Origin of the sequence: Mesorhizobium sp. B2-3-12 (assembly GCF_006442205.1) — a bacterium.
Lineage (GTDB): Bacteria > Pseudomonadota > Alphaproteobacteria > Rhizobiales > Rhizobiaceae > Mesorhizobium.
Window position 1 is genome coordinate 954,676 of record NZ_VFVR01000002.1, and the last position, 54,620, is coordinate 1,009,295.

The 54,620-nt window shown below is 64.6% G+C and carries 58 protein-coding genes and 1 pseudogene (2 of these 59 only partly in view); 25 read left to right on the forward strand and 34 right to left on the reverse strand.

The genetic code is table 11. The features are described from left to right. The 4 genes from FJ948_RS09955 to ccmA all read right to left on the reverse strand — a co-directional run. A protein-coding gene (locus tag FJ948_RS09955; RefSeq protein WP_140703730.1) for a DsbE family thiol:disulfide interchange protein crosses the window boundary here: on the reverse strand, positions 1–426 show its 5' portion. The gene continues 156 nt to the left of window position 1, outside the view; 426 of the gene's 582 nt are visible here — the first part of the coding sequence; the start codon lies at positions 424–426; the stop codon falls past the left edge of the window. Continuing rightward, entirely contained in the window at positions 423–596 is a 174-nt protein-coding gene (ccmD, locus tag FJ948_RS09960) for a heme exporter protein CcmD (RefSeq protein ID WP_140703732.1), read from the reverse strand. Before ccmD ends, FJ948_RS09955 begins: the two co-directional genes overlap by 4 nt. Before the next feature lie 132 nt (positions 597–728). Then, a complete protein-coding gene (ccmB, locus tag FJ948_RS09965) occupies positions 729–1,394 on the reverse strand; it encodes a heme exporter protein CcmB (RefSeq protein ID WP_140703734.1) in 666 nt (221 codons plus the stop codon). Between the two features lie 193 nt (positions 1,395–1,587). Beyond that, entirely contained in the window at positions 1,588–2,193 is a 606-nt protein-coding gene (gene ccmA, locus FJ948_RS09975) for a heme ABC exporter ATP-binding protein CcmA (protein ID WP_140703736.1), read from the reverse strand. A 281-nt stretch (positions 2,194–2,474) separates the two neighbouring features. Here ccmA and acnA point away from each other — a divergent pair, with 281 nt between their 5' ends. Further along, positions 2,475–5,165: an aconitate hydratase AcnA gene (gene acnA / locus FJ948_RS09980; RefSeq protein WP_140703738.1), complete on the forward strand. Its 2,691-nt coding sequence runs from the start codon at positions 2,475–2,477 to the stop codon at positions 5,163–5,165. A gap of 43 nt (positions 5,166–5,208) precedes the next feature. On the opposite strand, the gene FJ948_RS09985 is transcribed toward acnA, so the two are convergent. Then, positions 5,209–5,880, reverse strand: a complete 672-nt coding sequence (locus FJ948_RS09985) for a ceramidase domain-containing protein (protein ID WP_140703740.1) — start codon at positions 5,878–5,880, stop codon at positions 5,209–5,211. Positions 5,881–6,060: 180 nt separating this feature from the next. Between FJ948_RS09985 and FJ948_RS09990 the strand changes: the two genes are divergently transcribed. Continuing rightward, positions 6,061–6,870: a thioredoxin family protein gene (locus tag FJ948_RS09990; RefSeq protein ID WP_140703741.1), complete on the forward strand. Its 810-nt coding sequence runs from the start codon at positions 6,061–6,063 to the stop codon at positions 6,868–6,870. Between the two features lie 59 nt (positions 6,871–6,929). Here the strand turns inward: FJ948_RS09990 and FJ948_RS09995 are convergent, their stop codons facing one another. The 6 genes from FJ948_RS09995 to FJ948_RS10020 are packed head-to-tail and all read right to left on the reverse strand — an operon-like array spanning position 6,930 to position 12,894. Continuing rightward, a complete protein-coding gene (locus FJ948_RS09995) occupies positions 6,930–8,315 on the reverse strand; it encodes an FAD-binding oxidoreductase (protein WP_140703743.1) in 1,386 nt (461 codons plus the stop codon). Positions 8,316–8,337: 22 nt separating this feature from the next. Further along, the gene (locus FJ948_RS10000; RefSeq protein WP_140703745.1) at positions 8,338–9,450 is read right to left on the reverse strand and encodes an ABC transporter ATP-binding protein; all 1,113 of its coding nucleotides are present in this window, start codon (positions 9,448–9,450) and stop codon (positions 8,338–8,340) included. Continuing rightward, a complete protein-coding gene (locus FJ948_RS10005; RefSeq protein WP_140703747.1) occupies positions 9,447–10,244 on the reverse strand; it encodes an ABC transporter permease in 798 nt (265 codons plus the stop codon). The genes FJ948_RS10000 and FJ948_RS10005 overlap by 4 nt, the downstream gene beginning before the upstream one ends. Continuing rightward, complete coding sequence (locus tag FJ948_RS10010) at positions 10,244–11,107, reverse strand: ABC transporter permease (protein WP_140703749.1); 864 nt, start codon at positions 11,105–11,107, stop codon at positions 10,244–10,246. Before FJ948_RS10010 ends, FJ948_RS10005 begins: the two co-directional genes overlap by 1 nt. A 21-nt stretch (positions 11,108–11,128) precedes the next feature. Then, on the reverse strand, positions 11,129–12,199 hold the full coding sequence (locus FJ948_RS10015; protein WP_181173616.1) for an extracellular solute-binding protein: 1,071 nt from the start codon (positions 12,197–12,199) through the stop codon (positions 11,129–11,131). A gap of 35 nt (positions 12,200–12,234) precedes the next feature. Beyond that, complete coding sequence (locus FJ948_RS10020) at positions 12,235–12,894, reverse strand: XRE family transcriptional regulator (RefSeq protein WP_140703753.1); 660 nt, start codon at positions 12,892–12,894, stop codon at positions 12,235–12,237. Positions 12,895–13,405: 511 nt separating this feature from the next. Between FJ948_RS10020 and FJ948_RS10025 the strand changes: the two genes are divergently transcribed. Next, positions 13,406–13,792 (forward strand): DUF2794 domain-containing protein, encoded by a 387-nt coding sequence (locus FJ948_RS10025; protein WP_140703755.1) that lies wholly within the window; start codon positions 13,406–13,408, stop codon positions 13,790–13,792. A 116-nt stretch (positions 13,793–13,908) separates the two neighbouring features. On the opposite strand, the gene FJ948_RS10030 is transcribed toward FJ948_RS10025, so the two are convergent. The 4 genes from FJ948_RS10030 to FJ948_RS10045 form a co-directional block, all read right to left on the reverse strand. After that, a complete protein-coding gene (locus FJ948_RS10030) occupies positions 13,909–14,478 on the reverse strand; it encodes a GNAT family N-acetyltransferase (protein WP_140703757.1) in 570 nt (189 codons plus the stop codon). 117 nt (positions 14,479–14,595) lie between these two features. Next, positions 14,596–15,369, reverse strand: coding sequence for a Bax inhibitor-1/YccA family protein (locus tag FJ948_RS10035; protein WP_140703759.1), 774 nt, complete (start codon positions 15,367–15,369; stop codon positions 14,596–14,598). Positions 15,370–15,598: 229 nt separating this feature from the next. Continuing rightward, positions 15,599–18,148: an ABC transporter permease gene (locus tag FJ948_RS10040; RefSeq protein ID WP_140703761.1), complete on the reverse strand. Its 2,550-nt coding sequence runs from the start codon at positions 18,146–18,148 to the stop codon at positions 15,599–15,601. Continuing rightward, a complete protein-coding gene (locus FJ948_RS10045) occupies positions 18,148–18,843 on the reverse strand; it encodes an ABC transporter ATP-binding protein (RefSeq protein ID WP_140703763.1) in 696 nt (231 codons plus the stop codon). Before FJ948_RS10045 ends, FJ948_RS10040 begins: the two co-directional genes overlap by 1 nt. A gap of 85 nt (positions 18,844–18,928) precedes the next feature. Between FJ948_RS10045 and FJ948_RS10050 the strand changes: the two genes are divergently transcribed. Both FJ948_RS10050 and thpR read left to right on the forward strand, forming a co-directional pair. Continuing rightward, positions 18,929–19,573 carry an arylesterase gene (locus FJ948_RS10050; protein WP_140703765.1) on the forward strand — a complete coding sequence of 215 codons (645 nt, stop codon included), beginning with the start codon at positions 18,929–18,931 and terminating at the stop codon, positions 19,571–19,573. Between the two features lie 126 nt (positions 19,574–19,699). Further along, positions 19,700–20,293, forward strand: a complete 594-nt coding sequence (gene thpR, locus FJ948_RS10055; protein ID WP_140703767.1) for an RNA 2',3'-cyclic phosphodiesterase — start codon at positions 19,700–19,702, stop codon at positions 20,291–20,293. Here the strand turns inward: thpR and FJ948_RS10060 are convergent. Next, the gene (locus FJ948_RS10060) at positions 20,200–20,715 is read right to left on the reverse strand and encodes a low molecular weight protein-tyrosine-phosphatase (RefSeq protein ID WP_140703769.1); all 516 of its coding nucleotides are present in this window, start codon (positions 20,713–20,715) and stop codon (positions 20,200–20,202) included. The genes thpR and FJ948_RS10060 overlap by 94 nt on opposite strands. Positions 20,716–20,765: 50 nt before the next feature. Here FJ948_RS10060 and FJ948_RS10065 point away from each other — a divergent pair, with 50 nt between their 5' ends. The 3 genes from FJ948_RS10065 to FJ948_RS10075 all read left to right on the forward strand — a co-directional run bounded on the left by FJ948_RS10065 (position 20,766) and on the right by FJ948_RS10075 (position 22,351). Next, positions 20,766–21,062 (forward strand): 4a-hydroxytetrahydrobiopterin dehydratase, encoded by a 297-nt coding sequence (locus tag FJ948_RS10065; RefSeq protein ID WP_140703771.1) that lies wholly within the window; start codon positions 20,766–20,768, stop codon positions 21,060–21,062. Positions 21,063–21,199: 137 nt separating this feature from the next. After that, on the forward strand, positions 21,200–21,562 hold the full coding sequence (locus FJ948_RS10070) for a YkvA family protein (RefSeq protein WP_140703773.1): 363 nt from the start codon (positions 21,200–21,202) through the stop codon (positions 21,560–21,562). 285 nt (positions 21,563–21,847) lie between these two features. After that, complete coding sequence (locus FJ948_RS10075) at positions 21,848–22,351, forward strand: invasion associated locus B family protein (protein WP_127278701.1); 504 nt, start codon at positions 21,848–21,850, stop codon at positions 22,349–22,351. Between the two features lie 82 nt (positions 22,352–22,433). Here FJ948_RS10075 and FJ948_RS10080 read toward each other — a convergent pair whose 3' ends face one another. Continuing rightward, positions 22,434–22,784 (reverse strand): hypothetical protein, encoded by a 351-nt coding sequence (locus FJ948_RS10080; RefSeq protein WP_140703775.1) that lies wholly within the window; start codon positions 22,782–22,784, stop codon positions 22,434–22,436. A gap of 118 nt (positions 22,785–22,902) precedes the next feature. Beyond that, positions 22,903–24,243, reverse strand: coding sequence for a chloride channel protein (locus tag FJ948_RS10085; RefSeq protein ID WP_140703777.1), 1,341 nt, complete (start codon positions 24,241–24,243; stop codon positions 22,903–22,905). Positions 24,244–24,371: 128 nt separating this feature from the next. On the opposite strand from FJ948_RS10085, the gene FJ948_RS10090 reads away from it, so the two are divergent. Then, complete coding sequence (locus tag FJ948_RS10090; protein ID WP_140703779.1) at positions 24,372–24,929, forward strand: DUF305 domain-containing protein; 558 nt, start codon at positions 24,372–24,374, stop codon at positions 24,927–24,929. Between the two features lie 82 nt (positions 24,930–25,011). Here FJ948_RS10090 and FJ948_RS10095 read toward each other — a convergent pair whose 3' ends face one another. Next, a complete protein-coding gene (locus FJ948_RS10095) occupies positions 25,012–25,311 on the reverse strand; it encodes a hypothetical protein (protein ID WP_140703781.1) in 300 nt (99 codons plus the stop codon). Between the two features lie 266 nt (positions 25,312–25,577). On the opposite strand from FJ948_RS10095, the gene rlmN reads away from it, so the two are divergent. From rlmN to FJ948_RS10110, 3 genes are read left to right on the forward strand one after another with little or no spacing between them, the layout of a single operon-like run. Beyond that, entirely contained in the window at positions 25,578–26,813 is a 1,236-nt protein-coding gene (gene rlmN, locus FJ948_RS10100) for a 23S rRNA (adenine(2503)-C(2))-methyltransferase RlmN (RefSeq protein WP_140703783.1), read from the forward strand. After that, the gene (locus tag FJ948_RS10105) at positions 26,810–27,259 is read left to right on the forward strand and encodes a hypothetical protein (protein ID WP_140703784.1); all 450 of its coding nucleotides are present in this window, start codon (positions 26,810–26,812) and stop codon (positions 27,257–27,259) included. The genes rlmN and FJ948_RS10105 overlap by 4 nt, the downstream gene beginning before the upstream one ends. Beyond that, positions 27,256–27,738 (forward strand): hypothetical protein, encoded by a 483-nt coding sequence (locus tag FJ948_RS10110; protein WP_140703786.1) that lies wholly within the window; start codon positions 27,256–27,258, stop codon positions 27,736–27,738. Before FJ948_RS10105 ends, FJ948_RS10110 begins: the two co-directional genes overlap by 4 nt. On the opposite strand, the gene FJ948_RS10115 is transcribed toward FJ948_RS10110, so the two are convergent. Continuing rightward, a complete protein-coding gene (locus FJ948_RS10115; protein WP_140703788.1) occupies positions 27,710–28,351 on the reverse strand; it encodes a LysE family translocator in 642 nt (213 codons plus the stop codon). The genes FJ948_RS10110 and FJ948_RS10115 overlap by 29 nt on opposite strands. 88 nt (positions 28,352–28,439) lie before the next feature. After that, complete coding sequence (locus tag FJ948_RS10120) at positions 28,440–30,494, reverse strand: bifunctional diguanylate cyclase/phosphodiesterase (RefSeq protein ID WP_140703790.1); 2,055 nt, start codon at positions 30,492–30,494, stop codon at positions 28,440–28,442. A gap of 396 nt (positions 30,495–30,890) precedes the next feature. Here FJ948_RS10120 and FJ948_RS10125 point away from each other — a divergent pair, with 396 nt between their 5' ends. Together FJ948_RS10125 and FJ948_RS10130 are read left to right on the forward strand one after the other, a co-directional pair. Next, positions 30,891–32,114 carry an argininosuccinate synthase gene (locus FJ948_RS10125; protein ID WP_140703792.1) on the forward strand — a complete coding sequence of 408 codons (1,224 nt, stop codon included), beginning with the start codon at positions 30,891–30,893 and terminating at the stop codon, positions 32,112–32,114. 5 nt (positions 32,115–32,119) lie between these two features. Next, positions 32,120–32,641, forward strand: coding sequence for a hypothetical protein (locus FJ948_RS10130; RefSeq protein WP_140703794.1), 522 nt, complete (start codon positions 32,120–32,122; stop codon positions 32,639–32,641). A gap of 49 nt (positions 32,642–32,690) precedes the next feature. On the opposite strand, the gene FJ948_RS10135 is transcribed toward FJ948_RS10130, so the two are convergent. Next, complete coding sequence (locus FJ948_RS10135) at positions 32,691–33,488, reverse strand: lytic transglycosylase domain-containing protein (RefSeq protein ID WP_140703795.1); 798 nt, start codon at positions 33,486–33,488, stop codon at positions 32,691–32,693. A 290-nt stretch (positions 33,489–33,778) separates the two neighbouring features. Between FJ948_RS10135 and FJ948_RS10140 the strand changes: the two genes are divergently transcribed. From FJ948_RS10140 to FJ948_RS10165, 6 genes are all read left to right on the forward strand, one after another. After that, positions 33,779–34,876, forward strand: a complete 1,098-nt coding sequence (locus FJ948_RS10140) for a putative zinc-binding metallopeptidase (protein ID WP_140703797.1) — start codon at positions 33,779–33,781, stop codon at positions 34,874–34,876. A 62-nt stretch (positions 34,877–34,938) separates the two neighbouring features. Continuing rightward, on the forward strand, positions 34,939–35,544 hold the full coding sequence (locus FJ948_RS10145; RefSeq protein WP_140703798.1) for a DUF1236 domain-containing protein: 606 nt from the start codon (positions 34,939–34,941) through the stop codon (positions 35,542–35,544). Positions 35,545–35,927: 383 nt separating this feature from the next. After that, on the forward strand, positions 35,928–37,538 hold the full coding sequence (gene ffh, locus FJ948_RS10150; protein ID WP_140703800.1) for a signal recognition particle protein: 1,611 nt from the start codon (positions 35,928–35,930) through the stop codon (positions 37,536–37,538). Positions 37,539–37,546: 8 nt separating this feature from the next. Continuing rightward, on the forward strand, positions 37,547–37,873 hold the full coding sequence (locus FJ948_RS10155) for a chorismate mutase (protein WP_140703801.1): 327 nt from the start codon (positions 37,547–37,549) through the stop codon (positions 37,871–37,873). 49 nt (positions 37,874–37,922) lie between these two features. Further along, entirely contained in the window at positions 37,923–38,321 is a 399-nt protein-coding gene (gene rpsP, locus FJ948_RS10160) for a 30S ribosomal protein S16 (RefSeq protein WP_140703803.1), read from the forward strand. A gap of 127 nt (positions 38,322–38,448) precedes the next feature. Then, complete coding sequence (locus FJ948_RS10165; protein WP_140703805.1) at positions 38,449–39,294, forward strand: acyl-CoA thioester hydrolase/BAAT C-terminal domain-containing protein; 846 nt, start codon at positions 38,449–38,451, stop codon at positions 39,292–39,294. Between the two features lie 101 nt (positions 39,295–39,395). On the opposite strand, the gene FJ948_RS10170 is transcribed toward FJ948_RS10165, so the two are convergent. The 3 genes from FJ948_RS10170 to FJ948_RS10180 form a co-directional block, all read right to left on the reverse strand. Further along, a complete protein-coding gene (locus tag FJ948_RS10170; RefSeq protein WP_140703807.1) occupies positions 39,396–39,659 on the reverse strand; it encodes a YMGG-like glycine zipper-containing protein in 264 nt (87 codons plus the stop codon). A 124-nt stretch (positions 39,660–39,783) separates the two neighbouring features. Next, positions 39,784–40,194 carry a DoxX family protein gene (locus FJ948_RS10175; RefSeq protein WP_140703808.1) on the reverse strand — a complete coding sequence of 137 codons (411 nt, stop codon included), beginning with the start codon at positions 40,192–40,194 and terminating at the stop codon, positions 39,784–39,786. A gap of 150 nt (positions 40,195–40,344) precedes the next feature. Then, on the reverse strand, positions 40,345–41,250 hold the full coding sequence (locus tag FJ948_RS10180) for a bestrophin family protein (protein WP_140703810.1): 906 nt from the start codon (positions 41,248–41,250) through the stop codon (positions 40,345–40,347). A gap of 178 nt (positions 41,251–41,428) precedes the next feature. On the opposite strand from FJ948_RS10180, the gene FJ948_RS10185 reads away from it, so the two are divergent. Further along, positions 41,429–41,836, forward strand: coding sequence for an ACT domain-containing protein (locus tag FJ948_RS10185; RefSeq protein ID WP_140703812.1), 408 nt, complete (start codon positions 41,429–41,431; stop codon positions 41,834–41,836). A gap of 217 nt (positions 41,837–42,053) precedes the next feature. On the opposite strand, the gene FJ948_RS10190 is transcribed toward FJ948_RS10185, so the two are convergent. Further along, positions 42,054–43,088 (reverse strand): aspartate-semialdehyde dehydrogenase, encoded by a 1,035-nt coding sequence (locus FJ948_RS10190; protein ID WP_140703814.1) that lies wholly within the window; start codon positions 43,086–43,088, stop codon positions 42,054–42,056. Between the two features lie 457 nt (positions 43,089–43,545). On the opposite strand from FJ948_RS10190, the gene FJ948_RS10195 reads away from it, so the two are divergent. After that, complete coding sequence (locus tag FJ948_RS10195; protein ID WP_140703816.1) at positions 43,546–45,429, forward strand: DEAD/DEAH box helicase; 1,884 nt, start codon at positions 43,546–43,548, stop codon at positions 45,427–45,429. A 104-nt stretch (positions 45,430–45,533) separates the two neighbouring features. Here the strand turns inward: FJ948_RS10195 and FJ948_RS10200 are convergent, their stop codons facing one another. Beyond that, the gene (locus FJ948_RS10200) at positions 45,534–46,967 is read right to left on the reverse strand and encodes a glycosyltransferase (RefSeq protein ID WP_140703818.1); all 1,434 of its coding nucleotides are present in this window, start codon (positions 46,965–46,967) and stop codon (positions 45,534–45,536) included. A gap of 135 nt (positions 46,968–47,102) precedes the next feature. On the opposite strand from FJ948_RS10200, the gene FJ948_RS10205 reads away from it, so the two are divergent. After that, on the forward strand, positions 47,103–47,804 hold the full coding sequence (locus FJ948_RS10205; RefSeq protein ID WP_140703819.1) for a DUF805 domain-containing protein: 702 nt from the start codon (positions 47,103–47,105) through the stop codon (positions 47,802–47,804). Between the two features lie 79 nt (positions 47,805–47,883). Here FJ948_RS10205 and leuB read toward each other — a convergent pair whose 3' ends face one another. The 6 genes from leuB to leuD all read right to left on the reverse strand — a co-directional run bounded on the left by leuB (position 47,884) and on the right by leuD (position 52,888). Further along, positions 47,884–48,987, reverse strand: coding sequence for a 3-isopropylmalate dehydrogenase (gene leuB, locus FJ948_RS10210; protein WP_140703821.1), 1,104 nt, complete (start codon positions 48,985–48,987; stop codon positions 47,884–47,886). 171 nt (positions 48,988–49,158) lie between these two features. Beyond that, positions 49,159–49,509, reverse strand: coding sequence for a VOC family protein (locus tag FJ948_RS10215; protein ID WP_140703823.1), 351 nt, complete (start codon positions 49,507–49,509; stop codon positions 49,159–49,161). Between the two features lie 13 nt (positions 49,510–49,522). Then, complete coding sequence (locus FJ948_RS10220) at positions 49,523–49,906, reverse strand: RidA family protein (protein WP_140703825.1); 384 nt, start codon at positions 49,904–49,906, stop codon at positions 49,523–49,525. Positions 49,907–50,062: 156 nt separating this feature from the next. Further along, entirely contained in the window at positions 50,063–51,067 is a 1,005-nt protein-coding gene (locus FJ948_RS10225) for a L,D-transpeptidase (RefSeq protein WP_140703826.1), read from the reverse strand. A gap of 213 nt (positions 51,068–51,280) precedes the next feature. After that, positions 51,281–52,213, reverse strand: coding sequence for a hypothetical protein (locus FJ948_RS10230; RefSeq protein ID WP_140703828.1), 933 nt, complete (start codon positions 52,211–52,213; stop codon positions 51,281–51,283). A gap of 69 nt (positions 52,214–52,282) precedes the next feature. Further along, on the reverse strand, positions 52,283–52,888 hold the full coding sequence (leuD, locus tag FJ948_RS10235; RefSeq protein ID WP_140703830.1) for a 3-isopropylmalate dehydratase small subunit: 606 nt from the start codon (positions 52,886–52,888) through the stop codon (positions 52,283–52,285). A gap of 161 nt (positions 52,889–53,049) precedes the next feature. On the opposite strand from leuD, the pseudogene FJ948_RS10240 reads away from it, so the two are divergent. Together FJ948_RS10240 and FJ948_RS10245 are read left to right on the forward strand one after the other, a co-directional pair. Continuing rightward, a pseudogene (locus FJ948_RS10240) lies at positions 53,050–53,507 on the forward strand (GNAT family N-acetyltransferase). Between the two features lie 152 nt (positions 53,508–53,659). Beyond that, entirely contained in the window at positions 53,660–54,487 is an 828-nt protein-coding gene (locus FJ948_RS10245) for a DUF72 domain-containing protein (RefSeq protein WP_140703832.1), read from the forward strand. Here FJ948_RS10245 and FJ948_RS10250 read toward each other — a convergent pair. Then, a protein-coding gene (locus FJ948_RS10250; RefSeq protein WP_140703834.1) for an FAD-binding oxidoreductase crosses the window boundary here: on the reverse strand, positions 54,436–54,620 show its 3' portion. It continues 982 nt past the right edge of the window; only the last 185 of its 1,167 coding nucleotides appear in the window; its start codon lies beyond the right edge, outside the window — the gene reads right to left on this strand; its stop codon occupies positions 54,436–54,438. The two genes, FJ948_RS10245 and FJ948_RS10250, sit on opposite strands and share 52 nt — an antisense overlap.

Consider the following 54,620-nt stretch of genomic DNA (forward strand, 5'->3'; position numbering starts at 1 on the left):
GCGGCCGGCTTCGTCGACGCCGATCGCCTGGAACGGATTGCCGAGGTCGCCGAGGAACCGGCGGGCATTTTCCGGCCGGTCCTTGTAATTCAGCGCCGCCATCGTGAACCGCTTGTCCTGCGCCAGCCCCAGAAGCACCGGGTGCTCTTCCCGGCATGGCGCGCACCACGACGCAAAGACATTGACCAGCGTGACCTTGCCGGCGAAGGCGTTCGAGTCGAGTCCGGGCAGGTTCGACCCCCCCAGCGCCGGCAGGCTCGTCCGTGGCGCCGGCAGGCCGATGAGCGCCGAGGGCACTTCCGAGACATCGCGTCCCGACAAGAGCTGCGACAGGAACAGTCCGGCCAGGCCGAGGAAGACCAGCAGCGGCAAGAACACGAACAGGCGGCGACGGGCCGGCGTCGGCGTTTCGATTTCGCTGCTCACGGTTTTCCCGCCTTGGTCTTGTCGGAACGGCGGCGCACGCCGGCCGCCTCGAGCTCGGCGAGTTCGCGCTTGCGTGCCCGCTGGTCGATGAGAATCCAGCCGATCAGTCCGGCCAGCACGATTGCCGTGATGGCATAGGCGGCGGTGACGTAGAGTGCGTGCGGGCTCATGCCGGCCGCCTTCCTGGCCTGCCGCCCGCCAACCCGATCCGTTCGCTGCGCTCGCTCATGCCTTCCCTTAACCTCGCGCCACGGGCCGCGCAATCGGCCGCCGCGCCGCAGCCTCCGCCGCTCGTGGCCGCCTCAATCCGTCCCATGACGCAGCGCCAGCGCCGCCGCGGTCGGCCCCAGCACGCCAAGAAACATGGTCAGCGCGGCAAGAATGAGGAAAGGCTGCAGGAACGGATCGGGATTGGCCGTCGCGCCATAGCTCGCCGAGACGCCGAAGATCAGCACCGGGATGGTCAGCGGCAGCACCAGCACCGAGATCAGGAGACCGCCACGCGGCAGCGCCACCGCCACCGCCGCGCCCACGGCGCCGATGAAGGTGATGGCCGGCGTGCCGACCAGAAGCGTCAGCGCCGTGGCGCCGATGGCGAGCGGTTCCATATTCATGAACAGGCCGAGCAGGGGAGCGGCGACCACCAGCGGCAGGACGCTGCCCGCCCAATGCGCGACGCATTTCACCAGCACCGTCAGCGCCAGCATGTGGCGGTCGTGGCCGAGCACCAAGAGGTCGAGCGAGCCGTCCTCGCGGTCGGCCTGGAACAGCCGGTCGAGCCCGAGCAGGCAGGCAAGCAGCGCGCCGATCCACAGGATCGCCGGACCGATGCGGGCAAGCAGCTTGAGGTCTGGGCCGACGCCGAACGGAATGGTGGCGATGACGGCGAGAAAGAAGATGACGCCGGTCAGCGCGCCGCCGCCGGCGCGGATATTGAGGCGGATGTCGCGGGAGAAGAGGCTTAGCATGATTTGAGATGCCTGCGCCCAGGCCCCCCCCTCTGGCCTGCCGGCCATCTCCCCCGCAAGGGGGGAGATTGGATGTCATCTCGGCTTTCGCCAATCACAACAGGTGAAAGATTGGCGGAACGTTGAAGCTGCCAATCTCCCCCCTTGAGGGGGAGATGCCCGGCAGGGCAGAGGGGGGCGCCTCGCACTGTCATCAACCCGTTTCCCCCATCCTCAACTCTGCCCCTTCCAATCCCAGCGGCAGGTGCGTCGCCGCCACGATCATTCCGCCTTCCGCGCAATACCCGCGCATCAACCCCGCGAACCGCCCCTCCGAAGCCTTGTCCAGACCTGCCGTCGGCTCATCCAGCAGCCACAGCGGCCTATGGCTGACCAGGAGCTTGGCGATCGCCGCGCGGCGCCTTTGCCCGGTCGAGAGATAGCCGAACGGCAGATGGCCGATGCCGCCCAGTCCGACCGTTTCCAGCGCCTCCTCGACATCGAGCCGGCCTTCGCCTTGAAACGCCCGCCAGAAGCGCAAATTCTCCGCCACGCTCAGCGCCGTCTTCATTGCGTTCTGGTGGCCGAGATAGTGGCAGGCAGAGGCGATCGAGGGAAATTCGTCGCCGCCGCCCTCGAGCAGCAGCCGGCCTTGCATCTTCGGCAACAGGCCGGCGACCACTCTGAGCAAGGTCGATTTGCCCGAACCGTTCGGCCCGGTCACGACCAGCGCCTGCCCGGCCTCCAACGCAAACCCGATGCCGGAAAACACCGGCTCGCCGCCGCGCTCGCCGCCCAGATTTTCGGCGATCAGCCGCATCCCTTGCCTGTCCCTCGAACGAAGCGGCACGGTCGCTGCCGCATCGCACAAATTTGCTTTGCAACTGTCTAGAACTATTCCAGAAAATTCTCTATATGCGGGTCATCCGTGCCAGCGGTCGGCACGGGAACAGAATTAGCGCCGAACCAGCGCACGCGCCGCCTTGAACGGCTCGGGTTGCTTGGGAGCGGACAGCGGAAATGGCCGTACCCGCACCTTTGCGCGTGATTGCATGCCATCGGCGTCCGTTCCCTTTCAGGCTGAACAGACAAGGATCGCACGTGTCAAAATCCCTCGACAGTTTCAATTGCCGCCGCACGCTGAAGGCGGGCGACGCCGAGTATGTCTATTTCGACCTCGTCGAGGCCGAGAAGAACGGCCTCACCGGCATTGCCCAGCTGCCCTATTCGATGAAGGTGCTGCTGGAGAACCTGCTACGCAACGAGGATGGCCGCTCTGTCACCAAGGAGAGCATCCAGGCGGTGGCCGGCTGGCTGACCGACAAGGGCACCGCCGGCGTCGAGATCGCCTATCGCCCGGCCCGCGTCCTGATGCAGGATTTCACCGGCGTCCCGGCCGTGGTCGACCTTGCCGCGATGCGCGACGCCATGGCTTCGCTCGGCGGCGACCCGCAGAAGATCAACCCGCTGGTGCCGGTCGACCTCGTCATCGACCATTCCGTCATCGTTGACGAGTTCGGCACGCCGATGGCCTTCGCCCGCAATGTCGAGCTCGAATATGAGCGCAACGAAGAGCGCTACAAGTTCCTGAAATGGGGCCAGCAGGCGTTCCGCAACTTCCGCGTCGTGCCGCCCGGCACAGGCATCTGCCACCAGGTCAACCTCGAATATCTCGGCCAGGTGGTGTGGACCAACACCGAGGACGGCGAAACGACGGCCTATCCCGACACCTGCGTCGGCACCGATTCGCACACCACCATGATCAACGGTCTTGGCGTGCTCGGCTGGGGCGTCGGCGGCATCGAGGCCGAGGCGGCCATGCTCGGCCAGCCGGTCTCCATGCTGCTGCCCGAAGTCATCGGCTTCCGCCTCACCGGCAAGCTGAAGGAGGGCGTCACCGCCACCGACCTCGTGCTCACCGTCACCCAGATGCTGCGCAAGAAGGGTGTCGTCGGCAAGTTCGTCGAGTTCTTCGGCCCCGGCCTCTCCAACATGACGCTGGCCGACCGCGCCACCATCGGCAACATGGCGCCCGAATACGGCGCCACCTGCGGCTTCTTCCCGGTCGATTCGGAAACCATTCGCTACCTCACAATGTCGGGTCGCGAGGAAAGCCGCATCGCCCTGGTCGAAGCCTATGCCAAGGCGCAAGGCATGTGGCGCGAGGCGGGCTCCACCGACCCGGTCTTCACCGACCTGCTCGAACTGGAACTCGACAGCGTCGTACCGTCGATGGCCGGCCCCAAGCGTCCGGAAGGCCGTGTCGCGCTCGAAGGCATTCCGGCCGGCTTCGCCAAGGCGATGGATACCGAGTACAGGAAGGCCGCGGAAATCTCCAAGCGCTACGCCGTCGAAGGCACCGACCATGATCTCGGCCATGGCGACGTCGTCATCGCCGCCATCACCTCGTGCACCAACACCTCGAACCCATCGGTGCTGATCGGCGCCGGGCTGCTTGCCCGCAACGCCAACCGCCTCGGTTTGAAGCAGAAGCCGTGGGTGAAAACCTCGCTGGCCCCCGGCAGCCAGGTGGTGGCCGAATATCTGGAGAAGTCGGGCCTGCAGAAGGAGCTCGACCAGATCGGCTTCAACCTGGTGGGCTTCGGCTGCACCACCTGCATCGGCAATTCCGGCCCGCTGCCGGCGCCGATCTCCAAGACCATCAACGACAAGGGTTTGATCGCCGCCGCGGTGCTCTCCGGCAACCGCAACTTCGAAGGCCGCGTCTCGCCCGACGTTCAGGCCAACTATCTGGCCTCGCCGCCGCTGGTCGTCGCCCATGCCTTGGCCGGCACGGTGACCAAGGACCTGACCACGGAGCCGCTCGGCGACGACAAGAACGGCAATCCGGTCTATCTCAAGGATATCTGGCCAAGCTCGGCCGAGATCCAGGAGTTCATCGAGAAGAACGTCACTCGCGAGCTGTTCGCCCGCAAATATGCCGACGTCTTCAAGGGCGACGAGTACTGGCAGAACGTCAAGGCGCCGGAAGGCCAGACCTATGCCTGGGACAACAATTCGACCTATGTGCAGAACCCGCCCTACTTCGCCGGCATGACCACGGGCTTCGGCAAGATCGGCGACATCAAGGGCGCCCGCGTGCTCGGCCTGTTCGGCGACAAGATCACCACCGATCACATCTCGCCGGCCGGCTCGATCAAGGCGGCGTCGCCGGCCGGCAAATACCTCACCGACCATGGCGTCGGCGTTGCCGACTTCAACCAGTACGGCACGCGGCGCGGCAACCATGAGGTGATGATGCGCGGCACCTTCGCCAACATCCGCATCCGCAACCACATGCTGGGCGAGAACGGCCGCGAGGGCGGCTACACCATCCACTATCCCACCAAGGAAGAGGAATCGATCTACGACGCGGCGATGGAATACAAGAAGGAAGGCGTGCCGCTGGTCATCTTCGCCGGCGTCGAATACGGCAATGGCTCGTCGCGCGACTGGGCGGCCAAGGGCACCAACCTCTTGGGTGTCCGCGCCGTCATCGCCCAGTCCTTCGAGCGCATCCACCGCTCGAACCTGGTCGGCATGGGCGTCATCCCCTTCGTCTTCGAGGAAGGCACCTCATGGGCTTCGCTCAACCTCAAGGGCGACGAGCTGGTCGAGATCGACGGGCTGGACGCGATCAAGCCACGCCAGACGATGACCGCCAAGATCACCTATGGGGACGGCACGGTGAAGAACGTGCCGATCATCTGCCGCATCGATACGCTGGATGAGCTCGACTACTTCAAGAACGGCGGCATCTTGCAATACGTGCTGCGCGATCTGGCTGCGTAGAAAATAGTGAGTAGTGAGTAGGACGTAGGGAAGAACCTACTCACTACTCACTTACCTTCGGCGCTCCAAACCGCGCCACGGCAGCCAAAAGCACCCCCAGCATCAGCCCGTTCAGCACGTGCCACAGGAAGTGCGTGCCGAGCGGAAAGCTGGCGCAGACCAGCGGGTCGATCATGCGGCAGATGACGGAGACGACGAAGATCGCCGACCCCGTCAGATTGTACCAGCCGGCCCGGTTGCCGCTGACCGTCACCCAGACACCGAAGAAGGCCAGCGCCAGGAATGGCGGCAGATAACCCGTCGTGCCGTTCGATGCCTGGTGCAGCCAGTCCGGCACTGCAAAGGTAATCGCCCCGGCAACGACATAGAAGACAATGAAAACAACGATTGCCTTGCCCCAATCCAGGCCGAGGAAGCGACGCAGGTTGAACAGCGTATAGGCCAGCGTGAAACCCGCGATCGGCAGCACGTCGACCCAGACCGTGCCTCTCGTGGCGAAGGTATGGAAGATGGTCGAGCCGATACCGATCGCCACCACCCACCAGGCCAGAATCTCGGCGAAGGTGCCGGTCTTGCAGCGCCGTACCTCCCGCACGCCCCACAGTCCTGCGGCGATGAAGGCAAGGTTCGTCAAAGCATTGACCGGCTCGGACCAAAGTCCAGGGCCGGTTCGCTCGCAATAGAGATCGACGGGAGTGAGGAGAACCTGCCACATGGGGATGATGCCGCCGCTGAATCGAACCACGCCTTGAAATGCAGTGGCTTCTCCTATTGCGGCCTTACCTCACGGTTGCAACGGAAAAATTTCACCGCAACGTGACTTCCCGTTGACTTCCCGTTCTGCCACATATTTCGGCAAAGCAGAACAAAGCCGGCGTCACCGGCGGGAATTGGAATGGTCATGGCTTCGCGAAGATCACTGTGGCTGGCAGCCTTCGCGCTGGCTCTCTCGGCGCTTGCCGGCGCCGGCCATGCGGGCGAGGCCGAACGAACCCAGGCAGACAAGCCCCAGCAGGACAAGCCGCTCGGCGTGGTCGAACTGTTCACCAGCCAGGGCTGCAGCTCCTGCCCGCCGGCGGACGCGTTCTTCGCCGAACTCGCCACCAGGCAGGACCTTGTCGCGCTCGCCTATCACGTCGATTACTGGGATTATCTCGGCTGGAAGGACACGCTGAGCCACAAGGAAAACACCGAGCGGCAATATGACTATATGCGCTACTTCAGCAGCCGCTCCGTCTATACGCCGCAAGCGGTCCTGAACGGCCGCATGCATGTCAACGGCGCCAATCGCGGCGAGGTCGACGGCGCGCTTGCCCGCATGGCCCGTGCCGGCGAAGGCATGCGTGTTCCCGTCAAGGTCAGCCGCACCGGCGACCGCGTGATCATCGACACCGGTGATGCCGGCACCGGTCCGAACGACGCCCATGTCGTCATCGTCTATTTCGACGCGCCGCAGACGGTCAAGATCGCCGAGGGTGAGAACTCCGGCCGCAAGATGACCTATTGGAACGCGGTCACCGGTATCCAGACCGCCGGCATGTGGCACGGCAAGGCGCAGCGCTTCGAATTGCCGCTGAGCGAGATCACCAAGAAGGGCGGCTCCGCCGTGCTCCTGCAGTCGGTCGGCAAGGATGGCCTTCCGGGACCCATCCTGGGTGCGGCTTTCATCCACAAGCCCGAGACCTCCCTCGATCGAAAACTGTAACGTCACCGGTTCGGGGCATTTCCAGACGGAAGCCCTTACGCATTCTGGCACGAATGAGTTCAATGTCCGGTCAGGCGATCGGCAAGGGCCGCAAGACGTGAGGTCCGGCCCAAGCCGTTTGCTTCACGCCGGTCGGCGATGCGATAGAGCTGGTACATGGTGTGGACGCCCAGCCAGCGCAGCGGCTCCGGCTCCCATTTTTTCACCGTGCGGTTGACCCAGGGCAGCCGGGTCAGCTCGGTGTCATGGCCGAGCACGAGGTCGCGCAAGGTGCGGCCCGACAGGTTGGAACTCGAGACGCCGAGCCCGACATAGCCGCCGGCCCAGCCGATGCCGGTCTCGCGGTCGAAGCCCGACGTGGTGCACCAGTCGCGCGGCACGCCAAGCGTCCCGCACCAGGCATGGTCGAGGCGCACGCCCTTGGTCTGCGGCAACAGCCTGGTCAGCACCTCGTGCAGCTGGTCGATGGTCGCCTGCTGGGTCTGGCCCCGCACATCGGTGCGCGAGCCGAAGCGGTAGGGCACGCCACGGCCGCCCATGGCGATGCGGCCTTCGCGCGTGCGCTGCGCGTAGCAATAGGTGTGGGCGGCATCGCCCAGCACCTCGTAGCCGTTCCAGCCGATCTTGTCCCAGAGTTCCCGCGGCAGCTTCTCCGTCACCACGATGGCGCTGTTCAGCGGCAGCCAGAGACGCTCATAGCCGGGAATGCCCGCCGTGAACCCCTCGGTGGCGCGCACGATCTTTTGCGCCCGCACTATGCCTCTGGTGGTAGTGACCTTGCCCTTCTCGATCGCCAGCACCTGCGTCTGCTCGTAGATCGGCACCCCTGATCGCACCACCGCCGCGGCCAGGCCCTGGACCAGCTTGGCCGGCTGCACGCGCGCGACGTTGCGCACCACGAAACCGCCCAGCACCTTGTCGATGGCGATGCGCTCGCGCGCCTCGCGCGCGTCAAGAAGGGCGAGCCGTTCCGGCGGCATCTCCCAGGCCAGCAGTTCCTCATACTCGGCCTTGGCGCGCTGCAATTGCGCGGCGTTGGTGGCGACGGTGACGTTGTCGACACGGCGGATATCGGCGTCGATGCCCTCGGCTTGCGTCACCGCGATCACTTCGTCGACCGTGCCGAACATGGCGCGCTGCATGTCGATCACGGCGCCGCGCGACGATGTCTTCGCGTATTTCTCGCGCGACCAGCTGAAGCCGCCCGACAGCCAGCCGCCATTGCGGCCGGAGGCGCCGAAGCCGGCGAACTCCTTCTCGACCATGACGATGCGCAGCGAAGGCTGCGCCTTCTTCAGATAGTATGCGGTCCACAGGCCGGTATAGCCTGCGCCGACGATGCAGACATCGGCCTCGATGTCGCCGGGCAAGGACGGGCGATAGGCCGGCACGCCGCCGATATCGGCATACCAGAACGACACGTCGCCATTGTGCTTGGCTTGCATTTTTTTGAGATCCGTTCCGAAATCAGGTGAGCGTCAGGTCGGCCTTGTCGTCGTCGGCGAGCAGCTTCACGTCGCTGCCGGCGAACAGCAAATCGACCTCGTCGCCGATGGCGAAGGACTGCGCCTCAAGCGTCGAGCGCACGATCGCCTTCGACCCGTCGGCCAGATCGACCTCGTATTTCGAGCCCGAGCCGAGATAGATGGCTTCGCCGATACGCCCCGTGAGCCGATTGCGGCCATCGTTGCCGGCGCCGGGGCGGGCCAAAGCCAGCTTTTCGGGCCGCAGCAGCATCACCGGCTTGCCGCCATTGGCGAGCCGCTTGGCTGTCGCCACTTTCTGGCCTGATATCTCGATCGCCGTCTCCCCACCGGAGGTGGCGGCTGGTCCGCGCAGCACGGTGGAATCGCCAACGAACTTGCCGACGAACAGCGTCGCCGGTTCGTCATACAGCTCGCGTCCGGTGCCGATCTGTTCGATGGCGCCCCTGTTGAACACGGCGATGCGGTCCGACAGCACCAGCGCCTCTTCCTGGTCGTGCGTGACATAGACGAAGGTGGTGCCGAGTTCGCGGTGGATGCGCTTGATTTCGAGTTGCAGCCATTCACGCAGTTTCTTGTCGAGCGCGCCGAGCGGCTCGTCCATCAGCAGCAGCGGCGGATCGAAGACGATTGCGCGGGCGAGCGCCACGCGCTGCTGCTGGCCGCCCGAAAGCTCGCTGGGATAGCGGTGGCCGAAATCCGCCATCTTGACCATGTCGAGCGCGTGGCGGACGCGACGTTCGCGCTCTGCCCCGGTGACGCCGCGCAACCTCAGTGGATAGGCGACATTGCGGTCGACCGTCATGTGCGGGAACAGTGCGTAGTGTTGGAACACCACGCCGATGTTGCGCTTGTGCGCCGGCACGCCGACAACGCTCTTCTCCCCGACCAGCAGCTTGCCGCTGGTCACGTCGGTAAAGCCGGCGATCACGTTCAGCGTCGTCGTCTTGCCCGAGCCGCTGGGGCCGAGCAGCGTCATGAATTCACCCGGCTCGATGCGCAGCGACACGCCGTCGAGCGCCTTGAAGGCGCCGTAGGCCTTGCTGACCTGCTCCAGGTCGATCGCCGCACCGCGATTTTGCGCCTTCGGATTCATGAGGCTCCCTTCCGCTCACGGCCAAGAAGCAGCATGCCGCCGCCGATCAGGAGTGTCGTTGCGCATAACAGGATCGTGCCGACGGCCGCGACCGTCGGGTCGGCGTCGCGTGTGATCGAAGCGAAGATCTGCACCGGCAGCGTCTTGAGATACGGATTGGTGATGAACAGCGACACGACGATCTCATCGAAGGAGGTGGCGAAGGCGAACAGCAGGCCCGACATGACGCCGGGCGCGATCAGCGGCAGCGTCACCGTGCGGAAGGTGGTGAGCGCATTCGCGCCCAGGCTCGCCGCAGCAGTCTCCAGCCGCTTGTCGAAGACTTCGAGATTGGCCGAGACGGCGATCAGCACGAAGGGCAGTGCCAGGATGGTGTGGGCAAGCACGAAGCCGAGCAGCGTGCCGACAAGCCGCGTGTCGAGATAGACGGCGTAGATGCCGATGGCCAGCACCACGCCCGGCACCACCATCGGCGTCAGCATCAGCATGCGCAGCAGGTTTGCCGGTCGCGCCTTCATCCGGTCGAGGCCAAAGGCGGCAAGCGTGCCGAGCACGGTTGCCACAACCGCGACGATCGACGCGACCTTCAGCGAATTGAGGAAGCTGTTCGACCAGTCCGGATTGGTGACGAAGTTTTCGTACCATTGCCAGGAGAAGCCCTGCGGCGGAAACGCCAGCGATTTGTTCTCGTTGAACGACATCGGCACCACGACCAGCGTCGGCGCCACCAGCCATATGGCCACCAGCAGGCAGACAAGGCCCAGCATGACGCGCGTGAGCGGCTTCATCTCCATCAGGGCCGCCCCGCTTGCCGGTGCCTGGAGCGCATCACCGGCGCGGCGAGCGCCAGGAGCACGAAGGTCGTGACCAGCAGCACGACGCCCATGGCGCCGCCCCTGCCCCATTGCAGCAGGCTGAGCACCTGCGTCTGCACCAGCGTCGACAACATCGTCGAGCGCGGCCCGCCGAGCAGGGCTGGCGTGATGTAGAAGCCGAGCGCCAGGATGAAGACGATGACCGCGCCGGCATAGACGCCAGGCAGCGACAGCGGCAGATACACGGTGAGGAAGGCGCGTGACGGCCTCGCCCCGAGGCTGCGCGCGGCTTGCACCAGCTTGAGATCGATGCCTTTCATGACCGAATAGAGCGGCAGGATCATGAACGGCAAAAGCACCTGCGCCATGCCGATGACCACGCCCGTCTGGGTGCGGATCAGCCTGACGCCACCGAAGCCGAGCGAGCGCAGGATCGAGTTGATCACCCCGGAGTCCTGCAGCAATATCACCCAGGACAGGGTGCGCACCACGCCGCTCACCCAAAACGGGATCAGGACGCATAACAGCAGCAGCAACCGCACGCGCGGTCCGACCGCGGTCATCAGATAGGCATAGGGATAGGCGCAAACCACGCAGACCAGCGTGACCCAGGCCGAGATGACGAAGGTCCGCTGGAGCACGGCAAGGTTGATCGGCACACTGAAGAACCAGACATAGTTCTGCAGACCCCACTGCGGCTCGGACAGGCTGCGCACGACGATGGTGAGCAGCGGATAACCGATCACCGCCAGGAGCAGGACCAGCGCCGGCAACGCGAGCGCGAACGGCCGCCATGCCCGGCGCCTTTCGGCGGCCGGAATGGTTGGCTCGGACGCGCTCACGGCCTCTGTTCCTTCAGCCGGTCAGTTTCCGGACATCAGTGCGGACCACTTTTCCTGCGCCACCGCGAAGTTCGGGACCCAGAACTTGAAGTTCTGCTTGTAGCCCTGCTTCTGGCGTTCGGGCGAGTTGGTCAGGAACGCGGAAACGGAGGCGTCGACCTTGGGCTGCGCGTCGCTGTTGATGGGCGTGTAGGACGTCTGCTCCGCCAGGATCTCCTGGGCGTGCTTGCCGAGATAGGCATTGAGCAGCGCGTAGGACGCGTCCGTGTCCTTGACGCCGACAGGGATCGTCATCTGATCCATCACCACCAGCCAGTCCTGCCAAGCCGGCGTGTATTTGGCGCCGTTCTTGACCGCGGTCATGGCGCGGCCGGTCCACATCATCAGCATGTCGGCCTCGCCGGATTCGGCGAGCTGCTGCGATTCGGCACCCGTTTTCCAGAAGATGGTATCGGGGCCGAGCTTGCGGACCACATCGATGGCCTTGTCGATATCGGCCACCGTCATCGCCTTGGGGTCGCCGCCGGCAACCTTGAACGCCTGTTCGAGCAAGCCGCCGGTCGGGCTGCCGGAGCCGTCGATGCCGCGCACGCCGGGGAATTTCTGCGTGTCGAAGAAGTCGGCCCAGCTCTTGGGCGGATTGTCCTTGTACTTTTCGGTGTTGTACATCAGCACGACGCCGTAATTCATCGCCGGCACGGAGCATTCGCCGACCTGGCCTTCGGGGATTTTCGAGACGTCGAGCTTGGTGAGGTCCAGCTTCTGGAACAGTTTGCCGCAATAGACATAGGGCGGCAGATCGTCGGTATCGACGACATCCCATGTCACATTGCCGGACTCGACCTGCGCCTGCAGTTTGGCGATCTCGGTCGGGCCGTCATTGAGCAGCTTGACGCCGGACTTGTCGACGAACTCCTTGAGCGCGGCCGCCTGGCCGTCCTGGTAGATGCCGCCATAGGAGACGAGCGTCAGCGTCTTGCCCTTCAGCGAGCCCTCGGCCACCTCGCCGGCCACCGGCTTCGATTGCGCCAATGCGGCCGTTGCCGCCAGAAGCACGGCGACGCACGCCGCATGCCCAAATCTCAATCTCATGATCAACTCTCCCATTGCAGAACTCGCATTTGTTTTCATTCACCCGGATGCGAGCGGTTTCCGGGCCTGTATTGGTCGAGTTCGAGCGCGCCGGCGGTGGGCGGGCCAATGATCCACAGCACCTCGGCCGGCGTGTCGCCGACATTGACCGTGCGGTGCGGCACCGAGGTCGCGTATTCGACGCTGTCGCCCTCGCGCATCACATGGCGCTCGTCGGCAAGCGTCAGTTCCACTGTGCCCTTGAGCACCATGAACATTTCGTGTTCGCCGCCATGGACATAGGCCTCGTCGCCGGTCGAACCGCCGACCTCGAAATGACCGGCATAGACCTCGAACTGGTGGATCGGCCGCCGCGACAAGAGCATCTTGCGGCCGTGCACGCCGACCGGAACGACCGGCCGCTCCTCGCGCTTCAGCACCCTGTGCAGGGGCCGGGCATTGTCCTCGAACAGATCGTTTATACCCAGATCGAGAGCGGCGGCGATCTTGAGCAGTGTCCCGGTGTTGGCGCCGCACAGATTGCGCTCGAGCTGGCTGATGAAGCTCGCCGTCGTGCCGGTCATGTCGGCAAGTTGGCGCAGCGAGACGCGCCGGGCCGTGCGCAATGCCTTGATGCGGGGACCGACGCCGCCGGTCTGCGGCACGGCCGCTCCGCCATCAAACTGTTCTGCCGTGGAAACCGATGCGCGTGGCATTGCCGTCTCCGTTTCACTTAACACCCTATTAAGTGGAACGAGAAATGGCAAGCACGGTGCGGCGCAATTAGATCGAAACGTAAGCTTCGGCCGCGTTCCGCCTGCGTCGCGGTCCGGTGTGAAAAGGTCCAAAAACGAAAAAACCGACGCCAGCTTGCTTCTGACGTCGGTCATTTAGGTTTTGGGATCGTCGCACCTGGCTTTTCCGAGGAAAAGGCCGAGGTTGGTTCGATCCGACGCAGACCCGTGGGCGGGGGGCTTGGGGTTTACGAGCCGGTGCCGGACCGAACCGTCTCAGGCAACGCTGGTAAATTCGTCGGACATTGGGGCATGAGCGCGGATAAAAAAAGGCAGAAATGTGGCGAAGCATCACCAATTCCAACACGCGTTTTACAAACGTGACTGGACGCCACGGAAAGGGCGCGCCGGCGCTTCGCTTCGCCGGCTCTTGCAATTGCGATCCGAAGGGGCCAACTTTGGTTGGCGAAGATTCATTTTGAAGGATCGAGGCATGACCGATGACGGCGGCGGGATGGGGGATGGAGACGCATCCGCAATATTGATCCCGCTACACGAGGCGCGCAATGCACGCCTCGACCAGCCGGTTCGCTTCGACCGGCGTGAACTGGACCAGATCCTGAGGCTCTACGGACGCATGGTCGCCGCCAATGAATGGCGCGACTACGCCATCGACCATCTCACGGACCGCGCTGTCTTTTCCGTCTTCCGCCGGGCCAGCGAAGTGCCGCTGTTCCAGATCGTCAAGGATCCGAAACTGGCGCGCAAGCAAGGCGCCTTCGCCGTCATCGCGGCGGGGGGGCGCATCCTCAAGCGCGGACAGGAACTCGGCCGGGTGCTGGGCGTCTTCGACGCGAAGTTGAAGGTCGTGCAGGCGTGAACCGGGGAATTGCGAACTGGGGAATTGAAGAATTGGAGAATTGAGGAAAAGGTGCTCGGCGTTTACGCAGGCGCCCATTCTTCCTCAGTTCCTCAGTTCCTCAGTTCCTCAGTTCTTCAATTCCTCCCCCGGAACTTCCGCTCCGGCAGCGAGTCCGGATCGGGCGCCACCGATGCCCCGCCGTTGAGCGACAGCTGCATGAACACCGTGTCCAGCCAGCGGCCGTGCTTGTATCCGGAGCCTTCGAGGCGGCCGGAATGGCGAAAGCCGAGTTTTTCGTGCAGCCTGACCGAGGCGCTGTCGGCGCGGCCATCGCCGATCACCGCGACGATCTGGCGAAAGCCCGCCGCCTCGACCGCTTCGATCAAGCTCCGCATCAGCTTGAGGCCGACGCCCTGGCCCTTGGCGCCAGGGGCGACATAGACCGAATCCTCGACGATGAAGCGATAGGCCGGGCGCGGGCGGAAGGCGCCGGCATAGGCATAGCCGAGCACGACGCCGTCCTTTTCCGCCACCAAGGAGGGATAGCCGCCGGCCGCGAGCGCGGCGAATCGCGTCTCCATCTCTGCGCGGGCGGGCGGCTCCAGTTCATAGCTCGCCGTGCCGTTGGCGACCGCGTCGGCGTATATTTCCGTAATCGCGTCGAGGTCGGCCGGGATCGCTGGCCTGATCACGATATTGCTCATTCTTTATGCAAGCCTCTTATGTGCTTTCGATAACAGCAGAGCCCCGCACAAAAGAAAAGGGCGGCCGTTGGGCCGCCCTTTCCAAACTCGATGGTCCAGTGAAATACGAGGCCAGCCTTAGCGGCGGTCGCCCATGAACTGGAGCAGGAACATGAACAGGTTGATGAAATCGAGGTAGAGCGACAGCGCGCCCATGATGGCCTTGCGGCCCGCGACATCGGAAGCGTCGCCCTCGAAATACATTTCCTTGATCTTCTGCGTGTCGTAGGCGGTGAGGCCGGCGAACACCAGCACGCCGATCGCCGAGACGGCGAAGGTCAGCGCCGACGACTGCAGGAAGATGTTGATCACCGACGCGATGATGATGCCGAACACGCCCATGATCAGGAACGAGCCCATCGCCGACAGGTCGCGCTTGGTGGTGTAGCCGAACAGCGACAGCGCGCCGAAAGCAGCGGCGGTGGCGAAGAAGGTCTGCGAGATGCTGGCCGTGGTGTAGACCAGGAAGATCGACGACAGCGACAGTCCAACCAGTCCGGCATAGACCCAGAAGGTCGTCTGCGCGGCGGCGACGCTCATCGACTGGATCCTGAACGACAGGAAGAACACGGCGGCCAGCGGCGCCAGCATGACAACCCAGCGCAGCGGCGAGCCGAAGATCGCGTAGCCGAAGGAAGTCAGCATCTCGCCGCTTGGCAGCGTCGCGACGGCCGAGGCCGGGTCGGTGGTGGTGGCCAGCATGATGGTGCCGATGGCGGCAAGGCCGGTGATGAGCAGGCCAAGCCCCATCAGATTGTAGACCTTGATCATATAGGCGCGCAGACCCTGATCGATGTCGGCGCGGACGCCGGGCACCGCCGACGTCTGATAGTTGCGAATGGGATCAGCCATTGGAAATCCTCGTTGCTTCTGCCCCGTCCGGTGTCGGGCCTCTTGCGGGCCCAGGCGCCGCTGGGGGGCTCCAGCATGCCTGCGGCGGAATATGATGGTTATTGGCGTCGAGAACAAGACCGTAACCCGTTGTAACGGTTCGTGAGGGGTCGAAATGCCGCTTCGCCAGCCGTTTCGGACGGCATTCTTACCAAGATTTAACCTGACGAAGCAGGCGCCGACCGGCGAATCAGAGGTTGCGCAGCACGGGCGCCGCCTTGTGGCCGAGCACCCGCCAGGTGCCGGCAAGGCCGATGCCGACCGTGATGACCAGCGAAAACAGAATGGTCGCCACCGCCACTTCCGGCATGAAATGCGACGGCAGGGTCATGATGCGCGCGACGATGTACCAGGCGGCTGCGCTGCCGGCGGCGAGCGCGAAGATCGCGGTGGCGAGCCCGATCAGCATGTATTCCAGCGAGAAGGCCGATATCAGCGTCGTGCGTGTCGCGCCCAGCGTCTTCAGCACCACCGCGTCATGGATGCGCGCCCGGTTGCCGGCGGCAAGCGCGCCGGCCAGCACCAAGACCGAGGCGATCAGCGCCACGCCGGCCGCCGCCCGGATCGCCGTGCCGAGCTGGCCGACCAGCCGGTTGACGATGTCGAGCGCGTCCTTGACCCGCACCGTCGTCACGGCCGGGAAAGCGCGGGTGACGGCGTTGAGGACGCGCGCGTCGTCGGCCGTCGAGGCGTTCTTTTCATTAAGCGTCGCGATCCAGCCATGCGGGGCGCCGGCGAATGTGTTGGGCGAGAACACCATGACGAAATTGATGCCCATCGTCTCCCATTCGACCTGGCGGAAATTGGCGATCCGGGCCGTGACATTGCGGCCGAGCACATTGACGGTGACGGTGTCGCCGAGCTTCAGGCCGATTTCCTTGCCTTCCTTGTCGGAAAACGAAACCAGCGGCTCGCCGGCATAATTGTCCGGCCACCATTTGCCCTCGGTCAGCGTCGTGTTTTCCGGCTGCCTGGTGTCATAGGTCAGGCCGCGATCGCCCTTAAGCACCCAGGCGCCCTCGGCCGGTACCTTGACCTTGTCGACATCGACGCCGTTGAGTGCCATCACCCGGCCGCGCAGCATCGGCACCTTGGCCAGTGTTCCCCGCGGCGCCTCCTTGGCGATCAGCTGGGAGAACGCATCGACCTCGCTGCCCTGGATGTCGACGAAGAAGAAGTTCGGTGCCCGCTCCGGCAGGTTGCCCGAAATCTGCCGCCTGAGGTTGCCGTCGATCAGCGCCAGCGTCACCAGCAGCGTCAGCCCAAGCCCCAGCGACAGCACCACCGACGGCGTCAGCGCACCGGGCCGGTGGATGTTGCCGATGGCCAGTCTCAGCGCTACGAAGCGCACGCGCGGGCTCTTCCTCGCCGCCCATTGCACCAGCGCGCCGACGACGCGCAGCACCAGGAAAGCAAAAATAGTGGCTCCGACGAAGATCGAGGCGATGCGCTGGTCGCCCGAAAACAGGATCGCCAGCGCTGCCAGCAACAGCGCGATGCCGAGCGCTGAAACGACATAGACGGGGCGCGGCAGGCCCCGGCCCTCCAGCCCCATTTCCCTAAACAGCGCGGTTGCCGGCACGTCGCGGGCGCGGCCGAGCGGCAACAGCGCGAAGGCGAGCGTCACCAGCAGGCCGAACAGGGCGGCCATGGCGAGCGCGCCGGGATAGAAGCCGCCTTGCGCCGGCACCGGGATGACGGACTGCAGGGCGGCACTCGCGGCAAACGGCATCAGCGCGCCCAGCACCAGGCCGGCGCCGATGCCGATGAGCGCGATGATCAGGATCTGCACGAGGTAAACGGCAAAGACGAAGCCGCCGGACGCTCCCAGGCTCTTGAAAGTGGCGATGACGCCGCGCTTGCCGTCGAGATAGGCGCGCACCGCGTTGGCGACGCCGACGCCGCCGACCACCAGCGCGGTGAGCCCGACCAGCGTCAGGAACTGCGAGAAGCGTTCGATGTTTGAAGACAGCGCCGGGGCGGCATTGCCACGTGTGCGGATCGACCAGCCGGCCTCCGGAAAATCCCTGGCCGCCTGGTCCTGGATGGCCTTGAGCCGCGCCTCGTCGGCATCGGCGGGCAGCCGGACCTTGTAGGCGTTCTCCACCAGGCTGCCCGGCTGGATCAGTCCGGTCGCGGCCAGCCCCTCGGTCGAGATCATCAGCCTTGGCGCGAAACCGAAGCCGTCGGAGACCGCGTCCGGCTCGGCCACCAGCCTGGCGCGCAATTCGAAGGTGGCGGTGCCGAGCTTCAGCCGGTCGCCGATCTTGAGATGCAGCCGTTCGAACAGAAGGTCGGGTGCCGCGGCGCCGAAAACGCCGAACTGCCCGCCGAACAGTTCCTGCTTCGTCAGTGCCGGGTCGGTTTCCAGCGCGCCAAAGAGCGGATAGGCCTCGTCGACCGCCTTGGCCTCGACCAGCGCCTGGTCGGATCCGTCGGCAAGCCGCGCCATCGAGCGCATGCCGGCGCTGTGCGAAACGACGCCCAGCCTATCGAGAAAGCCAAGTTCGGCCTGGCTGGCGTCGCGCTGGTTGATCTGGAAGCGAAGGTCGCCGCCAAGCAGCGTCTGGCCCTGATCGGCGACGCCCGCGGTGATGGAGCGGGCCACCGAATTGACGCCGCCGATAGCCGCGACGCCGAGCGCGATGCAGGCTAGGAAGATGAGGAAGCCGGACAGGCCGCCGCGCATCTCGCGCAGCGAGAAGCGGACGGCGAGCTTCAAGGTCCGCGCCAACGGCATCAGGCGGTGACCTTGATCGGCGCCGGCGCCTCGATGCGGCCGGAGCGCATCGACACCTGGCGTAAACAGCGCGCCGCGAGCGCCGGATCGTGGGTGACCAGAACCAGCGTCATGCCGCGTTCGGCTGCCTTGGCGAACAGGAGATCGGCGACCTGCCGTCCCGTCGCCTGGTCGAGATTGCCGGTCGGCTCGTCGGCGATCAGGATGCGCGGCGACGGTGCCAGCGCCCGGGCGATCGCCACGCGCTGCTGCTCGCCGCCGGAGAGTTCACCGGGATAATGGGTGACGCGGTCGCTCAGGCCCACGGCCGCCAGTTCCCGCTCCGCCACCGAGAAGGGATCGGCATGGCCGGCCAGTTCCAGCGGCACCGCGACATTTTCGAGCGCCGTCATGTTGGGGATGAGATGGAAGGACTGGAATACGATGCCAATGTTTCGGCCACGAAACGAAGCAATCTGATCCTCGGTTTTGCCATTGAGCAGTTCGCCGGCGATTCGCACCGCACCCGCATCGACTCGCTCCAGCCCTGCCAGCACCATCAGCAATGTCGACTTGCCGGACCCCGACGGACCGACGATGCCGGTCGCCTCACCACGTGCCACCTCGAGGCTGACGCCCTTCAGCACATGGACGGACGAGGCGCCTTCGCCGAGTGTCAGGGATACGTCTTGCAGCGCGATGACGGCTTCTGTCAAAATGAAAGCGTCCTATATGGGAAGTGAGGCTTTGCCTGTCGCAAGCCGTCGCCGGAAGAATTCATTGTCATATGGGGCTTGCCGCATGTCTTTCAAACGCCGCTTTGCCGCAGGCCTGATCGTTTTCCTCGCCATTTGCGGCGCCATTTCGTCGGCGCGCGCCGAGCCATTCAAGATCGTCGGCTTCGGTGACAGCCTGATGGCGGGTTACGGCCTTGGCCCGGGCGAGGGCTTTACCGACAAATTGCAGGCAGCCCTTCGCGCCAAGGGCCATGATGTCACCGTCGCCAATGCCGGCGTCTCGGGCGACACGTCCAGCGGCGGCCTGGCGCGGCTCGACTGGTCGGTGCCCGACGGCACGCAACTGGTCATCCTCGAACTCGGCGCCAACGACATGCTGCGCGGCGTTTCGCCCGACATCACCAAAAGGAACCTGGACGAGATGCTGGGCAGGCTGAAGCAGCGCAAGATCGCCGTGCTTCTGGCCGGCATGCGGGCGGCGCCCAATCTAGGCGCCGACTACCAGAACGCCTTCGACGCCGTCTTTCCGGAACTAGCCGCCAAATACGGCGTTACGCTGTACCCGTTCTTTCTCGATGGCGTCGCCGGCCAGCCTGGGTTGCAACTCGAGGACGGCTTGCATCCGAGCGCCAAAGGGGTTGACCTGATGGTCGAGCGCGTCCTGCCGACGGTCGAGCGGACCATCGCGGCGGCGCCGGGAGGCTCGTGAGATCCGACAAAGCCCTTCCGTTAGGGAAAGTTTTAGCAAAGCCTGCGACCAACAAACCACTTGCTCCATTTGATTATCGATGATTCGCTAGGGATGACAGTTCGATTCGAGGAAGGGAGGCTCTTCATGCCGCGTCTTTTCACCGCCCTCGAAATTCCGCGTGATGCCGCCCTTTCGCTGTCGCTGCTCCGGGGCGGCCTGCCCGGGGCCCGCTGGATCGACGTCGAAAACTACCATCTGACGCTGCGCTTCATCGGCGATGTCCAGGGCCATGTCGCCGACGAGATCGCCAATGCGCTCGACCGGGTCCACCGCCCTTCCTTCTCGCTGACCTTGTCCGGGGTCGGGGCTTTCGGCCAGAAGAAGCCGCATGCGGTGTGGGCGGGCGCCTTTCCCTCGCCCGATCTCAACGCCCTTCAGGGCGAGATCGAGCGCATCTGCCAGCGGCTCGGCATTCCCGCCGATCCGCGCAGGTTCATGCCGCATGTGACGCTGGCGCGGCTGCGCAACTCGAGCCCGCTCGACGTCGCCCAATATTTGTCGGCGCGCGGCAATTTCTCGACGCTGCCGTTCCGCATCGGCCGTTTCGTGCTGATGTCGTCGCGCGATTCGGTCGGCGGCGGCCCCTATATCGTCGAGGAAGCCTGGCCGCTGTCCGGCGTCGATACGCGTGCCAGCCGTGTTGCCAGCGCCTCCGACGCCTCGCGGATCATGCGGTAGACCGAAGCGAACGCTTCCTGATCCTCATAATAGGGATCGGGCACATCGCACGTCCTGCCCTGCGCGAATTCCATGAACAGGTGGATGCGATCGCGCACCGCCGCCGGCGCCAGCGCTCTCAGGTCGGCGACATTGGACCGGTCCATGCCGAAGATCAGGTCGAAGCGGTGAAAATCCTCCGGCGTGATCCTGCGCGCCCGCTGGCGCGAGATGTCGATGCCGTGGCGCGACGCGATGGCGATCGAGCGCGGATCGGGAGCGGATCCGACCTCCCAGCCGCCGGTGGCGGCCGAATCGAGCACGATACCCCCACCGTTTCCGCGCTCCGCCAGCACGGCGCGAAGGACGCCTTCGGCCAGCGGCGACCGACAGATGTTGCCGAGGCAGACGAAAAGAACGGAATTTATGGGCTTCGCGATCATGGATCCGGCGCTATGGTGACGACTTCAGCGCCATAGCATAGGAAGCGGACATGACGAGAGAGAAACTGGGCAGGCAAGCCGCCGAAGCCGCGCTCACCGGGCTTGACGGCTGGACGCTGGCACAGGACGGCGCCTCGATCGGCCGCACCTTCACCTTCAACAATTTCTCCGAGGCCTTCGCCTTCATGACCCGTGTGGCGCTCGCCGCCGAGAAGATGGACCATCATCCCGACTGGTCGAATGTCTACAAGACGGTCGTCGTGACCCTCAACACGCACGACGCCGGCGGCGTGACGGCGCTCGATATCGAACTGGCCAAGAAGATGAACCGCTATTTCGGCGGCTGAACACCGGCTGTCCGTGCTGTGGGCCGGGCGTGGGCCGCCAAATCGGCGCTCGCATCTTGCAGCCGGGGTCGGCTTTCACCACATTTTGATCGGCGGGCATGCGCCAGGTAGCGCATGAGACCCGCTAGGAGAGATTGATGGCGCAAGAATCCGGTTTTGACTTCTTCGGCTTTGGCGACAGGCTGGGCGGCGAGGGCGAAGTGCGCGAGAAATTCTGGCGCACGGCCAAGAAGGCCGCGCGGCAGATCCCCTTCATGGAGGACGTCGTCGCCGCCTATTACTGCGCCATGGACAAGAACACGCCGCTGCGCGCCAAGGGCATCTTGGTGGCGGCGCTCGGCTACTTCGTGCTGCCGGTGGACCTCATCCCCGACTTCATCTTCGGGGTGGGCTTCACCGACGACATCGCCGTGCTGACCGCCGCGATCACCGCCGTCAGCGCCCATATCACGCCGGCGCACCGGCAGGCCGCCAAGAACGCGATCGCGGACAAGAGCTAAGTCCCGCGGCCCGAATCCCGCCGCGCCGGCCCGGTCCCTGGACAGGGGCGTTCAGCGGCGGGCCAAAAGTCAAACTCTTGCCGTTTTCGTGGCCTCCAAGTCACCAAAGGGACGCCGTGCCAGCCGCTGACAAGGCGGCGGCGCGGAAATGGCGGCGGTTTCCTGGGGTGAAGGTCCTTTTCTCTTGGGAACTTCACCGTTTGGTAACCCAGATTAAATCAAAATGAAGCGACGGCAGGACGCCATGCGGCCCGCCTCCGCACCATTTGGAATACGGGAAAAACGATGCGCGGATTGATTGCACTAGTTTCGAGCCTGGTCCTGGCGGCCTCGGCGGCGCCGGCCTTGGCGCAGCAGGCGACCAAGATCGGCCAGCACAATGCCTGGGGCACCTACAGCTACCAGGCGTCGGGCGGCAAGGTCTGCTACGTGCTGACCGTGCCGACCGACAAGCAGCCGCCGACGCTCGACCATGGCGACATGTTCTTCTTCGTCAGCCAGCGGCCCGGCCAGCAGGTCTCCTATGAGCCGCAGTTCATCGCCGGCTATAATTTCCAGGAAGGCTCCAAGGCCACCGTCACCATCGACAAGAAGACCTTCTCGATGTTCACGCGCGGAAAATCGGCCTGGGTGGAGAATGCGGCGGAAGAGCCGGTGCTGATCGCGGCGATGAAGACAGGCACCGACATGAAGGTGTCTGCGAAGTCGGGCCGCGGCAACCCCACCAACTATGTCTTCTCGCTGAAGGGCATTTCGGCGGCGCTGTCCTCGATCGCCAAATGCAAATAGGCAAGGCAGGCCAAAGCCTCCTCAGCCCCTTCTCGCTGCGTCCGCATCGCGGCCGCTGACCGGTTATGAGTTCGGCTCCCGGTCAGACGGTCCAGGTCCAGTCGATCGGGTAGTTGAAAATCGGGGTAAACGTCACGCCAGCCGCCTCCATGTCCCTGCGGCCGTCGACGACCATCTCCTTCAGATGGTCCAACTGTGCCGCATGCTCGTCGGTGTCCCAGACGCTAACTTGCACGATCGAGCCCTTCGGCGAGACGCCCGCATAAAAATGAAGCAGCCCTGGCAACCGCCTGATGGCCGGGATTATGTACTCCGAGGTCTTCTTGCTCGCGGCGTCGACCTCGGCGAACCGGCTCGGCTCGTAGCTGGCGCGGGAGACGCGGACGACGGCCGTTGTCGGCAACGACTCGGCCAGGGTGATTCTTTCTGTCATGGGGATCCTATCTCTTGCTTCGCCGCGGCAACATCGCGGGCGCTGTCTTGCCGGATGTGAGTCGGAGCCTAAGCAATTCCGGGAAAATGCGAAGCGGTTTCCGGCCGAAGTTAAGGCTTCAACTTTCGACCGTGGCCCGCCGCCGCCGGATCGCCTCGGCGATAAAGACCCGCGACAGGGCGTGATAGAGCGGCTCGTGCGAGATCAGGCGCGCCGTGCCGTAGCCCAGCATCGAGGCCAGCATCAGGCCGATGACATTGTCGTGATTGCCGGTCATTTCGAGGATGATGACGAAAGCCGTCATCGGCGCCTGCACCACGCCGGCGAAATAGCCGGCCATGCCGAGCAGGGCCGCGACGCCAGCGCTGCCCCCGAACAGCAGGCCGAGCGAACTGCCGATGCCGGCGCCGACCGCCAGCGAGGGCGCGAAGATGCCGCCGGGAATGCCTGAGATCATCGACAGCAGTCCGGCCGCGAATTTCTCGAGGAAAAAGAACCAGGGCAGCGGCGTGCCTTCGACGGCGCTGCGCGCCTGCGCGTAGCCGGTGCCGAAGGTCAGGCCGCCAGAGAGGATGCCGATCACCGCCACGGCGAGCCCGCAGACGGCTGCCACCAGCAGCGCGCGCCACAGCGGCTGCAGCGCGTTCCAGCGCCGGATGCGGCGCGTCGCCTTCAGCGCCAGCAGGGAGAACAGCGCCCCGAAGCCGCCGCCGATGATCCCGCAGGCGATCACCAGCGGCCAGTCGGCGGCGAACGAGATCGTGTCCTTGGACACGCCGAAATAGGTGTAGTTGCCGACCAGCCCGAGCGAGGCGAGGCCGGCCAGGATCACCGCCGTCAGCACCAGCCCGTTGGTGCGGGCCTCATAGGTGCGGCCCATTTCCTCGATGGCGAAAACGATGCCGGCAAGCGGCGTGTTGAAGGCAGCCGCGATGCCGGCGGCAGAACCGGCCAGGATCAGGCCGCGCGCCTGCGCCATGCCGCCCCAGCGCGCCGCCTGCAGCATCAGCGACGCGCCGACCTGGACCGTCGGCCCTTCGCGGCCGATGGACGCGCCGCAGAACAGGCCGACGATGGTGAGCGCGATCTTGCCCGCCACCAACCTGAGCGACAGGATATGGCTGCGGTCGTCGTCGTCACGCAGGTGCCGGGCGGCGATCGCCTGGGGAATGCCGCTGCCTTGCGAGCCCGGGAAAAAGGCGTGCGCCAGCCACGCGCACAGGACGAAGCCGAGCGGGGTGATCGCGAGCGGCAGATAGAAGCGCCAGCCGCCATCATTGCCGATCACCAGATGGAACAGTGCCTGCGCCTTGTCGGCCAGCACCGCGAACAGCACGCTGATGACGCCGATCGAAATGGCGCCGGCCCAGAACACCAGGCGCGGCTGCCACACGCGCCGCGAGCCCCATATGGCGCGCGAGCGCCGCAGCAAGGGATGTCTTCGCGATTGGCCGGCCATGTCTGTCCTCGTGGGAAAACCCAGCCCTAACACAGGCATGATGCCGATCAAGTGAGAGTCTGACGATCGGACCGGGATCAAAAGGCCGCCGTCGCGGTTGTGTCCGTTTGAGCAAGGAATCCGCAGTCATGAGCTATGTCAGATTTGCCGCGATGATCCTGGTGTCCACGGTCCTCATGTACGGGCTCATGTACCTGAACACCTATGCGCTGGATCACGTTTTCTTCAGCCAGACCCGGGTCTGGATGGCTATCGTGATGGGCGCCGCAATGGCAATTGTCATGATCGGCTTCATGTGGGGAATGTACAAGAGCTTGGCCGCGAATGTCGGCATCGTCATCGGCGGCATGCTCGTATTCGCTGGTGCCCTATGGCTGGTCAGAAGCCAGGAAACCGTGAGCGACGTGTCGTATATGAAGGCAATGATCCCGCACCACTCGATCGCGATCATGACCAGCGAACGCGCCCACATCCGCGACCCGGAGGTGCGAAAGCTCGCGGACGGCATCATAGACGCCCAGGTGCGCGAGATCACGCAAATGAAGCGTCTGATTGCGCGGCTCGAAGCGAATCCCGTAGCGGCCGGCGCTCCCGACCTGCCGTCCTACCGAGCCCGGGATGCTCCGCCGCCGCCGCCGGAGACCGACCAGAGCACCGGTATCGATACGCTCTCCATCGACAGGTAGGCGCGGGGATGGACGTGCGGATGATACGGAAGCTGACCATCCCGCCGGCTTCCAGGCCGGCGGGCAAGTTTTTCCGAGATCGTCACATGGCCATTTTTTCACATTCGGCCTGGGCCTTCTTGGTCGATGTATCGATCATGTAGGCTTTACCCTTGGCGTCGGTCATCATCATCATGCAATGCTTGATGGGCTTGGCCATTTTCATCATGTCGGCGCCCATCTTCGCGTCCGGCATCATGGTGCCCATGTGGCCGTCCGGCATGATCGCCGTCACCTGGCCACCTTTCATCATGGTCATGGTGCCCATCGTATCCTCGGCAAACGCCTGCGAGGCGCAAAGAGCGGCGACGCCGGCAATGACGGCGAGCTTGATCGATTTCATTCTGCATACTCCCATTGTGCGGGGCACAGTTGCCCCATTTCAGGGTTCGCGGATGGCTCGCCAGCCGTTACGCCGACACGAATATGTGATCGCTCGCGCGCCGGGAAACAGCACCAGGCAGGCGCGGCTTGTCCACCGCGACACGCGGCGGGAAAGACTGCCCGATCGGCCGCGGCATGACTCTGCCGCCAAGCTGTGCTATGCGCCGCTCTTGACATCGGGCCGATGGATGAAATCGGCCGTAAACCGCTTATATCAGTGGAACCATGACCCTTTCACTCGACCTTACCGCCGAAGGCGCCCGCGACGCCTTGCGCGCTCGCCCCGCGCAGGCAGAAAAGCCCTCGCTGATTGGCCTGACACGGGCCGAACTCGGCGAGGCTCTCGTCGCTTCAGGCATCGTGCCGGAGCGTCAGGCAAAAATGCGCGCTCAGCAGCTCTGGCACTGGATGTATGTGCGCGGCGTGTCCGACTTCGCTCATATGTTCAACATCTCCAAGGACCTTCGCGCCGAGCTGGACAAGCATTTCACGGTCGCCCGGCCCGAGATCGTCGAGGAGCAGATTTCCGCCGACGGCACGCGAAAGTGGCTGTTCCGCTTCCCGCCGCGCGGCGCCGGCCGGCCGGTCGAGATCGAAACCGTCTATATCCCCGAGGAAGGCCGCGGCACGCTCTGCATCTCCTCGCAGGTCGGCTGCACGCTGACCTGTTCGTTCTGCCACACCGGCACGCAGAAGCTGGTGCGCAATCTCACCGCCGAGGAAATCCTTGCGCAGCTGCTCACCGCGCGCGACCGGCTCGGCGACTTCCCCGACCGCGACACGCCCGACGGCGCCATCGTGCCGGCCGAGGGCCGCAAAGTGTCCAACATCGTCATGATGGGCATGGGCGAGCCGCTCTACAATTTCGAGGCGGTCAAGAAGGCCCTGCTGATCGCCTCCGACGGCGACGGCCTTTCGCTGTCGAAGCGCCGCATCACGCTGTCGACCTCCGGCGTGGTGCCGGAAATCTTCCGCACCGGCGAGGAGATCGGCGTCATGCTGGCGATCTCGCTGCATGCCACCAATGACGATCTGCGCGACCTGCTTGTGCCGATCAACAAGAAGTATCCGCTGAGCGAGCTGATCGCCGCCTGCAAGGCCTATCCCGGCCTGTCCAACGCCAAGCGCATCACCTTCGAATATGTGATGCTGAAGGACGTCAACGATTCCATCGAGGACGCCAAGGCGCTGATCAAGCTGCTCAAGGGCGTTCCGGCCAAGATCAATTTGATCCCGTTCAACCCGTGGCCGGGCACCAACTACCAGTGCTCGGACTGGGAAACGATCGAGAAATTCGCCGACTACATCAACAATGCCGGCTATGCCTCGCCGATCCGCACGCCGCGCGGCCGCGACATCCTCGCCGCCTGCGGTCAGCTGAAGTCGGAATCGGAGCGCATGCGCAAGGTCGACCGGCTGGCGCTGGAAGCCATGATGATCGCGGGGCATGGCGAGGTGTGACCCGTCTCGTTGCCTGGCTCAAGCGTCTGGTCCTGATAGCAGTCGGTTATGTCGCCGCCGTGCTGACCTCGATCGTGGTGCCTGTGCTGCTGATCACCCTTCTGGAAGGGATCGAGTATGGCAACTGGTCGATGGTTTTTGCATTCGACTGGCTGGGCTCCTTCCCGCTCGCCGTGCTGACCGTGGCCCTCTGTGCGCTGCTGATCGTCGGCCCCGCCATCCTTGTCGCCGAACGGTGGTCGCTGCGAAGCTGGTCCTACTTCGCCGTCACCGGGGCGATCACCTCCATCGCCTTTGGTGTTCTGGTCCCCGGCTCGGCCGGAGGGTTTGTCTTCAATCCGGGTTTCCTCGGCTTCCTGGCCACGGCCGGCACCGCCGCCGGCTGGGTCTATTGGCTGCTCGCCGGGCGCAAGTCCGGTCGTCTCACCAGCGCTGATCCCCAATGAACCGCCTCGTCTCCTATATCGTGCGCTTGGCCATCATCCTGTTCGGCTATGCCGTTGCCTCGCTGGCGGCGAGCGCCTTCCTCAACATCCTGTTCCTGGCCTCGCTCGGCTACGTGCCGGCGCAAGCCCAACCGGCGGCGACGGCATCGCTCTATTTTTCCATTCCTTTCGTCGCCCTGTTCGTCGCTTATTTCGCCTTCATGCCCGCGGCGGTCGTCATCCTGATCGCCGAAATCCTCGGCCGGCGCGACTGGCTGTTCTATGCGCTGGCGGGTGCCGTGGTGGCGGGGGTGTTCCTCGGCCTCGTCGACAATCTCAGCGATTCCCCTTTCGCGGTCACCGAGGCCACCGCCATCATGGCCGTGATTGGCGGCGGCATGGTCGGCGGCATCTTCTACTGGCTCAGCGCCGGGCGCTGGGCCGGAAGCTGGTGGAAGACCGAGAAAGTCCCTACTTCGCCTGGGCCGTCAGGATCTTGAGCGCGAAGGCCGAGAACACGCCGGCGAAGAGATAGTCGACCACTCGCGTCACGCGCGGGCTGGCCTTCATCGCCGCCGAGAATTTCTCCGCCGCAAGCACCATCGGCACCGTCACCGGGATCGACAGCACGATGAACATGGAACCGAGGAAGAACAGCTTTCCGGGCGCGTTCGGGTCGTGCGCGGAGACGAATTGCGGCAGGAAGGTCATGAAGAACAGGATGATCTTCGGGTTGAGCAGATTGACGCCGAGCCCCGCCGCCCAGCTGCGCAGCAGCGAGATTTGCGGCCCCGTCTTCTTCTCCGGTGAAAAGGCCGACCCCTTGGCGATCGCCTGCCAGGCCAGGAAGACGAGATAGCCGGCGCCGAAAATCTTCAGCACGAAGAACGCCATCGGCGAGGCGACGATCAGCGCCGAGACGCCGACCACCACCAGCGTGGTGTGGATCAGCGTGCCGCACAGCGCGCCGGCCATCGAGGCAAAGCCGGTGGCCCGCCCCTGACTCAGCGTGCGCGAGACGAACAGCGTCATGTCGGGGCCTGGCGTGATCGCCAGGATCACGGTGGCGATGGCGAACTGGATCAGCGTGGTGGTGTCGGGAATGAAGGACATGCGGGGCCTCGGGAAGGTCCCGAGCCTATACAAGATACGTCGCGCCGACGCCAGATGCGAAGGCTGGCGTATCCTCCCACGGCGGTTTCTAAGCCGCCGATAGATCGATCTCGGCCAGCGAATGGGCTGCCGCTCCGGTCAGCAAAATCTGGTCGATCGGCTTCGGCCGGCCGAGGAAATAGCCTTGCGCCTCGTTGCAGCCTTCGACTTGCAGGATGGTGAGCTGGACATGCGTCTCGACACCTTCGGCGAGCACCGGAATGTCGAGGCTGCGCCCCAGCGTCAGCACCGCGCGGATGATCGCCTTGGCCTGCGGGCTGCGCTCGACATCGGCCATGAAGGAGCGGTCGAGCTTGATCTTGTCGAACGGGAACGAGCGCAGCGTATCGAGCGAGGAATAGCCGGTGCCGAAATCGTCGATGGCGATCGTCACGCCGAGCGCCTTGATCTGGCGCAGCACATGCAGCGTGCGGACCTTGTCGGCGACGATGGTCGATTCGGTCAGTTCCAGCTCGAGCCGCCTCGGCGACAGGCCGGTCTCGACCAGAATCTGGTGGACGAGCTTGGCGAGATCGGCATGGGCGAGCTGCACCGGCGACAAATTGACCGCGATCTTGTGACCCTTGTCCCAGGACGCCGCCTGGCGGCACGCGGTGCGCAGCACCCATTCGCCGATCGCCAGGATCGAGCCGTTCTCCTCGGCGATCGGGATGAACTCGGCGGGCGGGACCATGCCATGCACCGGATGGGTCCAGCGCAGCAGCGCCTCGTAGCCGCAGGTGGCGCCGGTCGAGACCGAGGTCTGCACCTGGTAGTGGAGCGTGAGTTCGCCGCGTTCGATGGCCTGGCGTAGATCGGTGGCCAGCGCCCGCCGAGCGCGTGCCGTCTCATCCATGGCCGATTCGTAGAAACACACGGCCCGCGCCACGTCGTTCTTGGCCCGGTACATCGCCAGATCAGCATTGCTGACCAGCCTCTCCCGGTCGCTGCCGTCGCGCGGATAGACGGCGACGCCGATGCTGGCGCCGGTGACGGTTTCGAAATCGTCGATCCGCAACGGCTCGAACAAGGACTTCTCCAGGCGCGAGACCAGGCCGAGCAGCTCGTTCTGGTCCCTGAAGCGCTTGATCGCGGCGAACTCGTCGCCGCCGAGCCTAGCGACGAATTCGCCGTCGCCGGTCAGTTTCGCCAGCCTGCGGGCGATGATCTTGAGCGCCTGGTCGCCGGCCGCATGTCCCCTGAGGTCGTTGATCTCCTTGAAACGGTCGAGATCGATGACGATGACCGCCGTCATCGTGTCGCCGTCCTCGCGTGCCCGCCCGATTTCATGGTCGAGGCGGTCGTTGAAGGAAACGCGGTTGGCAAGTCCGGTCAGCGCATCGTTGAGGGCAAGGTGCTGCAGCCGTTCGAAGCTCTCCAGCCGGCCGCGTTCGTCGATCAGGTAGCTGGCAAAGCCGGTGGCCGCGACGATCAGGCCGACGACGGCGACGGCGACGGCCATCGCCTTGAGGATATCGGGATTGGTGCCCGTGGTGATGAAGGAGAGCGGCGTCACCGCCACCGCGGCCATCGCCGTGAAGTGCAGGCCGACGATCGCCAGCACCAGCAGTCCGATGCCGAGATAGCGCGACCAGCGGTATGGCCGGCGCATCGCCTGGCCGATCGCCGCGGCGGCAAACACCACCGAGATCAGCACCGAGGCCGTGACATAGAGGCCGTCCCATTCGACGATGCCCGCCACGTGATAGGCCATCATGCCGGTGTAATGCATGGCCGAAACGGCAAGGCCGACAGCGGCGCCGCCCCATTCCGGCGCCACACGCCAGCGCTTGCCCAGGGCAAGGGCGAAGCCCGCCCCGGTACCCGCCATGGCGATGACCAGGGATATCATGGTGAGCGCCGGATCGAAGGTGATCGGCGCGCCGGGCTGATAAGCCAGCATGGCGATGAAATGCGTGCACCAGATGGAGGAACCGGCCGCGACCGCGGTCAGAAACAGCCAGCCCCGCATCTGCACGCCGGCGGTTTTCCTGGCGCGGTCCAGGAGACCGATCGTCACCCAGCAGCCGGTGACGCACATCAGCGCCGCCAGCAGGACGAGCCACAGATTATGCTCCGTGACGATGCAGGATATAACGCGCATCAGGATGGCCCAAGCCCGAGGATACCCGCGACGAACGGGCAAAAGCTGCTTCGGCACGGTCGCGTGGCCCATGCGGCTCTGTCTCGCTTATTTAGCGGCAGTGCGTGAAAACTTGTTTAAATCCTTCCGACAAATGCAGCCCATGATTGCAGCAGGTTGTTCCCAGAGCTTGATCCCGAAAACTTGGAACCGGTTTTCGCAAGCGGTCGTGCACCCGCAGGGACATAGACAAGGATAACGAATTCGACGGGCGGCTGGTCCAGCGTGCAGGCGGCCCGCCTGGCTGGATCAGAAGTCTGGCGCCGCCCGCGCTTGCTCGCTTTGCGGTTCCTGCTAAAAGGCGCTCCGACAATGCGTGACGCCGGGCTTCAGGCGTCGCTTTTCGACGGAGCGGAAATGTCCAAGTTCAAAGACGTCAAGAAAGTCGTGCTCTCCTATTCCGGCGGCCTCGACACCTCCATTATCCTGAAATGGCTGCAGACCGAACTCGGCGCCGAAGTCATCACCTTCACGGCCGACCTCGGCCAGGGCGAAGAGCTCGAACCGGCGCGCAAGAAGGCCGAGATGATGGGCATCAAGGACATCCGCATCGTCGACGTGCGCGAGGAATTCGTCGCCGACTTCGTCTTCCCGATGTTCCGCGCCAACACCGTCTATGAAGGCACCTATCTCCTGGGCACCTCGATCGCGCGGCCGCTGATCTCCAAGCACCTGGTCGACATCGCCAGGGAAACCGGCGCCGACGCCATCGCGCATGGCGCCACCGGAAAGGGCAACGACCAGGTCCGCTTCGAGCTTTCGGCTTACGCGCTGAACCCGGACATCAAGGTCATCGCGCCGTGGCGCGACTGGTCCTTCAAGTCGCGCACGGACCTGATGAACTTCGCCGAGCAACACCAGATTCCGGTGCCGAAGGACAAGAAGGGCGACGCGCCGTTCTCGGTCGACGCCAACCTGCTGCACTCCTCGTCCGAGGGCAAGGTGCTGGAAGATCCGTGGAGCGAGGCGCCGGAGTTCGTCCATCAGCGCACCGTATCGCCGATGGATGCGCCGGATGCCGTCACCGAAATCGAGATCGAATTCCTGAAGGGTGATCCGGTCGCGCTCAACGGCAAGAAACTGTCGCCGGCCACGATGCTGGCTGCCCTCAACGATCTCGGTCGCGACAACGGCATTGGGCGGCTAGACCTGGTCGAGAACCGCTTCGTCGGCATGAAGTCGCGCGGCGTCTACGAGACGCCGGGCGGCACGATCCTGATCGCCGCCCACCGCGCCATCGAATCGATCACGCTCGACCGGGGCGCCGCGCACCTCAAGGACGAGTTCATGCCGCGCTACGCCGAACTCATCTACAACGGCTTCTGGTTCGCGCCCGAACGCCTGATGCTGCAGGCGATGATCGACAAGAGCCAGGAAGACGTCGAAGGCACGGTGCGGCTGAAGCTCTACAAGGGCAATGTCATGGTCACCGGCCGCAAGTCGAGGAAGACGCTCTATTCCGACGCGCTGGTCACCTTCGAGGACGACCGTGGCGCCTACGACCAGAAGGACGCCGCCGGCTTCATCCGTCTCAATGCGCTGAGGCTGCGCACGCTCGCCGCCCGCAACCGCAACAAATAAACGGGGTGCGCCATCCCGGTCTCTGCCTGGTGCTGCTGGTCCTTCTGGCGGCGCCCGCCGCGGCCGATGATTTCGATCCGGCATCGCTCGACCTTGCCGCGCTGATCGAATGCAGGACGGATGTGCCCGGCTACAACGGCTTTGCGCTCTGGCTGACCGGCGAATCCGGTGCTGTGCGGAAGCTTGGCTGGAAGGAAGTTCCGTCGGGCAATCCCTTTCTGCGGCAGTATCGACTGCCCGCCCCGATCCATGTTTTAGGGCGCGACACCGGGAGAATCGTCTTTACCGCGACCGGACCGATGGCGGTGCTCGACGGCGTCGCCGCGGCGAATCTCGCCCGTCAGCTCGGCGTCCCGGCGACAGTTTCGACGCCGGACAAATTCCTCGGCGAGAAGGTCGTGGCCGAAAGCACCGAGGAAGCCGGCGGCGTCAGCCTTTCCACTCGCATCGCGCTCAACGTCTCGACGGTCGCATCCCATCCCGGCAAGACGCTGGCCGGCTGCTCCTATGCGCTCGACGTGAAATGAAAAACCCGGCGCGGAGGCCGGGTTCTTCGTTCAACATCGTACGGTTCGATCAATCGGCGTCGATGGCGGTGGCGATGCGGGCGATGGCCTGCTGATAGACGCTGGCGGAATTCCAGCCGGCGATCGCGCCCATATTCGACTGCGCGCTTGCACCAGCCCGCCAGCCGTGGCCCTTGAGGAAGTTGGCGGTGGAGGCCAACGCGGTGGCCTTGTCGCGCAGGTTTCCGCTGCCGACGGCATACTTCAGGACATTTCCGGGCAGGAACTGCGTGTGGCCGATCTCGCCATGCATGGCGCCGACCGACGAGGAGCTCAACGCGCCGCGATCGACCAGCTTCAGGGCCGCGATGGCATGCGGGTGAAAGTAATCCGGACGGCGGCAATCATAGGCAAGCGTCACAATGGCGGAGACCGTGTTCTGGTTGCCCATCGAGGCGCCGAAACCGGTCTCCATGCCCCAGATGGCAAGCAGCACGCCCGGCGACACGCCGTAATTGTTTTCGATCTGGTTGAACAGCGCCGCGTTCGACTTCTTCAGCGAACGGCCCTTGGAAATGATCGCGGATCCGCCACGGCGCTTCATGAAATCGTCCACCGAGCCGCTGAAGGCCTTGTGGATGGCGCGGTCGGCGGCGATCGTCCTTGTTGCGTAGGTCGCTCCGGCCAGGGCGGCCAGACCCCTCGACCCGACGCCTTCGGACTTGGCCTCCCCGGCGAAATCCTGCTTCCAAGCATCGAAGCCGGCGCCGGTCTTGCCGCAGCTGGCCGCCGCCTGCGCGCCCGTTGCAAGCGCAAGCACCGCCACCAACGCGGCCGCTAAAGTTCTACCCTTGGCAAGAAATGCCATGTTGTTCTCCTGGTTGCCTGAATCACGTCCCGGCGGCGAATTTGCCAGCGAAACGCGTTCTTGTCACTGTCTGAGCCGCCATGCTGGCGAATGCCGTGGAATTTGCTTACGATCAAGTGATTATTGTGGCGAGGGCCAGGCATGGAAGACGTTGCCGCGGTCATGGACCACGGCGGCAAGCGCCTGGACCAGCGAAGCGAAATAGTCTCGATAGAGTGCGGAACGCCGGCTGGTGGTCCGCGTTTGGGCACGGGCCGCCTCCTATGCCCTCCCGATGAATTGAGACCGAGATGAAACTTTTCGACTGCCCGCATTGCGGCCACCGCCTCTATTTCGAGAACGCCCAGTGCCTGAACTGCAGGAGCCTCGTGCTCTATGACGCAGAGGGCGCGCGCTTTGTCCTGTCCGGTGTCGACGGCGCCATCCAGTGCACCAACGCCGATGAATGCGCCTGCAACTGGATGGCCGAACCGGGACAGGTCTTCTGCCGTGCCTGCGTGCTGAACCAGCTGATCCCCGATCTTTCCGTCGACGGCAACCGCCGCCGCTGGATCCGCGTCGAGGCGGCGAAGAAGCGCGCCATCTATTCGCTGCTCGCCTTCGGCCTGCCGGTCGCGCCCAAGCAGAGCCCGACGGACGAGATCGGGCTGGCCTTCGACTTCCTCGCCGATCCGATCGGCGGCGGCCCGGGCGGCGAACGCATCCTCACCGGTCACGACAACGGCCTGATCACGCTCAATGTCGCCGAGGCCGATTCAGCCGAGCGCGAAAAACGGCGCGTCGAGATGGGCGAGAACTACCGCACGCTGCTCGGCCATTTCCGCCACGAACTCGGCCATTATTACTGGGACCGCCTGATCCGCGACGACCCGCAACGGCTGGAAGCGTTTCGCGCCCTGTTCGGCGACGAACGCGCCGATTACGAACAGGCGCTGAAGGCATACTATGCCAATGGCGCCGCGCCCGACTGGCAGCAAACCCACATCTCGGCCTACGCCACCTCGCATCCCTGGGAGGATTGGGCCGAGACCTGGGCCCATCATCTGCATATCACCGACACGCTGGAGATGGTCCATGCGCTGAACTTCCCGCTCGGCCGGCTGGAGACGGTGGAGGCCAATGAATTGCCGCGCGGCGACACTGGCGGAGAACCGCAGGCAGCGCCCTCGGAACCCGCGAACACGCCCGAGCCCTTCGACCGGATCCTCGTTCGCTGGCTGGTGCTGTCGGAAGCCTCCAATTCGATAAACCGCTGCATGGGCCTGCCCGACCTCTACCCCTTCGTCATTTCGGACGTGACGGCGCAGAAACTGGCCTTCGTACACGACCTTTTGACCGGTTTGCCCAAGGACGCGGGAACAAATCCTGAGTTGGCCCGCGCATTTTAGCCGGAACGCATGCGCCGCTGCCCCGTTGTCACCGCCGAGGGACTGTGAAACGGAGAGAACCCATGAAATCCTTATTGTTACCCGCAATAGCCGGGATGCTGACCGCAATGTCGGGCGCCGCGCTGGCCGATACCGCGGTCTCGGCAGTCACCGATCTCAACGTGCGCGCCGGTCCCGGCCCGCAATATCCTGTCATCGGCGTGCTCGCCGCGGGCCAGTCGGCGACGCTCAATGGCTGCATCGAAAACAGCAAATGGTGCACGATCGCCGAAGCCGGCGGCCAGGGCTGGGTCTATTCCGACTATGTCACGGCCGATTTCAGCGGCAGCCGGGTGGTGCTGACGCAGCGACCGCACGGCTCCAGCGTTGCCGTCGTCTCGCCACCGGAAGACATCGGCAACTACTCCACCGACTATACAGGAGCGATCATCGCCAGCGATCCGGTGGTTGGCGATTTTCCGGCACCGCCAGCTGAAGTGCGGACCTATGTCGACACCCATCGCCTCGACCCCGTCTATCTCGACGGCGAGGTGGTCACCGGCGCGACCTTGCCAGACACGGTCGAGCTGCGCGAAATTCCTGACTACAACTACCGCTACGTCTATGTGAACGGCCAGCGGGCGCTGATCGATCCGCAGACGCGGCGCATCATGTACGTGGTGCGTTGAACGCAAGGCCGGCGGCCGCTGTCGCGGCCGCCGGCGATTTTCACGATCGGACGTGCCGTATCCGCAGGTCAGGGCCTGGGTTCCGCTGGGTCAGGCGGTCTGATCACGGTGCCAGGAGCGGCCTGCCCGGGCCGTTGCCTTGACTCTCGCGCCGATTTCCTGTCTACAGCCCAGCAATTCCGCGACGAGTATCCCTCCGAGCAAGCCGACCAGGACGCCGAAGCCTCTTCGAGGCCGAGTGCTGTAAACAGATCCTGGAGGCCAACACCCGGCAGCGCTGTGCGCCCCCGGGTGCTTTTTGGTTTTGGGCTTTTGCTTGCTTGGAGACTGGGCGCGAACGCATTACCTCTCGGATCGAATGAACCGGGATCGAAGGAAGCAAGATGTTTGAATCGCTGCAGGAGCGCCTTGGCTCCATCCTGAACGGCCTGACCGGCCGCGGCGCGCTTTCCGAGGCGGATGTCTCGGCGGCGCTGCGCGAGGTGCGCCGTGCGCTGCTCGAGGCCGACGTGGCGCTGGAAGTGGTGCGCTCCTTCACCGACAAGGTGCGCGAGAAGGCCGTCGGCGCCGCCGTGCTGAAGTCGATCAAGCCGGGACAGATGGTCGTCAAGATCGTCCATGACGAGCTGGTCGACATGCTGGGCGCCGAGGGCGTCGCCGTCGACCTCAACGCGCCGGCGCCGGTCGTCGTCATGATGGTCGGCCTGCAGGGCTCCGGCAAGACCACCACTTCGGCCAAGATCGCCAAGCGGCTGACCGAGCGTCAGAACAAGAAAGTCCTGATGGCCTCGCTCGACACGCGGCGTCCCGCCGCGCAGGAGCAGTTGCGCCAGCTCGGCGAGCAGGTCCAGGTCGCGACGCTGCCTGTTATCGCAGGCCAGAATCCGGTCGATATCGCCAAGCGCGCCGTGCAGGCGGCCAAGCTCGGCGGCCATGACGTGGTCATCCTCGACACCGCCGGCCGCACCCATATCGACGAGCCACTGATGGTCGAGATGGCCGACATCAAGAAGGTGTCGAGCCCGCACGAAATCCTGCTGGTCGCGGATTCGCTGACCGGCCAGGACGCCGTCAACCTGGCCAAGAGCTTCGACGAACGCGTCGGCATCACCGGCCTGGTGCTGACCCGCATGGACGGCGACGGCCGCGGCGGCGCCGCGCTGTCGATGCGCGCCGTCACCGGCAAGCCGATCAAGCTGATCGGCACCGGCGAAAAGATGGACGGGCTGGAGGAATTCCATCCCAAGCGCATCGCCGACCGCATTCTGGGGATGGGCGACATCGTCTCGCTCGTCGAGAAGGCGGCGGAAAACATCGACGCCGAGCAGGCGGCGGCGATGGCCAAGAAGATGCAGTCGGGCAAGTTCGACCTGAACGACCTTGCCCAGCAGCTTCAGCAGATGTCGAAAATGGGTGGCATGGGCGGCATCATGGGCATGATGCCCGGCATGGGCAAGATGAAGGACCAGATGGCCGCCGCCGGCCTCGACGACAAGATGTTCGGCCGCCAGCTCGCCATCATCTCGTCGATGACCAAGGCCGAGCGCGCCAACCCCGACATGCTGAAACACTCGCGCAAGAAGCGCATCGCCGCCGGTTCCGGCACCGACGCCGCCGAGATCAACAAGCTCTTGAAGATGCATCGCGGCATGGCCGACATGATGAAGGCGATGGGCGGCAAGGGCAAAGGCGGCGGCCTAATGCGCGGCATGATGGGCGGCCTCGCTTCCAAGATGGGCCTTGGTGGTTTGGGGGGCGGCATGATGCCTGGCGGCATGGGCGGCATGATGGGCGGCGGCATGCCGGACCTGTCGAAGATGGATCCCAAGCAGCTCGAAGCCCTGCAGAAGCAGGCGCAGGCCGCCGGCCTCGGCGGCATGAAGGGTCTGCCCGCCCCCGGCGGCGGCCTGCCCGGGCTGCCCGGCGGCATGAAACTACCGGGGCTTCCCGGCCTGGGTGGCGGCGGACTACCCGGCCTTGGCAAGAAGAAGTGAGACTGCGGATGAACGAAGAAAAGGACATGGCCGACGCCCGCATCATCCTGGCTGGCTACCGTGCATCGATCGACAACATCGATGCCGCCCTCATCCATATGCTGGCCGAGCGCTTCCGCTGCACCAAGGCGGTCGGCGTGCTCAAGGCCGAGCATGGCCTGCCGCCGGCCGATCCGGCGCGCGAGCAGCAGCAGATCGCCCGTCTTCGCCAGCTGGCGCATGACGCGCATCTCGACCCGGATTTCGCGGAGAAATTCCTCAACTTCGTCGTCCGCGAAGTGATCCGCCACCACGAACAGATCGCCGCAGCAAACGGCGTGATGAAAACCGGCTGATTACCAGCCTCGATTAATCAACGAAATCAGAGCTTTTAGGAGAAAGAAAATGGCACTGAAGATCAGACTGGCCCGTGCGGGCTCGAAGAAGCGTCCTTACTACCACGTCGTCGTCGCCGACGCCCGTTCGCCGCGCGACGGCCGGTTCATCGAGTCGCTCGGCTCGTGGAACCCGCTGCTGCCGAAGGACGGCGAGCGCGTCAAGGTCGACGCCGACCGCGTCAAGCATTGGCTGTCGCACGGCGCCCAGCCGACCGACCGCGTGCTGCGCTTCCTCGACGAGGCCGGCCTCGCCAAGCGCGACGCCCGCTCCAACCCGAAGAAGGCCGAGCCCGGCAAGAAGGCGCAGGAACGCGCCTCGCTGCTGAAGAAGGCCCAGGAAGACGCCGCTGCCGCGGTTGCCGCCGCCGCTGCCGCACCGGCCGAGGAAGCCGCCACGGCGGAGTAATCTCGCGTCGCATTCTTTGCGGAAACGAAACGGCGGGCCTGTGCCCGCCGTTTTGCTGTTTGCATTTGTCGTCGACCTGCCCTTTGCTGTTTCCTTGGAAAGCTTCTGATCTCCGGCTGAGGATCCGATGGACGAACGGGCTGTCACGCAGGAGATCCTATCCGGCGTCGTCGCCGGGACCCTGCTGCGATGCGCTGATGCCACGACAGGTGTCGTTGTCTTGAGCGGATCGAGCGGCCGTGTCGATATTTCCCGCGCACGACTATTTGCCAGCGAGGGCGTCTCTGTCCTTGCCCTCCAGTGGTTCGGCGGCGAAGGCCAGGTTCCCGGCATATGTGAAATCCCCCTTGAGACGTTTTTCGCCGCGACCGGCCGCCTCGTTGGATTGGGATGCCGGCGCATCGTCTATGTCGGCACGTCCAAGGGCGCCGAGGCATCCTTGCTCGCGGCGGCACAAGACCCGCGCATCGATGCCGTGGTTGCGATCAGCCCGACATCGGTGGTCTGGGGAAACATCGGGCCGGGCCGCGACGGCGTCAGCTGGCCCGAGCGATCGTCATGGACTGTTGACGGTCGCCCTCTCCCCTTTGTTCCAACCGACCCGGATTGGAAGGCAAGCCATGTTGATGGTCTTGTGTCCTACCGAGGACTTTTCGAGCACTGCCTGACAAGGTTCAGGCAGGAAGCCGACAAGGCCGCCATTCCCGTCGAGGCACTTTCGGGGGAGATCGTGCTGGTCGCTGGCGGCGGCGACACGCTGTGGCCATCCCTGGAATTCGCCACGTCGATTGTCCGGCGTCGGCAAGATGCCGGAAAGGCCACGCGCCTCGTTTCGGCCCCCGACGCCGGCCACCGCATTCTCCTGCCTGGCGAAACCACCCCGCGCTCAAGCTCGCACGCGCATGGCGGCAATGACCGCGCTGATGCCGCCCTGGGCCAGGAAGCCTGGCGATACATTCGGAACCTGCTGTAGCGCGGCCCCCACCGGATGTCTCAAGCGGGCCGCAATTCATCGATCGAAAACGGCAGGCCAAAAGCCCGCCGTTTTGCTCTTCATGTCCGGAATGCGCTCGATCAATAACCGCTGGGGCAGCGATCGACATAGGTGCGGCCGTAACGGTCGCGGTACCGGCATTGGCCGCTTTCGCTGGCATGGCCGATCAGGGCGCCCGCCACGGCGCCAACCGCGCCGCCGACAACCGCGCCCTGGACCGGATCGCCAGCTACGGCCGCGCCGATCGCGGCACCGCCAAGACCGCCCACGGCGGCGCCTTTTTCCGTCTGCGAACAGGCGCCGAGCGCCGTCGCCAACACAAGAACCGTAATAATTTTCTTCATTTTCGTTCCTCTCACATGCGGATCGCCGTCTCGCCGCCAAGGGCTTAACTCTCAGACGGCTAATTTGATCCCGAGGGGAACGAAGATCGCGACGACACCAGCAGCCGCGTTTGGCGCGGAGCTGCTATCGGCTGAACGGGACCAGCGCACGCACCCTGGGGTCGCGCAGATAGAGGCCGCCCCACAGGATGATACCGAGATAGACGCCGAACAGCGTGTGCGAGAACAAGGGATTGCCGATCCGCGCATTGGTGGCGATGGCGCCGCCCATATAGGCGGTGAGCAGGATGGCGCCGAGCACCGAGGTGCGCGGCAGTGCGTAAAGCGCGGTCGAGACGAGGCCAATAACACCCAGCATGCGCGCGACGTTGGCGTCGGCCGGCCAGCCGAGCGGCACCATCGTCTGGGTCACCACATCGAGCGGCGGCAGCTTGATGGCGCCGTCGAAGATCATGAACAGGACGATGAGGCCGCTGAGCACGCGGCCGGTCCACAAGGCGCCGGACGAGACGGGCGCGATTTCGGAAATGCTCATTGGTGTACCCTCCTGATGGTTCGAGCCCCTTTTTCCGGGGTCGAGCCAAGGACGCGCCCCAAGGCGACGATCCTACAGGGGGGCTGGATTCTTTTGGCAAAGTGGCCCCGGAAGCCACTCCGGCACGCGCATGCCATCCATGTCTCAAGCTTACGAGAAATAGAACTTCTCGGCCGGCAGCATCTTTGGCGGCGTCTCGCCCAAGGCCTCGAACACCGAGATTTCGCAGACCCGGCAGAGACTATCGAGCGCGAGGTCGTTGGCTTCGGTGCCGAACGGATCCTCGAGTTCTTCCGAAAGCGCGTCGAGGCCGAAGAAGGTGTAGGCGATCAGCGCCGTGAACAAAGGCGTCGCCCAGCCGGTGGTCGAGATCAGGCCGATCGGCAGGAGCAGGCAGACGATGTAGGCCGTGCGGTGCACCAGCAGCGTGTAGGCGAAGGGCAAGGGCGTGCCGGCGATCCGCTCGCAGCCGGCCTGGATGGCGGTGATGGACGCCAGCCTCTCATCGAGGATGCGGAAACCGATCGTGTCGAGCTCGCCACCCTGGCGCTGCGCATTGGCGCGGCGGCCCATGCGCCTGACCATCTCGTCCGCCGGATTGGCAAAACCCGCCGCCGTCTCCGCTTCGGTGTCGATGAAGGCATGGGCGTCTTTCACACTGTCGATCCTGCGCAACTGGCCGCGCAGGAAATGACAGAAGGCCAGCGCCTCCATCAGCAGGGCGCGCTGCTCGGTCCGATCGGGAATGAGGCTGGTCGTGGCGCGGGCCAGATTGCGGATTTCGAAGACCAGCGCGCCCCACAGCTTGCGCGCCTCCCACCAGCGGTCATAGGCGGCGTTGTTGCGGAAGGACAGATAGATCGACAAGGTCACGCCGACCAGTCCGAAGGGCGTGATGTTGAAGACGCCGAGATCGAGTTGGAACCAGCGCGCCACGACAAGGATGACCGCCGAATAGATCGCGAAGCCGAAAATCTGCGGCAGGATGCGTGGCACCACCGAGCCGCGCATGATGAAGAACAGCTGCAGGAAGGTGGGGCGTGGGCGAACGATCATTCGGGAGCCTTTCACGGACCGGGGTCGGCCCTCAGCTCCTCTATTGTGCGATGCGACAGATGTGCAAGCCCAGCCGACAGCGACATCGCCACGTCGTCCGTGCGGTGTGCGGAATACCGGTGTGTGCTGGTTACGGATATTGAGAAGCCTGCGGCCGTCCCCGATACAGGCGAGAAACATGACCGGCGAGACCGATCTGAGGACTCTGTTAGCATCAATGAGGCCGGAACTGCTCGATGGCACCTACGTCTTCGCCACGCTGGCGCCCGGCGTGCCGCAGCCGGAAGGCCTTGAACCGATGATGCTGTTTCGCGAGCGCGAGGGCATGACGCTGATCCTGACCGAGGAAGCCGCACGGACCATGGGGCTGGCGGCTTCATTCCGGTGCCGGATGATCACGCTCAACATCCATTCCTCGCTGGATGCCGTCGGCTTCCTCGCTGCCATCACCACGCGCCTCGCCGCCGCCGGCATGGGCGTCAATCCGGTCTCGGGCTTCTATCACGATCATCTGTTCGTGCCGGCGGAGCGGGCGGAAGAGGCGATGGGGTTGCTGCGGGAGCTGACTGCGGAGAGCGGGAGCTGAAGACAGCGCAGGACGATTTTGCCGCTAACGCAAATTGGCGTGGCCAGCGCTGCCCCTCATCCGCCTGCCGGCACCTTCTCCCCGTGAACGGGGAGAAGGAAACACCCCGGCCGAAGGGCGAGCCCGCGACCCGCAGGCCGCCGGTCGTCCGGCGCCCTCGCGGAGGGCCCGCCGCGGCAGCGGCGATACGGCCCCGTGAGCGAAAACTGAACGGCCGTCAGGCCGCCTTCTTCTTCGGCTGGATCAGGCCGCGCTCGACCAGCAGCTCGGCGATCTGCACGGCGTTCAGCGCCGCGCCCTTGCGCAGATTGTCGGCGACGATCCACATCGACAGGCCATTGTCGATGGTCGAATCCTCGCGGATGCGCGAGATGAAAGTAGCGTCCTCGCCGGCCGATTCCAGCGGCGTGATGTAGCCGCCATCCTCGCGCTTGTCGAGCACCTGGCAGCCCGGCGCCTCGCGCAGGATGTCGCGCGCCTCGTCGGCGGTGATCGGCTTCTCGAACTCGATGTTGACCGCTTCCGAATGGCCGATGAACACCGGCACGCGCACGCAGGTCGCCGTCAGCTTGATCTTGGGGTCGAGCATCTTCTTGGTCTCGGCGACCATCTTCCACTCTTCCTTGGTGAAGCCGTCGTCGAGGAAGACGTCGATATGCGGGATGACGTTGAAGGCGATGCGCTTGGTGAACTTCTTGACGTCGACCTGATCGGCGACGAACACCGCGCGTGTCTGCGTGAACAGCTCGTCCATGCCTTCCTTGCCGGCGCCCGACACCGACTGGTAGGTGGCGACGACGACGCGCTTGATGGTGGCGACGTCGTGCAGCGGCTTCAGCGCCACGACCAGCTGTGCCGTCGAGCAGTTAGGGTTGGCGATGATGTTCTTGCGCGTGAACAGCGAGATCGCGTCCGGATTCACCTCCGGCACGATCAGCGGCACGTCCTGGTCGTAGCGGAAGGCGGATGAATTATCGATGACGACACAGCCCTGCTTGCCGATCTTCGGCGACCATTCCTTTGAGACGTTGCCGCCGGCCGACATGATGCAGATGTCGGTGTCGGAAAAATCATGCTGGTCGAGCGGCCTGACCTTCAGCGTGCGGTCGCCGAACGACACTTCCGTGCCCATGCTGCGCCGCGACGCCAGCGCCACGACCTCGCTGACCGGAAAGCCGCGCTCTTCCAGAATGTTGAGCATTTCGCGGCCCACATTGCCCGTGGCGCCGACTATCGCAACCTTGAAACTCATAAAGATCTCCTGTCCCTCTCCGCTTGGTTGTTGGAGAAAACCCGCCGGCCAATGCGGGTTCCGTCCCCCGGGCCGGACCCGGGAGAGGGTGGTTAGGCCAAGGGAATCACACCGTTTTGGTGGTGGTTTTGGTAGTTTTCTTGGCCAAGAATGGGGTTTTGCTGGAACGAGAGGACGCGGCGACGCGCCCGGCCCAATGGTTCGCATCGAGGCTGGGGGCATCGAACGCAAGAAGAGCCATCAAAAGGCCGCGCATCGAAATTGATCCCGTTCGAAGCGGGCTTTTACGCGGTTTGCGGCAGGAGTCAATTGGCGGCGCGTCGCATAGCCTGCATGGCACCCTGTACAAGAAGGGCGGCAGGAAGTACGAACGGCCAAGATTGTTTGGCTGGCGCGGCGCCAGCCCCCGGCATGTGCTCCATGATGAGCGCAGAACCCTGAATTCCGAAAGAACGAGATGTCCAACTTCGATGGTATTGTTCCCGCGCTGGCACAAGCGCTGGAAAAACGCGGTTATTCCGACCTGACCCCGGTGCAGAAGGCGGTGCTGGAGCTCGGCCAGGCCGACGCGCTGGTGTCGGCCCAGACCGGCTCGGGCAAGACAGTGGCCTTCGGCCTTGCCATGGCGCCGACGCTTCTCGACGGCGCGGAGCGCTTCGGCCAGGCCGCGGCCCCACTGGCCTTGGCGGTGGCGCCGACGCGCGAGTTGGCGCTGCAGGTGACGCGCGAGCTCGAATGGCTCTACGAGCCGACCGGCGCCACGGTTGCCTCCTGCGTCGGCGGCATGGACATGCGCACCGAACGGCGCGCGCTGGATCGCGGCGCCCATATCGTCGTCGGCACGCCCGGCCGGCTGCGCGATCACATCACCCGAAACTCGCTCGACATGTCGGCGCTGAAGGCCGTGGTACTGGACGAGGCCGACGAGATGCTCGATCTCGGCTTTCGCGAGGATCTCGAATTCATCCTCGACGCCGCACCCGCCGAGCGCCGCACGCTGATGTTTTCGGCCACCGTGCCGCGCTCCATCGCCACGCTCGCGCAAGGCTATCAGCGCGATGCCGTGCGCATCTCGGCCGCCGGCGAGGAAAAGCAGCATCTCGACATCGAGTACCGGGCGCTGAATGTCGCCCAGGCCGACCGCGAGAACGCCATCATCAACGTGCTGCGTTTTTATGAAGCCAAGAACGCGCTGGTGTTCTGCAACACGCGCGCCGCCGTCAATCATCTCACGGCGCGCTTCAACAACCGTAATTTTTCGGTCGTGGCGCTTTCGGGCGAACTCAGCCAGAATGAGCGCAGCCATGCGCTGCAGGCGATGCGCGACGGTCGCGCGAAAGTCTGCATCGCCACCGATGTCGCGGCGCGCGGCATCGACCTGCCCAATCTCGAACTGGTCATCCACGCCGATCTGCCGACCAATCCCGAAACGCTTTTGCACCGCAGCGGCCGCACCGGGCGCGCAGGGCGCAAGGGCGTCAGCGCGCTGATCGTGCCCAATAGCGCCCGCCGGCGCACCGAGCGGCTGCTGCAAAGCGCCAAGCTGACCGCGACATGGGCAAGCCCGCCCTCGGCCGACGACGTGCTGCGCCGCGACGACGAACGCATTCTTGCCGACCCGGCTTTCGACGAACCGGTGAAGGACGAAGAGCGCGGCTTCATCGAGGCGCTTCTCAGCCGGCATGGCGCCGAACTGGTGGCGGCGGCCTTCGTGCGCCAGTGCCGTTCCAGCCGCTCGGCGCCCGAGGATCTCATGGATGTCGCGCCGTTCACGCCTTCGCGTGAAGGACTGGCGCGTGAAAGACCGGCGGGCGAAAAATTCACCCATCGCGACGAGGCGCCGAGCCGCCGCGACGATTTCGGCGCCAGCGTCTGGTTCTCGCTGTCGGTCGGACGCCGGCAGAATGCCGAGCCGCGCTGGCTGATCCCGATGCTGTGCCGCGCCGGCAGCATTTCCAAGCGCGAGATCGGCGCCATCAAGATGCAGCCGGAAGAGACCTTCGTGCAGATAGCGGCCGATTGGGCCGATCGGTTCGTGGCGGCAATCGGCCCCGATCGCAAATTGCAGGGCACCATCCTGGTCAAGCGGCTGGACGGCACGCCCGATTTGTCGCGCGCCGGCTACCAGCCGCCAAGTCCGGACAAGAAGCCGCATCGCGGCAAGGCGCCGTTCGACCCGAACGCGCCGAAGCGCAAATTCGAGAAACGCGCGCCGACGCCGGCCGACCAGCGCCCGGCAGCCGCGCATGAGGCAAAGCCGTGGGCGAAGAAGCCGGGCAAGCCGAAATTCGAAAATGCCGGCGCGCCAAAGCACAAGAAGACGAAGAAGCGCCCGTCATAAGTCTAGAGCGGTTCAGCGTTTGATGGAATCGCCGACCCGCTCCAACTCTTTGTTTTCACGCAATTCCCAAGGGGAAGCGCTACGCCCTTCTCCCGGGAAAACCGTTACACACTTTTCCTGGAATTGCTCTGGAGACGGCGGGCCGCGCTCTCCCGCAGGCCGGCCTTGATGGCGGCCCAGCTTGCCGATGCCGGCGTCGGCCGGTGCTGTCTGGCGATGCGTTCCGTCAGCGATGAACGCCAGTCATGGTCTTCCGCCATTTTGCGGATCGCGGCGTACCAGCCGGCCTGGTCGTTGGGATCGATCGCCGGCATCAGCCCGCCGCTCGCCTCGATCAGCGACGGCGCGGTCGAGACGATGACCGGAATGCCGAAATCGAGGCATTCCGAGGCGCCGTAACCCCAGCCTTCTATATGCGAGGGAAAGACGCCGAAGGTGGCGCTGCGATAATATTGGATGAGCTCCTCGTCGCTGACCAGCCCGGTGAAGGTGACCGAGTTGAGCAGCGCGGGATGATCCTTGAGATAGGCGCGCAGCGGCTCGATCATCCAGCCCCAGCGCCCGGCGCAGACAAGCCGCGGCAGCTTGACGCCTTCCTCCAGTGCCTGCTGCCAGATCCGGGCCAGCAGGATGTGGTTCTTGCGCACTTCGATGGTCGAACAATAGATGACGAACGGTTCGCCCGTCTCGATACGCGAGGTCGCGCCCATGAGGGACGCGGTCTCGTGCAGGATGGAAGGCATCGGAAACCGGTACACGACAGGCGCGGCGATGCCGGCCTTGCGCATATGGTCGGTCAGCGTCGCGCCAACCTCGTCGGAGGCGCAGAACGCCGGCGCGCCGCTGCGCACCAGCTGTTCGAGATAAGATCCGAAACGGGTTTCGCCGATGCCCGTACCGATCAGGTCGGGGCGCAATGTCGGGATGAGATCATGGCAAAGGAAGGCAAGCGTGCCGGCGGTGCTCGACACCGCGGACCGGTCCTGCTGGGTCAGGATGTGATGGCTGATCAGCACGAGGCCTGGTTCCGCCTCGGTGCCCCGGCCCGGCGCATGGGGTTCCGCGCCCAACCGGATGCGGGCCCGCTGGTACAGGCGATAGGCGCGGATCAGCAGCCGCGTTGCCTGGTAGGCGACCCCTTTGCGGCCGTTCGTCACCGTCCTGGCGAGATGACGGTCCGTCTCGCGCTTGTCCCAGGGCCGCTGCCTCACAGCCTCGAAAGCCTGAGACAGGGCCGCGCGTCTTCCTGGCCACTGTTTGACTTGATGGGGTGAAATCGGGCCCACCGCGACATGATCCAGTTCATAGGGGGCAAGCGGCCGGAACTTGCCCTCGCTCGACCTGAACGCCACCGCTTCCACGCAAGGATCCGGATCCGCCAGCGCCGCGTTGACGAGAAAGCTCTCCACGCGCGGAATGCCCGCCAAGCCCTTGCCGGGCGGCCAGAACATCAGCCCGGTGGCGTCGATGGCCAGGGTAGGGGGACTTGCGGCCTGCGCATTCCCGTTCGTGACGCTGGCATCGGTAGGCTCTGTCATTGTCTGCTTCTGCTGAGGGCGGTTGCTGTCGATGTCTTATCCCTGATTTGCCGTCAGGACGGTAGCCATTGCGCCGGTCTTGCCCATGCACTTCGCCCTGTGCCACATCTTGGCGGGGCAAGGAGGGGGTGGCGCATGCGCGGCGAAGTTCTTCACTATGACGAGAGCCAGGGCTTCGGCTTCATCACCGGCGCCGACGGCAACCGCTACACCTTCAGGCGCGAGGATCTGCGCGGCCAAGCCATTCTCGCCAACGGCGCGGCCGTCGAATTTCTGTCGGCCCACGGCCAGGCGCGTGACGTCTTTTTGCTTGCCGTCGCCCAGACCGCGGCTCCGGCCGCCGGCGCCAAGGCCGCTCCCGCCGGCAACGAGACGGCAGGGGCCGCACCGCAGGCGCGGCATTTCGGCCGCTCCTCCGAACCTGCCGAACCCACCGACCTCTGGGGCTATTTCTGGCGCGCCGTGACCCAGAACTACTTCAATTTCGGCGGCCGCGCCCGCCGCAAGGAATATTGGAGCTATTGCCTGTTCTGGGTGGTCAGCCTGTTGATCATCGGCGGCATCGGTATCTTCACCGACGCCCAGATGGGCAATTTCGACACCGACGTCTCGGCGGCAGTGACGGTCGGCCTCTGCGGCACCTTCCTGCTGGCAACCTTCCTGCCCGGCCTCGGCATGACCGTGCGACGGCTGCACGATATCGGCCTGTCGGGCTGGCTCTGCCTGGTGATCCTGCTCCCGACCATCGGCAGCTTGGCCATACTGGTCTTCGCCCTCATCCCGACGCAGGCGCGGGAAAACCGGTGGGGACCGGTGCCGGCGGGCGTCAGGGTTTGACGAAGCGGTGGCCAGGCATCCCTGGCCATGCCACCGGCGCATCATGGCGCCGCCTCTGTGCGAGGCGGCGCGCGCCGGATCAACCCAGGAACTTGGCGATGATGGCGTCGCCCATCGCGACGGTGCCGACCTCGGTCATCCCTTGAGAGAAGATATCCTTGGTGCGCAATCCGTCGTCGAGCACGGCGGCGATCGCCCCTTCGAGCTTGTCGGCTTCGGCGACCATGCCGAAGGAATAGCGCAGGCACATGGCGAAGGATGCAATCATGGCGATCGGGTTGGCGATGCCCTTGCCGGCGATATCGGGCGCCGAGCCGTGCACCGGCTCGTAGAGCGCCTTGCGCTTCTTGGTCTTCACATCGGGCGCGCCGAGCGAGGCCGACGGCAGCATGCCGATCGAGCCGGTCAGCATGGCGGCGATGTCGGACAGCATGTCGCCGAACAGATTGTCGGTGACGATGACGTCGAACTGCTTTGGCCAGCGCACCAGTTGCATGCCGCCGGCGTCCGCCAGCATGTGGTCGAGCTTGACGTCGGAATAGCGCGCCTTGTGGGTTTGGGTGACGACCTCGTTCCACAGCACGCCAGACTTCATGACGTTGCGCTTTTCCATCGAGGTGACGTGGTTCTTGCGGGTCCGCGCGAGCTCGAACGCGACGCCCGAAATGCGCTCGATCTCGAACGTGTCGTAGACCTGCGTGTCGATGCCGCGCTTCTGGCCGTTGCCGAGATCGATGATCTGCTTGGGCTCGCCGAAATAGACGCCGCCGGTCAGCTCGCGCACGATGAGGATGTCGAGGCCTTCGACCACTTCCTGCTTCAGCGACGACGATGCGGCGAGCGCCGGATAGCAGATGGCGGGCCTGAGATTGGCGAACAGCTCCATGTCCTTGCGCAGCCGCAGCAGGCCGGCCTCGGGGCGCACCTCGTAAGGCACCGCATCCCATTTCGGCCCGCCGACGGCGCCGAACAACACCGCGTCAGCCGCAACAGCCTTTTCCATGTCGGCATCGGAAATCGCAGCACCATGCGCATCATAGGCGCAGCCGCCGACGAGGCCTTCATCGGTGGCGAAGCCGCTGCCGAGCTTGTCGTTCATGGCCGCGATCAGCTTCTTGACCTCGGCCATGGCCTCGGGGCCGATGCCGTCGCCGGGGAGCAGGAAAAGATGCTTCGTCGCCATGGTGAAAACCGTCCTGGGAGAGAATTGAACCGGCGCCTTGCTAAACGCCAAGTGGTTGCAGCGCAAGCCGTAACGGGGAGGGAGAATGCCGCGATGCGAACAAGGGCACCGTCGGCGATCCTTCGCGCGCCCCTCTGTCCTGCCTAAGTTACTGCCTCACCGAAGATGCCATCACCGATGCGAGAGAATGTTGACCAGCCGGCCGTAGGGATCGCGCACATAAAAGCGCCGCACGCCCCAGGGCTCGTCGGCCGGCCCGTATTCGACGGCGAAACCGGCTTGCTTCATGGCCTCGAACACCGCATCGACATCGTCGACCTCAATCGACAGATCCGGTACCGGCGTGCCGGACCCGCCTTGCGCCATGAAGCTGACCTGCACCTGCATGGTCTCCGGGGAGCCGTAGGTCGCGATCCAGCCATGGTCCATGAGTAGGTCGAGGCCGAGCACGTCATGGTAGAAACGGCTGGCCGCCGCCGCGTCCTGCGTCTCGATATTGGCGACGATGCGCCGGACCTTCATGGCTCTGGTCCTCTCAAGCCGTGCGCCGCAGCGCCGTCACCTCGATTTCGATCTTCATTTCCGGCTTGTTGAGCTGGCAGACGATCATCGTCGCCGCCGGCCTGACGTCGCCGAACGTCTCGCCCAGGATCGGGAAGACGACATCCACGAAGGCCTGGTCGGTGATGTAGTAATGCGCCCGCACCACATCTTCCATCTCGAAGCCGCCATCCTCGAGCGCCTTGCCGATCGTCGCCAGGCAATTGCGCGTCTGCGCCTCGACCGTCTCCGGCATCGTCATGGTGGCATAGTCGTAGCCGGTGGTCCCGGACACGAAGCACCAGTCGCCCTGGACGACGGCGCGCGAATAGCCGGCGGTCTTTTCGAATGGTGAGCCGGTGGAGATGAGCTTGCGCATGAGGAGCTTCGGATTGTTGCTGCCATTCTGTGGGGACAAATCCCGATCCCGTCATGGGCCAAACACGGGCGGATCGGCGGTGCAGACTCCGCAAAGTCGGCGGCTAGCTCCCTCATCCTCTTCCAGGGGTTCATAAATTGCATTGACTGCGATGCGTCAGCCGGGTTGGTCCTTGGCCGATTCAGCCGTTTCTCCGGTGAAGACAACCTTTGTGCCTTTGTGCACCTCAAGGGCGAGGTCTTCGGCATCCCAATTGGTCAGTCTGATGCAACCGTGCGAAAAGGTCTTCCCGATCTTGCCTGGTTCGGGCGTGCCGTGAATCCCGTAACTTTCAATGGACAGATCGATCCAGATAGATCCGACAGGATTGTTGGGCCCGGCAGCGATGGTGAAGGGCCGTTTGGTCCTAACCCCCTTGAAGGCGAAGCGGGGATCGTAGTGATAAGTGGGATTGTGGACCACGCGGGTTACTTGTGCATCGCCGCTCGGCGCCGGCTTCTCTTTGCTTCCAATCGAGGCGGGGTAGACCGAAACCACTTTGCCGGAGTTGTCGAGAACGCGAACCTGGCGCGCGGCCTTGTCGATTTCGACGCTGACAACGGTTGAGGGCGAATCGCCTCGGTCGATAGCCGGCACCAGCACCTTTGAGCCCGCCGTCCTGAAGCTGATGCCCGGGTTGAGCTTCCGCAGTAATTGTTCGCTGATGTGGAAGTGCTCCGCGATCCGTTCCAGCGAATTGCGATAGCCGAGCCCGCGCAGGCGAGCCATCCTTTCCATGCTTGCCGGAATGCGATTGGCAAACGGTCCACGCACGTCCTTGCGCGTCAACTCGTAGTTCACAAGAACCGCGCCTGGCGAGGTTGCGACCAGCTTGTCCCAGGTCTCCCGGTTGAGCTTGCCATCGGCGGGCAGGGCGTTTGCCGCCTGAAATGCCTGCACCGCCTTGGCGAAGTTCTCCGCTTGGTGGCCGTCAATGAGGCCAGGCGAGAACCGCGCGCGATCCAAAAGGATCTGCGCCTTCAGAACGGTCGCATCAACGCCTTTCGTTGCGGCGTCGCCGAATTGAGCATCGTTGACGGCGGCGCCGTCCAGCTTTGCCGCCTCCGCGATGCCAGATGCAAAGGCGAACAAAACAAGCGCCAGAAGAATGAGCCTGCCCATCAATGTTACTCCAGGCACTGCCGCGAAGCTGTTTCTATGACGCCGCGCGGGCGATCTGGTTCCATTTGTCCAGTGAATATTGCCGCTGACGCGCGTTGGGCAGAAAGGCGACCGGCGGCGCTCAAAGGAAGAAGGGCGTACAAAACCGCGTCCTGCGCGAAACAAAGGGCAGAGCACTGGCGTGCGCTCCCTCGTTCGCCGGAAATGCTCTGGCTAGTTTGCCGACCCCATCGCCTTGTCCAGCGCGTCCTTCACGTCGGCCGGCCATGTCGCCAGCGCCGGCCAGGCGTTCGGTTGGCCATTGTCGCCGCGGCGGGCGAAATAGAGCTGGTGCTTGGCCGGGTCGACCGCCATGAAGCCGTCATTGCCGCCACAATCATGCGGCACGCAGCCGCTGGCGTAGAACGCGCCGGACGCGGTCTTTTCCGTGCCGCCACCGACCAGCAGGCTGGTCGCCATGTCGGGCATGTCCTTGCCGAGCAGGTTTTGCGCTTCCTTGTAGACCGCCTCATTGTGGAAGGCGTCGATGATGTTGTCGTATTTCGCCGGGTCGAGATCCTTCCAGTCGGTGCCCGGCTCCGGCATATAGGTCAAATTGCCCGAAATGGTCAGCCCTGATGTCGGCGACCACTGTAGGGCCGGTTTGTCGTCGCCCGGTAGAAGATACGGCACGAAATAGATGGCGTCGTCTGACACCGCCGCCGGCGGCGCGCCGCACTCGTCCTGTTCGACCCTTGTGCTCTGGATGCTGCCGCCCTCCGGTTTCCAGACGATCACCTTGGCCGGACCGCACTGGTTGCCGCCGTCGCCGACATCGAACAGCGCCACCTTGACGCCGCCGACCTCCACGATTTTGTCGAAGAAGACGTCGTAGTTGCTGGCCAGCTGCTTGCCGTCATAGGCCAGCACCTTCTCGCCATCCTGCTCCGGCTGCGTAATGGTCAGCTGGCCGCCCTCGAACGGCACCGGCGCCTGCTTGTCGTCGTCGGAAGCGTCGGCGGCGTTGGTTCCCGTGTCCTGCCCGGCGGCCGGCTGTTCGGCTGGCGCCGGCTGCGTGGCCGGCGTCTGCGTCTGCGCGAGGATGCTTGAGGCAGGCATGAGCAGCAAGGCCAGCCCGCAGGCGCCGGCAAGAAGCTGATGTCGCATGACTGTCCCTCCTTCAGTCGCACCAAACCGGCCTCAAAGGGCCGGGCCTATCGTTCCGAGCGGCGTCGCTCAGGCCCAGGGGCGCTGTTCGGCGTTGCGCTTCTCGAACGAGGCGATGGCGCCGGCCTTCTCCATGGTCAGGCCGATGTCGTCGAGGCCATTGAGCAGGCAATGCCGCTTGAAGTCGTCGAGGTCGAAGCTGACCACGCCGCCATCGGGGCCGCGGATTTCCTTGGCTTCGAGGTCCACAGACAGCGTGGCGTTGGAGCCGCGCGAGGCGTCATCCATCAGCTTCTCCAGATCCTCGGGGCTGACGGTGATCGGCAGCACGCCGTTCTTGAAGCAGTTGTTGTAGAAGATGTCGGCGAACGAGGTCGAGATGACGCAGCGAATGCCGAAGTCGAGCAGCGCCCATGGCGCGTGTTCGCGGCTCGAGCCGCAGCCGAAATTGTCGCCGGCGACCAGGATCTGCGCCTTGCGGTAGGCCGGCTTGTTGAGCACGAAATCGGGGTTTTCCGAACCATCGTCCTTGTAGCGCATCTCCGCGAACAGGCCGGTGCCAAGCCCGGTGCGCTTGATCGTCTTGAGATAATCCTTCGGGATGATCATGTCGGTGTCGACATTGACGATCGGCATGGGAGCGGCGACGCCGGTAAGCTTGGTGAATTTTTCCATGGCTTTGGCCCGTGTTTTCGTTGCGGGGGATTTTCTGGAGCCCGGTTTACACAAAGCCGGCGGCAAATAAAAGGCAACTGTTCGTGCGCGCCCCTTGACCCATCGGACAAAAGCGGAAAAAGCGGTTTGGGATTGGCCGGGACTGATGCAGTGTGGACGCCATGGCCGAACAGTCGCACATTCTCTACGCCCGCGAAGCATCGCTCGATACGCCAGAATTCCGCCGCGTGCTGGTGGAATCCGGTCTCGGCGACGTCCGGCCCGTCGATGACGAGGCAAGGCTGAAGGCCATGCTGGACGGCGCCAATCTGATCGTGACCGCCCGTCTCGACATGGAAGGCAAGCCGCTGATCGGCGTTGCCCGCTGCCTGACCGACTTTTCCTGGGTCTGCTATATCAGCGATCTCGCCGTTCCTGGGTCTGCTATATCAGCGATCTCGCCGTCTCGGCCAAGGCGCAGGGGCTGGGCATCGGCAAGGGGCTGATGGACGAAGTGGCCCGGCAGCTCGGACCGTCGGTCGCCATCAGCCTGATTTCGATGCCCGACGCCGTCGGCTTCTACGAACGCATCGGCATGAAGCGCATGCCCGACGCCTTCTGGATCTCTCGCAAGCGCTGATTTTTTCTGCTGTGACGCATACGGCCGCCAACGAAGCGTGATCTTGCCGTTTGATGTGGAGGGAAGACTGGCCGCGGCGTGAGCAGGGGGTCGTTGCTTTGCGCAGCTTCTGTCCGCCTTGACCCACACCTCATTCGGCCCACATCCCATGCATGGGAAAACAGGCATGTTTCATAGGCACGGCCGGCTGGGGTATTCCGACCCGATGCAGGCAGGATTTTCCAGAACCCGGATCGCATCTCGAACGCTACTCCAGGCACTTCCCGATCGTCGAGATCGACACCTCCTTCTACAAGCCGCATCGCCGCGAGACCTATGAGCGTTGGGCACGCTCCGTGCCGGAGCATTTCCGCTTCGCGGTCAAGATGCCGAAGGCCATCACCCATGAGCGCCGTCTCGCCGGCTGCGACGACCTCCTCGACAGTTTCCTCCAAGAGGTCGAAGGTCTCGGTGCAAAGCTGAGCGTGCTTCTGGTGCAACTGCCGCCGAGCCTCTCCTTCGAGCCGGATGTCGCGAGCGGCTTCTTCGACATGGCGGGCAAGCGAACCCAAACCCGGCTGACCTGCGAACCGCGCCATCCCAGCTGGTTCGAAGCCGAGGCGGGAGCGCTTCTGGCCGATCGCCGGGTCGCGCGCGTCGCTGCCGACCCCGCTCCAGTGCCGGCCGCCGCGTCGCCGGGCGGCTGGCCCAGCCTCGCCTATTTCCGCTGGCACGGCGCGCCGCGCGTCTATTACTCCGACTACGACGCCGAAAGCCTCGCCCGATTCAGCGGGCAGATGGCGGCGGCGGCGGCTTCCGGCGCCGAGGTCTGGGGGATTTTCGACAACACGGCCGGGGGCCATGCGCTGGGCAACGCGCTCAAGGTTGAGACGATGATACGCCAGGCACTTCTTCCTTCTCCCACAAGGGGAGAAGGAAGAAGCGCGTTTCAAATCACGTTCAATTCCCGGAACGCCCGCCCTTCGGCCACCCGTTCATAGCCAAACGCCGAGCAGTCTATCGTCCGGTAGCCGCCATGCAGGATGAGTTCCGCCAGCGCCTTGCCGACCGCCGGCGCCTGCTGCAGGCCGTGGCCGGAGAAGCCGTTGGCGAACAGGAAATTCGTCACCGCCG

Coding starts and splice junctions, on each gene's coding strand:
- FJ948_RS10065 (WP_140703771.1), top strand. CDS start 20,766: ATGACGAGAGAGAAACTGGGCAGGCAAGCCGCCGAAGCCGCGCTCACC.
- FJ948_RS10140 (WP_140703797.1), top strand. CDS start 33,779: ATGAAACTTTTCGACTGCCCGCATTGCGGCCACCGCCTCTATTTCGAG.
- FJ948_RS10135 (WP_140703795.1), bottom strand. CDS start 33,488: ATGGCATTTCTTGCCAAGGGTAGAACTTTAGCGGCCGCGTTGGTGGCG.
- FJ948_RS10070 (WP_140703773.1), top strand. CDS start 21,200: ATGGCGCAAGAATCCGGTTTTGACTTCTTCGGCTTTGGCGACAGGCTG.
- FJ948_RS10095 (WP_140703781.1), bottom strand. CDS start 25,311: ATGAAATCGATCAAGCTCGCCGTCATTGCCGGCGTCGCCGCTCTTTGC.
- FJ948_RS10195 (WP_140703816.1), top strand. CDS start 43,546: ATGTCCAACTTCGATGGTATTGTTCCCGCGCTGGCACAAGCGCTGGAA.
- FJ948_RS10145 (WP_140703798.1), top strand. CDS start 34,939: ATGAAATCCTTATTGTTACCCGCAATAGCCGGGATGCTGACCGCAATG.
- FJ948_RS10035 (WP_140703759.1), bottom strand. CDS start 15,369: ATGGCTGATCCCATTCGCAACTATCAGACGTCGGCGGTGCCCGGCGTC.
- FJ948_RS10000 (WP_140703745.1), bottom strand. CDS start 9,450: ATGAATCCGAAGGCGCAAAATCGCGGTGCGGCGATCGACCTGGAGCAG.
- FJ948_RS10225 (WP_140703826.1), bottom strand. CDS start 51,067: ATGGGCAGGCTCATTCTTCTGGCGCTTGTTTTGTTCGCCTTTGCATCT.
- ccmD (WP_140703732.1), bottom strand. CDS start 596: ATGAGCCCGCACGCACTCTACGTCACCGCCGCCTATGCCATCACGGCA.
- leuB (WP_140703821.1), bottom strand. CDS start 48,987: ATGGCGACGAAGCATCTTTTCCTGCTCCCCGGCGACGGCATCGGCCCC.
- FJ948_RS10190 (WP_140703814.1), bottom strand. CDS start 43,088: ATGAGTTTCAAGGTTGCGATAGTCGGCGCCACGGGCAATGTGGGCCGC.
- ccmB (WP_140703734.1), bottom strand. CDS start 1,394: ATGCTAAGCCTCTTCTCCCGCGACATCCGCCTCAATATCCGCGCCGGC.
- FJ948_RS10025 (WP_140703755.1), top strand. CDS start 13,406: ATGACCGATGACGGCGGCGGGATGGGGGATGGAGACGCATCCGCAATA.
- FJ948_RS10040 (WP_140703761.1), bottom strand. CDS start 18,148: ATGCCGTTGGCGCGGACCTTGAAGCTCGCCGTCCGCTTCTCGCTGCGC.
- FJ948_RS09985 (WP_140703740.1), bottom strand. CDS start 5,880: ATGTGGCAGGTTCTCCTCACTCCCGTCGATCTCTATTGCGAGCGAACC.
- FJ948_RS10050 (WP_140703765.1), top strand. CDS start 18,929: ATGTCTTTCAAACGCCGCTTTGCCGCAGGCCTGATCGTTTTCCTCGCC.
- FJ948_RS10175 (WP_140703808.1), bottom strand. CDS start 40,194: ATGAGCATTTCCGAAATCGCGCCCGTCTCGTCCGGCGCCTTGTGGACC.
- FJ948_RS10200 (WP_140703818.1), bottom strand. CDS start 46,967: ATGACAGAGCCTACCGATGCCAGCGTCACGAACGGGAATGCGCAGGCC.
- FJ948_RS10215 (WP_140703823.1), bottom strand. CDS start 49,509: ATGAAGGTCCGGCGCATCGTCGCCAATATCGAGACGCAGGACGCGGCG.
- FJ948_RS10115 (WP_140703788.1), bottom strand. CDS start 28,351: ATGTCCTTCATTCCCGACACCACCACGCTGATCCAGTTCGCCATCGCC.
- FJ948_RS10005 (WP_140703747.1), bottom strand. CDS start 10,244: ATGGAGATGAAGCCGCTCACGCGCGTCATGCTGGGCCTTGTCTGCCTG.
- FJ948_RS10120 (WP_140703790.1), bottom strand. CDS start 30,494: ATGCGCGTTATATCCTGCATCGTCACGGAGCATAATCTGTGGCTCGTC.
- FJ948_RS10165 (WP_140703805.1), top strand. CDS start 38,449: ATGGACGAACGGGCTGTCACGCAGGAGATCCTATCCGGCGTCGTCGCC.
- FJ948_RS10230 (WP_140703828.1), bottom strand. CDS start 52,213: ATGCGACATCAGCTTCTTGCCGGCGCCTGCGGGCTGGCCTTGCTGCTC.
- FJ948_RS09990 (WP_140703741.1), top strand. CDS start 6,061: ATGGTCATGGCTTCGCGAAGATCACTGTGGCTGGCAGCCTTCGCGCTG.
- rpsP (WP_140703803.1), top strand. CDS start 37,923: ATGGCACTGAAGATCAGACTGGCCCGTGCGGGCTCGAAGAAGCGTCCT.
- thpR (WP_140703767.1), top strand. CDS start 19,700: ATGCCGCGTCTTTTCACCGCCCTCGAAATTCCGCGTGATGCCGCCCTT.
- FJ948_RS10205 (WP_140703819.1), top strand. CDS start 47,103: ATGCGCGGCGAAGTTCTTCACTATGACGAGAGCCAGGGCTTCGGCTTC.
- FJ948_RS10245 (WP_140703832.1), top strand. CDS start 53,660: ATGGGAAAACAGGCATGTTTCATAGGCACGGCCGGCTGGGGTATTCCG.
- FJ948_RS10075 (WP_127278701.1), top strand. CDS start 21,848: ATGCGCGGATTGATTGCACTAGTTTCGAGCCTGGTCCTGGCGGCCTCG.
- FJ948_RS10060 (WP_140703769.1), bottom strand. CDS start 20,715: ATGATCGCGAAGCCCATAAATTCCGTTCTTTTCGTCTGCCTCGGCAAC.
- FJ948_RS09995 (WP_140703743.1), bottom strand. CDS start 8,315: ATGCAAGCCAAGCACAATGGCGACGTGTCGTTCTGGTATGCCGATATC.
- FJ948_RS10020 (WP_140703753.1), bottom strand. CDS start 12,894: ATGCCACGCGCATCGGTTTCCACGGCAGAACAGTTTGATGGCGGAGCG.
- ffh (WP_140703800.1), top strand. CDS start 35,928: ATGTTTGAATCGCTGCAGGAGCGCCTTGGCTCCATCCTGAACGGCCTG.
- FJ948_RS10090 (WP_140703779.1), top strand. CDS start 24,372: ATGAGCTATGTCAGATTTGCCGCGATGATCCTGGTGTCCACGGTCCTC.
- FJ948_RS10125 (WP_140703792.1), top strand. CDS start 30,891: ATGTCCAAGTTCAAAGACGTCAAGAAAGTCGTGCTCTCCTATTCCGGC.
- FJ948_RS10180 (WP_140703810.1), bottom strand. CDS start 41,250: ATGATCGTTCGCCCACGCCCCACCTTCCTGCAGCTGTTCTTCATCATG.
- FJ948_RS10185 (WP_140703812.1), top strand. CDS start 41,429: ATGACCGGCGAGACCGATCTGAGGACTCTGTTAGCATCAATGAGGCCG.
- FJ948_RS10155 (WP_140703801.1), top strand. CDS start 37,547: ATGAACGAAGAAAAGGACATGGCCGACGCCCGCATCATCCTGGCTGGC.
- leuD (WP_140703830.1), bottom strand. CDS start 52,888: ATGGAAAAATTCACCAAGCTTACCGGCGTCGCCGCTCCCATGCCGATC.
- FJ948_RS10085 (WP_140703777.1), bottom strand. CDS start 24,243: ATGGCCGGCCAATCGCGAAGACATCCCTTGCTGCGGCGCTCGCGCGCC.
- ccmA (WP_140703736.1), bottom strand. CDS start 2,193: ATGCGGCTGATCGCCGAAAATCTGGGCGGCGAGCGCGGCGGCGAGCCG.
- FJ948_RS10220 (WP_140703825.1), bottom strand. CDS start 49,906: ATGCGCAAGCTCATCTCCACCGGCTCACCATTCGAAAAGACCGCCGGC.
- FJ948_RS10080 (WP_140703775.1), bottom strand. CDS start 22,784: ATGACAGAAAGAATCACCCTGGCCGAGTCGTTGCCGACAACGGCCGTC.
- rlmN (WP_140703783.1), top strand. CDS start 25,578: ATGACCCTTTCACTCGACCTTACCGCCGAAGGCGCCCGCGACGCCTTG.
- FJ948_RS10110 (WP_140703786.1), top strand. CDS start 27,256: ATGAACCGCCTCGTCTCCTATATCGTGCGCTTGGCCATCATCCTGTTC.
- FJ948_RS10015 (WP_181173616.1), bottom strand. CDS start 12,199: ATGAGATTGAGATTTGGGCATGCGGCGTGCGTCGCCGTGCTTCTGGCG.
- FJ948_RS10170 (WP_140703807.1), bottom strand. CDS start 39,659: ATGAAGAAAATTATTACGGTTCTTGTGTTGGCGACGGCGCTCGGCGCC.
- FJ948_RS10030 (WP_140703757.1), bottom strand. CDS start 14,478: ATGAGCAATATCGTGATCAGGCCAGCGATCCCGGCCGACCTCGACGCG.